Source organism: Sphingomonas sp. Leaf62 (genome assembly GCF_001421915.1).
In the GTDB taxonomy this organism is placed as follows: Bacteria; Pseudomonadota; Alphaproteobacteria; order Sphingomonadales; family Sphingomonadaceae; genus Sphingomonas.
Window position 1 is genome coordinate 1 of the sequence record NZ_LMLN01000024.1, and the last position, 47685, is coordinate 47685.

Annotated in this window: 38 protein-coding genes and 1 pseudogene; 11 read left to right on the forward strand and 28 right to left on the reverse strand. The window is 66.3% G+C overall.

Features of this window, described 5'->3' with window-relative positions:
* Both ASE91_RS10110 and ASE91_RS10115 read right to left on the reverse strand, forming a co-directional pair.
* Window positions 1-186, reverse strand: a 186-nt coding sequence (locus ASE91_RS10110; RefSeq protein WP_082453773.1) for a transposase, incomplete at its 3' end; no start/stop codon positions are given.
* Window positions 187-307: 121 nt separating this feature from the next.
* Window positions 308-2386 carry a TonB-dependent receptor gene (locus ASE91_RS10115; protein WP_056625767.1) on the reverse strand — a complete coding sequence of 693 codons (2079 nt, stop codon included), beginning with the start codon at window positions 2384-2386 and terminating at the stop codon, window positions 308-310.
* Between ASE91_RS10115 and ASE91_RS19950 the strand changes: the two genes are divergently transcribed.
* Together ASE91_RS19950 and ASE91_RS10120 are read left to right on the forward strand one after the other, a co-directional pair.
* The gene (locus tag ASE91_RS19950) at window positions 2376-2690 is read left to right on the forward strand and encodes a hypothetical protein (RefSeq protein WP_162233647.1); all 315 of its coding nucleotides are present in this window, start codon (window positions 2376-2378) and stop codon (window positions 2688-2690) included. The genes ASE91_RS10115 and ASE91_RS19950 overlap by 11 nt on opposite strands.
* Entirely contained in the window at window positions 2611-4362 is a 1752-nt protein-coding gene (locus ASE91_RS10120) for a M14 family metallopeptidase (RefSeq protein WP_235530415.1), read from the forward strand. Before ASE91_RS19950 ends, ASE91_RS10120 begins: the two co-directional genes overlap by 80 nt.
* 490 nt (window positions 4363-4852) lie before the next feature.
* On the opposite strand, the gene ASE91_RS10125 is transcribed toward ASE91_RS10120, so the two are convergent.
* Window positions 4853-6199 (reverse strand): glycoside hydrolase family 28 protein, encoded by a 1347-nt coding sequence (locus ASE91_RS10125; RefSeq protein ID WP_056625770.1) that lies wholly within the window; start codon window positions 6197-6199, stop codon window positions 4853-4855.
* A 62-nt stretch (window positions 6200-6261) separates the two neighbouring features.
* Window positions 6262-7131, reverse strand: a complete 870-nt coding sequence (locus ASE91_RS10130) for a fumarylacetoacetate hydrolase family protein (protein ID WP_055998334.1) — start codon at window positions 7129-7131, stop codon at window positions 6262-6264.
* Between the two features lie 122 nt (window positions 7132-7253).
* Between ASE91_RS10130 and ASE91_RS10135 the strand changes: the two genes are divergently transcribed.
* Window positions 7254-9884, forward strand: a complete 2631-nt coding sequence (locus ASE91_RS10135) for a glycoside hydrolase family 2 TIM barrel-domain containing protein (protein ID WP_162233649.1) — start codon at window positions 7254-7256, stop codon at window positions 9882-9884.
* Between the two features lie 30 nt (window positions 9885-9914).
* Here the strand turns inward: ASE91_RS10135 and ASE91_RS10140 are convergent, their stop codons facing one another.
* Genes ASE91_RS10140 through ASE91_RS10160 form a run of 5 tightly spaced genes read right to left on the reverse strand, consistent with a single transcriptional unit; the run spans window position 9915 to window position 13641 of the window.
* Entirely contained in the window at window positions 9915-10271 is a 357-nt protein-coding gene (locus ASE91_RS10140; protein WP_055998328.1) for an L-rhamnose mutarotase, read from the reverse strand.
* Entirely contained in the window at window positions 10268-10996 is a 729-nt protein-coding gene (locus ASE91_RS10145; RefSeq protein ID WP_056503882.1) for an SDR family oxidoreductase, read from the reverse strand. The genes ASE91_RS10140 and ASE91_RS10145 overlap by 4 nt, the downstream gene beginning before the upstream one ends.
* Before the next feature lie 16 nt (window positions 10997-11012).
* Window positions 11013-12020, reverse strand: a complete 1008-nt coding sequence (locus tag ASE91_RS10150; protein WP_056503880.1) for an aldo/keto reductase — start codon at window positions 12018-12020, stop codon at window positions 11013-11015.
* Between the two features lie 44 nt (window positions 12021-12064).
* Window positions 12065-12940, reverse strand: a complete 876-nt coding sequence (locus tag ASE91_RS10155; protein WP_235530413.1) for an amidohydrolase family protein — start codon at window positions 12938-12940, stop codon at window positions 12065-12067.
* Window positions 12901-13641, reverse strand: coding sequence for a FadR/GntR family transcriptional regulator (locus ASE91_RS10160; RefSeq protein ID WP_056625776.1), 741 nt, complete (start codon window positions 13639-13641; stop codon window positions 12901-12903). The genes ASE91_RS10155 and ASE91_RS10160 overlap by 40 nt, the downstream gene beginning before the upstream one ends.
* A gap of 150 nt (window positions 13642-13791) precedes the next feature.
* Between ASE91_RS10160 and ASE91_RS10165 the strand changes: the two genes are divergently transcribed.
* The 3 genes from ASE91_RS10165 (at window position 13792) to ASE91_RS10175 (ending at window position 19040) form a co-directional block, all read left to right on the forward strand.
* Complete coding sequence (locus tag ASE91_RS10165) at window positions 13792-14946, forward strand: mandelate racemase/muconate lactonizing enzyme family protein (RefSeq protein ID WP_055998315.1); 1155 nt, start codon at window positions 13792-13794, stop codon at window positions 14944-14946.
* On the forward strand, window positions 14943-16208 hold the full coding sequence (locus ASE91_RS10170; protein WP_235519727.1) for an MFS transporter: 1266 nt from the start codon (window positions 14943-14945) through the stop codon (window positions 16206-16208). Before ASE91_RS10165 ends, ASE91_RS10170 begins: the two co-directional genes overlap by 4 nt.
* A gap of 117 nt (window positions 16209-16325) precedes the next feature.
* Window positions 16326-19040, forward strand: coding sequence for a TonB-dependent receptor (locus ASE91_RS10175; RefSeq protein WP_235530414.1), 2715 nt, complete (start codon window positions 16326-16328; stop codon window positions 19038-19040).
* 46 nt (window positions 19041-19086) lie between these two features.
* Here the strand turns inward: ASE91_RS10175 and ASE91_RS10180 are convergent, their stop codons facing one another.
* Window positions 19087-20718, reverse strand: a complete 1632-nt coding sequence (locus tag ASE91_RS10180) for a rhamnogalacturonidase (protein ID WP_056625778.1) — start codon at window positions 20716-20718, stop codon at window positions 19087-19089.
* A 98-nt stretch (window positions 20719-20816) separates the two neighbouring features.
* Between ASE91_RS10180 and ASE91_RS10185 the strand changes: the two genes are divergently transcribed.
* The gene (locus ASE91_RS10185) at window positions 20817-22835 is read left to right on the forward strand and encodes a right-handed parallel beta-helix repeat-containing protein (protein WP_056625781.1); all 2019 of its coding nucleotides are present in this window, start codon (window positions 20817-20819) and stop codon (window positions 22833-22835) included.
* 73 nt (window positions 22836-22908) lie between these two features.
* On the opposite strand, the gene ASE91_RS10190 is transcribed toward ASE91_RS10185, so the two are convergent.
* Genes ASE91_RS10190 through ASE91_RS10235 form a run of 10 tightly spaced genes read right to left on the reverse strand, consistent with a single transcriptional unit; the run spans window position 22909 to window position 34952 of the window.
* Complete coding sequence (locus tag ASE91_RS10190) at window positions 22909-23709, reverse strand: kinase (RefSeq protein WP_056625784.1); 801 nt, start codon at window positions 23707-23709, stop codon at window positions 22909-22911.
* Entirely contained in the window at window positions 23693-24655 is a 963-nt protein-coding gene (locus tag ASE91_RS10195; protein WP_056625786.1) for a 2-hydroxyacid dehydrogenase, read from the reverse strand. Before ASE91_RS10195 ends, ASE91_RS10190 begins: the two co-directional genes overlap by 17 nt.
* Window positions 24656-24658: 3 nt before the next feature.
* Window positions 24659-25429: an enoyl-CoA hydratase/isomerase family protein gene (locus tag ASE91_RS10200; RefSeq protein ID WP_056503858.1), complete on the reverse strand. Its 771-nt coding sequence runs from the start codon at window positions 25427-25429 to the stop codon at window positions 24659-24661.
* Window positions 25426-26520: an extracellular solute-binding protein gene (locus tag ASE91_RS10205; protein WP_055998295.1), complete on the reverse strand. Its 1095-nt coding sequence runs from the start codon at window positions 26518-26520 to the stop codon at window positions 25426-25428. Before ASE91_RS10205 ends, ASE91_RS10200 begins: the two co-directional genes overlap by 4 nt.
* Complete coding sequence (locus tag ASE91_RS10210; protein WP_055998292.1) at window positions 26517-27707, reverse strand: CaiB/BaiF CoA transferase family protein; 1191 nt, start codon at window positions 27705-27707, stop codon at window positions 26517-26519. Before ASE91_RS10210 ends, ASE91_RS10205 begins: the two co-directional genes overlap by 4 nt.
* Before the next feature lie 12 nt (window positions 27708-27719).
* A complete protein-coding gene (locus tag ASE91_RS10215) occupies window positions 27720-28466 on the reverse strand; it encodes an SDR family NAD(P)-dependent oxidoreductase (RefSeq protein WP_056625789.1) in 747 nt (248 codons plus the stop codon).
* Window positions 28463-29641, reverse strand: coding sequence for an aldose 1-epimerase family protein (locus ASE91_RS10220; RefSeq protein WP_055998288.1), 1179 nt, complete (start codon window positions 29639-29641; stop codon window positions 28463-28465). The genes ASE91_RS10215 and ASE91_RS10220 overlap by 4 nt, the downstream gene beginning before the upstream one ends.
* Before the next feature lie 57 nt (window positions 29642-29698).
* The gene (locus ASE91_RS10225) at window positions 29699-32812 is read right to left on the reverse strand and encodes an alpha-L-rhamnosidase (RefSeq protein ID WP_056625793.1); all 3114 of its coding nucleotides are present in this window, start codon (window positions 32810-32812) and stop codon (window positions 29699-29701) included.
* Window positions 32809-33972 (reverse strand): FMN-dependent L-lactate dehydrogenase LldD, encoded by a 1164-nt coding sequence (lldD, locus tag ASE91_RS10230; protein WP_056625797.1) that lies wholly within the window; start codon window positions 33970-33972, stop codon window positions 32809-32811. The genes ASE91_RS10225 and lldD overlap by 4 nt, the downstream gene beginning before the upstream one ends.
* Window positions 33972-34952 (reverse strand): sugar phosphate isomerase/epimerase family protein, encoded by a 981-nt coding sequence (locus ASE91_RS10235; protein WP_056503848.1) that lies wholly within the window; start codon window positions 34950-34952, stop codon window positions 33972-33974. Before ASE91_RS10235 ends, lldD begins: the two co-directional genes overlap by 1 nt.
* Window positions 34953-35026: 74 nt before the next feature.
* Between ASE91_RS10235 and ASE91_RS10240 the strand changes: the two genes are divergently transcribed.
* From ASE91_RS10240 to ASE91_RS10250, 3 genes are read left to right on the forward strand one after another with little or no spacing between them, the layout of a single operon-like run.
* Window positions 35027-35890 carry a transketolase gene (locus ASE91_RS10240; RefSeq protein ID WP_235519726.1) on the forward strand — a complete coding sequence of 288 codons (864 nt, stop codon included), beginning with the start codon at window positions 35027-35029 and terminating at the stop codon, window positions 35888-35890.
* Window positions 35887-36846, forward strand: coding sequence for a transketolase family protein (locus ASE91_RS10245; protein ID WP_082453961.1), 960 nt, complete (start codon window positions 35887-35889; stop codon window positions 36844-36846). Before ASE91_RS10240 ends, ASE91_RS10245 begins: the two co-directional genes overlap by 4 nt.
* Window positions 36846-38312: an FGGY family carbohydrate kinase gene (locus ASE91_RS10250; RefSeq protein ID WP_056625799.1), complete on the forward strand. Its 1467-nt coding sequence runs from the start codon at window positions 36846-36848 to the stop codon at window positions 38310-38312. Before ASE91_RS10245 ends, ASE91_RS10250 begins: the two co-directional genes overlap by 1 nt.
* Window positions 38313-38354: 42 nt before the next feature.
* Here the strand turns inward: ASE91_RS10250 and ASE91_RS10255 are convergent, their stop codons facing one another.
* On the reverse strand, window positions 38355-39644 hold the full coding sequence (locus tag ASE91_RS10255) for an MFS transporter (protein ID WP_055998273.1): 1290 nt from the start codon (window positions 39642-39644) through the stop codon (window positions 38355-38357).
* Window positions 39645-39714: 70 nt separating this feature from the next.
* Between ASE91_RS10255 and ASE91_RS10260 the strand changes: the two genes are divergently transcribed.
* Window positions 39715-41295, forward strand: a complete 1581-nt coding sequence (locus ASE91_RS10260) for a DUF5060 domain-containing protein (RefSeq protein ID WP_056625802.1) — start codon at window positions 39715-39717, stop codon at window positions 41293-41295.
* Window positions 41296-41844: 549 nt separating this feature from the next.
* On the opposite strand, the gene ASE91_RS10265 is transcribed toward ASE91_RS10260, so the two are convergent.
* The 7 genes and pseudogenes from ASE91_RS10265 to ASE91_RS10295 form a co-directional block, all read right to left on the reverse strand.
* Window positions 41845-42057 carry an ester cyclase gene (locus tag ASE91_RS10265; protein ID WP_327196778.1) on the reverse strand — a complete coding sequence of 71 codons (213 nt, stop codon included), beginning with the start codon at window positions 42055-42057 and terminating at the stop codon, window positions 41845-41847.
* Window positions 42058-42066: 9 nt separating this feature from the next.
* Window positions 42067-42261 (reverse strand): hypothetical protein, encoded by a 195-nt coding sequence (locus tag ASE91_RS10270; protein WP_156357780.1) that lies wholly within the window; start codon window positions 42259-42261, stop codon window positions 42067-42069.
* A gap of 47 nt (window positions 42262-42308) precedes the next feature.
* Window positions 42309-43070: an SDR family NAD(P)-dependent oxidoreductase gene (locus ASE91_RS10275; RefSeq protein ID WP_056625810.1), complete on the reverse strand. Its 762-nt coding sequence runs from the start codon at window positions 43068-43070 to the stop codon at window positions 42309-42311.
* Window positions 43070-43639 carry a type 1 glutamine amidotransferase domain-containing protein gene (locus tag ASE91_RS10280; RefSeq protein WP_055998266.1) on the reverse strand — a complete coding sequence of 190 codons (570 nt, stop codon included), beginning with the start codon at window positions 43637-43639 and terminating at the stop codon, window positions 43070-43072. The genes ASE91_RS10275 and ASE91_RS10280 overlap by 1 nt, the downstream gene beginning before the upstream one ends.
* A gap of 38 nt (window positions 43640-43677) precedes the next feature.
* Window positions 43678-44763, reverse strand: coding sequence for a catalase family protein (locus ASE91_RS10285; protein WP_056625825.1), 1086 nt, complete (start codon window positions 44761-44763; stop codon window positions 43678-43680).
* An 11-nt stretch (window positions 44764-44774) separates the two neighbouring features.
* Entirely contained in the window at window positions 44775-46805 is a 2031-nt protein-coding gene (locus ASE91_RS10290) for an L-dopachrome tautomerase-related protein (protein WP_056625812.1), read from the reverse strand.
* Between the two features lie 170 nt (window positions 46806-46975).
* A pseudogene (locus tag ASE91_RS10295) lies at window positions 46976-47685 on the reverse strand (catalase); the annotation flags it as partial.

Below are 47685 nucleotides of genomic sequence, written 5' to 3' on the forward strand. Positions count from 1 at the left end.
CGGCTTCATCACGCCGTGCCCGGGAAACGCTGATCCCGGATCGGCCGCCTGCTCCCGCACCCATTTGCGCAGCACGTTCTCGTGCAGGTCCAGATCGCGTGCGGCCTGCGATACAGATACCCCGCGCTCCCGAACCAGCTTCACCGCCTCGAGCTTGAACTCACGGCTGAACTTCCGTCGTTGCATCTCCATCCTCCGGTTCCAAAAACACCTTATCTCGGTGTCCACGGAACCGGCAGCAGCTGACCATGGCTGATCTGCGGTAGAGCGGCTTGGCGGGACCGGCGGAAGCCGGTCCCTATCCGCGTCAGATTTCAAGATGAAGCGAGGCCCGCACCGTCCGCGGCGCACCGGGATAGATCCACAAGGCGCTGTACGAGCTGGCGGCATAACGCTGGTCGAGCAGATTGTCGGCCTCGAGACGGAAGCGGACTCCTTCGATTAGCGGCGCTTCGATCGCCGCCTTCACCTTTACATATTCGGGCAGCACCACCGGATTGGCGGTGAGAGATCCCGCCCGATCGCCGACATAGGCGACGCCCCCGCTCAACTGCCAGTCACCACGGGTCGTAGGAAGGCGATGGACGACCAGCAATGTGCCTGAGTGCTCCGGCACGTTCAGCACATCCGGTGTCGGGAAGGCAGCGTCATCCGCCTTCGCATCGAGCCAGGCATAATTGGCGACGATCTGCCAGCGATTACCGAGCCGCGCCGAAGCGTCGAGCTCGATGCCGCGGCTGACGATGCTTCCGACGGGTGCGAGGAAGTTCGCATCGACCGGGTCGGTCGTCAGGATGTCCTGCTTGCGGATGTCGAACCACGTTGCCGCCAGATCAACGCCGGGCAGTTTGGCTGCGACACCCACCTCGTAGCCGCGCCCCTTTTCCGGGCCGAAGCCCGCCCCGTTGCGATCGGTGCCGGTGTTCAGTGAGAAGTTCTCACCCCAGTTGGCGTGCACCGCGATCACGTCCGTAACGCGGTAGCGAGCACCGACGCGGAAGTTGATGGGCTCGTTGATGTTGCGGCCAACACCGCCGCTGTTGTTGTTGACGATCTTCTGCCGGTACGGATCGATCCGAGCACCTCCGACCAGCGTCAGTCGATCGGTGACGTCCCACATGTCCTGCACGTAGAAGGTGCCCGCCCAGCGGCTCTCGTCATTGTTCGTGAAGGGACGCAAAGTGGCGGCTATCGAAGATCCATAGACGGGACTGAACAGGTCGATCGCGTAAGGGACGACAGCCGCGGGGTTGATGCGCAACCAGCGCTCGCCGTAGAAGAAACGATATCCCTTCACCCCCGCGCTCACCCGGTGCCGGCCGATCTGTCCGGCGAGCTCCAGGCGCGCCGACAGGTCATCGACACTGAAGTCACGCGATCGGCGCTGTCGCCACAAGGCGTTCCCGACGATGCGCGACTGGTCGGCGGAGAGGCCCTTGAGCGTTCCTGTCCGCCAGACCACACCACCGTTCAGCGTCCAGCTTCCGCCGAGTTCCGCCAAGCCGGTCACCTGGTGCTGGTCCTGTCGTGATCTGGTGATGCCGTTCGATGGTTCGCCATAATAGTTTGAGAGCGGCAACGCATTGGCATCGCCGTTGATCGCCGGAATGCCGCGGTCGAACGGCGTGTCGTACTGGCTGAACTCGCCGGTGTAGGTAATGCGCAGCGCATCGCTCGGCTGCCAGGTCAGCGACGGCGAAACAACGCGTCGGCGCAGGTTGACGGCATCGCGCCACCCATCACTGTCCTCTCCTGCGACCACGATCCGGGCGGCCAGGGTCCGAGACAAGGGGCCCGTAGCGTCGAGTTCGACACGCCGCGTGTTGAACGAGCCATAACTGACCATCGCGTTCGCATGTGGCGTAAACCGTGGCGCCTTGGTCACGATGTTGACCCGGCCGCCGGGATCAACATCTCCGAACAGGGCGCCCGCAGGCCCTTTCAGCACCTCAATCCGTTCGGTCGTCGCCGGATCGCGCGGCGGGGCCATGCCACGGTTGGCGAGGAAGCCGTTCAGATAATATTCCGCGCCCCCGTCAGGGGTGCCGAGAAATCCGCGGACGGCGAAATTGTCGATAACACCGCCACGGTTGTTCTGTTGACTGAAGCCGCTGACGAGTTCGAGGGCGTCGCTTAACCGGTACGTTCCCGCCGCATCCAGAATGTCGCGCTCGATCGAACGGCTCGACTGCGACATGCGCTCGGTGACCCGGTCCGACGACAGCGTACGATCGACGGTGTTGCGGGTGCCCAGCACGACGATCTCATCTTCCTCGTCGTGCTCGGGCAGTTCCTGTGCCTCTACGTTGAAGGGCGCCAAACCGAGCGCGAGCGTGAAGGCAACTGCGGACGGACGCAGTCGCGAACGATGGGGCGTGAAGGACATTGCTGCTCCGGAATACGGCCTCAAAACGCCGCAAGGGTTGTGGTATGTTGCAACGTATCATAAAGCCGTTCTGCTGCAACGCAACAGCAGGTCTGCACCGCCTCCGGCTTTCGGAGGTACGGTGCCGACCGGCATGCACGGGATACGGTGCATCGCCGATCCAGGAACATCGGATTGGAAGTCCTTTGCACTCGAAATTAGCTCGTATCTTCAGCGTCCTTCTATTGGCTGGCGCCAGTCCGCTTTTCGCACAGGAGGCGCCAGCGCACTTGCCGCCGGTAATAGCTTGGTCGGGGAAGAGTGAGGCCTTGATCGTTAAGTCTGGTGATCCCTGGATCACGCCGGCCGAGACGGCCGGGTTCCGAACGACGCCGCGATATGCGGAAGTACGAGCATGGCTGAACCGTCTCGGCGCTGCATCGCCGCTCATCACTGTGAATACCTTCGGTCGTACGACCGAGGGCCGCGAGATGATCTATGTCCGTGCCAGCAAGGGAGGCCGCGGCAAACCTGTCGTCCTCGTGCAGGGCGGAATCCATGCGGGCGAGATCGACGGCAAGGACGCCGGTCTGATGCTCCTTCGCGACATTGCGCTACGTGGGAAGGACAACCTGCTCGACAAGGTCGATCTGGTGTTCGTGCCGATTTACAATATCGACGGACACGAGCAGCCGAGCGCGTTCAATTTCCTGCATATTCGTGGGCCAGTAGAGAAGGGGCGTGACGCCAACGCTCGCAACATCGACCTGAACCGTGATTACGCCAAGCTGGATGCGCCGGAGTCTCGGGCAATGATCGGTCTGATCCGATTGCTCGATCCGATCCTCTATATCGACTGCCATGTCAGCGAAGGCTTCGACATGCAGTATGACGTGACCTTCACCTATGCCGGATGGGGCAAATATGCGCGCCATCGCGCCACCGCCGACTGGTTGGAACACCGCTTCGGTCCGGCGGTCTCGACGGCGCTGACGAACGCAGGTCACATTCCGATTATCTATCCGAGCCCGATCGATACTCGGCATCCGGAGAAGGGCATACGGTACAGCCCGGAAGGTCCACGCTACTCGACTGGATACGGCGACTTCATCGGGATGCCGACCGTGCTGGTCGAGAACCACATGCTCAAACCGTATCGGCAACGCGTGCTCGGCACCTATGTGCTGCTGGAAGCGGCGATGAAGATCGCCGCGGAAGATGCGGTACGCATCGCGGCCGCCAAGGCGACCGATTGTGCGAGCCGTCCGATTGAATTGCTGACACGCTGGAAGCCCGCATCCACCCCGATCGGGTGGATCGAAGACTTCAAGGGCGTGGCGTTCGACACCTATGTGTCGAAGGCTTCCGGTCGAGAGGAACAGCGCTGGTTGGGCAAGCCGATCACCTTCCGAATGCCGATCATCGGCCAGACACCGGTGGAAAGTGTGCGCCTGCCCAAGGCTTGGTGGGTGCCGCGCGAGCAGACGGAGGTTATCGAGCGGCTACGCCTGCACGGCATCCAGTTTGAAACCATTCAAACGCCAAAGGATCTGAAACTCGATCGTGTTAGGCTGATCGAACCTAAGCTGTCTCAGCCGATTGAGGGGCGTTACCCAATTACCGCTGGCCTTGAACATTACGAGACTGATGAGGCAATGCCGACAGGCAGTGTGCGTGTGCTTGCCGATCAGCCGCTCGGGTTGTTGGCCGCCTCGCTGCTGGAACCCGAAAGCCAGGACTCGTTCCTTGCATGGGGCTTTTTCCCCGAAATGCTGGGACCTGCTTCAAGCACGGACGCCTTCGTACTTGCGGCACTCGGCGATCGGCTCCTCGCGACCAACCCGGTGGTCAAGCGCCGTTTTGATGCGAAGTTGCGTGATGAACCGGGCTTTGCCGCCGATCCCGACGCTCGACTTGCATGGCTCTACGCACAGGCAGGTCCGGGACATCCCTACCCCTTGCGCTATCCAATCGCGCGCGAAATGAGCGGTAGGTAGATGATTGCGGATCGGGACGATGTTTCCGCCACATCGTCCCGGCTCGAGGTCACGTAGCCAGCAATTGCCATCACGGCAGAGGTTGAGCGCTTTCCCAAAACGCCATCCTTGCGGGAAAGCGGGCAGGGTCTAGGCTCACCACCTTCCATGCTGACAACATGAATGAATGGCAGAAGGTAGGGAGCTGAAAAACGGCCGCGAATGACCGGATGTGGGTCGTTCAACCCGGCATGAACTTTGTATGGTTAGAAACCCTGGCCCAACGAACGTCCGGGGGGCAAAACGAACGATCCATCTCTCTCTACTGCAAATGTTCTAAGATTTACTTTGAATAAAAATGTGGAGTGATCGGCTGTGCTTCTGTAAATTCAGAGTAGTTTTACTTGTGACTTACGAAGTAGAGATTGCGAATTATCCGCCAGAATGTGTCGCGATCGTCATGTTTTTGTAATTCTAATGGCGGCGTCGCGTGTCCGGAACGCGATCGCCGTTAACCGTCGTCATCCCGCACGATCCTACCCGGTTCGTCGTTCACCCGCACGTTTTCCATGCGGACGTTCCGGGTATCGCGCGCGATCAGCTTCATTCGAACAGGATCGGTCAGCCGGACGTCGATGTCTCGCAACAGGACGTCGCTGATCGCAGTCGTCGGGTTGCCCGAGATCGTGCCGAAACCGCGCGTGGTCCCGCGAACATCCTCGATCATGATGTCGCGGATGATCGCACCCGGCTGCCGGGGTGCGACCTTCGATCCATGGGTAAGGCGGGCGTTGACGATCAGGCCGATCGCGGGATCATTGACGCTGAAATTGGGAATGTCGGTGCCGTAGAAGACCTCGCCGTTGTGCCAGCGGTTGACCGGAGTCGGTGCCTCGGCCAGCCGCACGCCCTTGACGCGCAGCTTCTCATATACCTGTCCCGGCGTGTCGGGACGGACCTTGAACCGGATCGTCGGAATGTCGCCGACATTGGTGATCCGTTCGACGCGAACGTCGCGCACCACCGTCGCGTTGCTGCCATAGGTGATGCAGCCCAGACCATGTTCGAAGACGCAGTCGTGGATATGGATGCGTTCGACCGGCGGCGCTTCGAGGTAGGCGGCGGCCCCGGCGCCCTGGGTTCCTTTGAGCGCGATGCAATCGTCGTCGACCGAGAAGCGGCAACGGCGAACGATCACGTCCTGGCAGCTATCGATGTCGACGCCGTCGCTACTCGGCGCCCGGATGACATGGGGCACCTCGAATCCGCAATCCTCGACCACCGCCCGGCGGCAGCGATAGAGATGGAGGTTCCAGAAGGCCGGGTCCCGGAATGTCACGCCGCTGACCAGAACGTCGTTACAATCCTCGATCGAGCAGAGCTGCGGGAGATGATATTGCACCTTGGCCTTGCCGACATATTCATCGGGCAGGGTGAAGAACCTCCGCCAGAAGGGGTCGCCTTGTCCGTCGAGCGTGCCGGGGCCGACGATGCGCAGGCCGTGGTTGCCCGTGGCATTGACGAGCGCCATGCGCAACGGTTCGGGCCAGACTTCGACGAAGCGGCGCATTACCAGCGGATAATCGGCGAGCGACGCCGACCCCTTCAGCACCGCGCCGCGCCGCAATTCCATGCCGACGCCAGGGCGCAGAACGATCGATCCGCTGACGAAGACCCCTTGGGGTATCGCGATCATGCCGCCGCCGGCGCGGGCGCAGGCATCGATCGCACGCTGGATCGCGGCGGTGTTGAGCGTCCTGCCGTCGCCGACCGCCCCGTGATCGCGGATGTCGATCGTCCGCCGCCGCTGCCCCAGCGCCGTGCCGGGCAAGGCGACCAGCGGCATGGCACCCGCCATCGTTCGCAACAAGTGGCGGCGTGGGAGCATGGCAGCGTCTCCGATCGGGATCGACGGGAGCGTCAGGCAAGCCGGGGGGCGGGGGCCTGCCATGCGACGAAATCCTGTCGCTGCTCACCCAGCCGTTCGATGCCGAGCGTCACGACGTCGCCCGGCTTCAGATACCAGGGCTCGGGCTTCTGGCCCAAGCCAACGCCGGGCGGCGTGCCGGTGGTAATGATGTCGCCGGGTTCCAGCGTCATGAACTGCGACAGATAGGCGATGATCTGCGCCACGGTGAAGATCATCGTCGCGCTCGACCCGTCCTGCATCGACCGGCCATTGACCGACAGCCACATCGACAGGCTCTGCGGATCGCCCGCTTCGTCCGGCGTCACCAGCCACGGGCCGACCGGGCCGAACGTTGGGAAGCCCTTGCCCTTGTCCCACGTCGGCCCGCGTTCGGCCTGCCAGTGCCGTTCGGACACGTCGTTGACGACGCAATATCCCGCGACATGGGCCAGCGCGTCGGCCTCGGACACATGGCTGGCGTGGCTGCCGATCACGACGCCCAGTTCGACTTCCCAGTCGGTCTTGCGCGAATCCTTGGGGATGATGACCGGGTCGTTCGGCCCCTGGATGCAATTCACCCACTTGCTGAACACGACGGGTTCGTCGGGAATGGGAAGGTTCGATTCGGCAGCATGATCGGCATAGTTCAGCCCGATCGCCACGAACTTGCGGGTGCCCGCGACCGGAGGGCCATAGCGCAGATCGCCGGTCGCCAGCGGCAGCGTGGCCGGATCGATCGCGGCAAGCCGCGCCAGCGAGGCGGGGGACAGCACGTCGCCGGCAAGGTCGGCGACGACGCCCGACAGGTCGCGGATCTGGCCGTCGGCATCGACGACACCGGGCTTTTCGGCATTCGGGCTGCCGTAGCGACACAGCTTCATGTGGACGTTCCCCTTTTTTGCGATGTGGCGGCCATGCGCCGTTTACTTGCCATCCCGGTAGCTTTAGACGATTAAGTCATAATACGTCATACGTCAAATGGCGGTGAAGGCTGGAGATGAGGATGCCGGGGCGGTGGTTGGTAGTCGCGATGCTGGTGCTGCTGATGGCGGGGCTGCCCACCGCAGCGTCCGCCCGGACCGAAACGGTGCTGAGTGAGGGGTGGCGGTTCCACCTGGGCGACGTGCCGGGCGATGCGACCGCGCGCGATCATGACGATGCGGGTTGGGAGCGGGTGGCGGTGCCGCATACGTGGAACCGCGTCGGCAACTATGCCGTCACCCGCCGCGCCGATGCGAACACCACGCGCGGAATCGGCTGGTATCGCCTGCGCTTCACGCCCCCGGCCGCAGCGGCGGGCAAGCGCGTCTATCTCCAGTTCGATGCCGCCAGCATCATCGCCGACGTCTGGCTGAACGGCCGCAAGCTGGGGCGGCACGAGGGCGCGTTCAGCCGCTTCCGCCTCGATGCCACCGACGCGCTGCTGCCGGGCGAGAACGTCCTGGCGGTGAAGGTCGACAATGCGAAGCCGGAGCGGGGCAGCACGACCGAGTTCGTCGTCCCTATTTCAGGCGACTTCTTCATGTACGGCGGGCTGTATCGCCCGGTATCGATGATCGTGACCGATCGGGCGCATGTCGACCTGCTCGATCACGGTGGGCCGGGCGTCTATGGCAGCGTCGTGACGCTGGACGATGGCGTGGCGCGGGTGGCGGTGCGGACCCGGTTGCGCAACGATGGCGCGTCGGGCGCGATGACGCTGCGGACCCGTATCGTCGATGCCGCCGGGCGGACGGTGGCGCGCGACGAACGCAGGGTAGGGCTGGCGCGCGGCGCGGACAGCGAGGAGCGCGCGACACTGACCATCGCACGGCCACGCCGCTGGAACGGCATGGCCGACCCCTATCTCTATCGCATGATCGTCGAACTCGTCGGGCGCGGCGTGCTCGACCGGGTGGAACAGCCGCTCGGGCTGCGCACCGTCGCGGTCGATCCGAACCGGGGGTTCCTCCTGAACGGTACGCCGCTGCGGATGCGCGGCGTCAACCGGCATCAGGACCGGCAGGAGAAGGGCTGGGCATTGAGCGCCGCCGACCATGCGCAGGACATGGCGCTGATCGAGGAGCTGGGGGCCAATTCGGTGCGGCTGGCGCATTACAACCATGCCGCGCCGTTCTACGAACTGGCGGATCGCAACGGCATGGTGCTGTGGGCCGAACTGGGGCTGGTGAACCTCGCCTCGATCCCCGGCATGGCCGATACGCCCCCCGCGATGAAGGCCAATGCCGAGGCGCAGATGGTCGAGCTGATCCGCCAGAACTACAACCACCCCTCGGTCGGGGTCTGGTCGATCGGCAACGAGATTACGAACTGGGCGTCGAAGGGCCTGACCCCGTCGAATGCGCGACCGTTGATGCGCGCGCTGGACGCGGTGGCCAAGCGCGAGGACCCGTCGCGGCCGACCACCATCGCCGCCTGTTGCGAGGTGCTGCCGGGCCAGACGGACGACGGGCGCGATCGCACCGCCGGCACCGCCGATACGGTGGCCTACAACCTCTATTACGGCTGGTACGTATCGGGCCGGGTGGCAGATGCGACGCGGCTGGGCGCGGTGATGCGCGGTTATCACCGCGAAAATCCGGCGCTGCCGGTCGGTGTCGGTGAATATGGCGCGGGCGGCGCGATCACACAGCACACCGACAATGTCGATGGCGGCAAGATCGAGAGCATCTACCGCCCGCAGGCCGAGGAAGTGCAGGCGGCCGTCCACGAACTGTCGTGGAAGGAGCTGAAACCGCTCGATTTCCTGTGGGGCACCTGGGTCTGGCAGATGTTCGACGCCACCAGCGACCTGCGCGAGGAAGGCGACAGCACCGACATCAATACCAAGGGGCTGGTGACGTTCGACCGGGCGGTGAAGAAGGACGCCTTTTGGTTCTACAAGGCGGCATGGAGCAAGACGCCGGTGCTGTATCTGGCGGGGCGGCGCTATGTCGACCGCGCCTATCCGGTGGTCGATATCCGCGCCTATTCCAACGCCGCGCGCGCCGACCTGACCGTCAACGGCCGGTCGATCGGCAGCGCGACGTGCAGCGACGGCGTGTGCGGGTGGCCCGACGTGCGGCTGTCGTCGGGCGAGAACATGGTGGTCGTGACCGCAGGCGCACAGCGCGACGCCATGACCCTGCGCTACGGCGGGCCGGAGCGCGCGATCCACGTCCGAACCGGCACGCTGGAGGGCGTGACGCTGGCCGATGGCACCCGCTACGGATCGGACGATTTCTTCGATGGCGGGCTGGGCCATACGCTCAACCCCTATCAGCGCGAACTCTATGCCGCCGACCAGACTCGCAAAGCACCGAAGGTCGTCGCCGGCGCGGCCGACCCCCGGTTGTATGCCAGTTGGCGCGCGGGCAAGGCGTTTCGCTACGCGCTGCCGCTGCCCGATGGGCGCTACCGCGTGACGTTGTACCTGTTCGACCCGACCGAGACGGCACCGGGCAAGCGGGTGTTCACGGTCCGGGCCGGGAATGGCGCGGCGCAACGGATCGACGTGGTGGCCCGCGCCCGCGGCGGGCTGCGCGCGACGACGGTGACGCTGCCCGCCACGTCAATCGACGGGCGATTGTCGCTGTCGTTCGACGGTGTGGTGGGTGAGGCGATTGTCTCGGCGATCGACGTCGTTGCGCAGTAAGGACCGGGGGAGGGGGCGGGCCCCTCCCCATCAAGCCGCCGGGTGGTCACCGAGCGTGAAGATGCGGTCCATCGGATACCAGGAGCCATCGGGGCCGGCGGCCGGGATCGGTTGCTGGAAGCGCAGCATCTTGGCGACCCAGGCGACGACCGCCGGATTGGCGGCATCTGCGGCGGCCTTTGCCGCCGGGTCGTAGTGTTCTTCCGCCTCGATCACCATGAACAACCGGTTGCCCGCGCGCCAGATCTGCATGTCGGCGATTCCGGCATCGCGGATCGACCGGGTCACTGCCGGGTCGGTGTTGCCGACCCGGTGCCAGTGTTCATATTCGGCGATCAGCGCGGCATCGTCGACAAGGTCGAGCGCGAGGCAGATGCGCGTCGTCATGCGTTGGTCCAGCCGCCGTCGATCACCTGCGCGGTGCCGGTGGTGTAGGACGATGCGTCGCTGGCGAGATACAGCGCCAGCTCAGCGATCTCGCGCGCGGCGCCGATGCGGCCCATTGGTTGCCGCGCGACGAATTCGTCGCGGGCCTTGTCGGCGTCGCCGGTGGCGGCCAGCCGCTCGTCGAGCGAGGGCGACTGCACCGTGCCGGGGCAGATCGCGTTGCAGCGGATGCCCTGTCCGACGAAATCCTGCGCGACCGATTTGGTGAGGCCGATGACCGCCGCCTTCGACGCGCCATAGGCGAAGCGGTTGGGCACGGCGATGATCGATCCCGCCACTGACGCCATGTTGACGATCGACCCGTGCCCCTGCGCGATCATCGCCGGCAGGAAGGCCCGAATCATGCGATAGGCTGAGCGGATGTTCAGATCGAACGAGAAGTCGAAATCCGCCTCGTCGGTCGTGAGGATCGTGCCGGCATGGACGAACCCGGCGCAGTTGAACAGGATGTCGATTGCGCCCACCCGCTCGCCGAACGCGGCGATCGCCGCCGCGTCGCGCAGGTCGAGCGCCACCGTCTCGCATCCCGTCAGCGTGGCGAGCGCTTCGGCGTTGATGTCGGCGGCGATCACCCGCGCGCCTTCGGCGACGAACAATTCGGCGGCGGCGCGGCCGATGCCTTGGGCGGCGGCGGTGATGACGGCGGTCTTGCCTGCAAGGCGCATTGGAGGTGGTCTTTCGTTATAGAGGAACGGGGGTGTCGGCCCGGATCAGGCCATGGTCCTTTAGGTCGCGCCACAGCGCCTGGGGGATCGCGGTGTCGATCAGCGCGGTCGCTTGTGTCACCTGGTGCGGGCTGGCCATGCCGGGGATGACCGACACGACCTGGCGGTGCGCCAGCGGCAGTTGCAGCGCGGCGGCGGCCAGCGGCACGCCATGCGCCACGCACAGATCCTCGATCGCGCCGACCCGCGCGACGATCGCGGGCGGGGCCGGCTGGTAGTCATACTGCACCTCGCCGCCATGGCGCACGCCCTTGGCGAGAATGCCGGAATTATACGGACCACCCAGCACGATCCTGACGTCGCGCGCCTCGCACAGCGGCAGGAAGGTTTCGAGCGCATCCTGTTCGAGCAGCGTGTAGCGCCCGGCGAGCAGTACGACGTCAATCTCGCCGACCGCCAGCACCTCCTCGCACACCCGTGTCTCGTTGACGCCCAGACCGATCGCGTCCACTGCGCCGCCGTCGCGCAGTTCGCGCAGCGCGCGATATCCGCCTTCCATGAATTCTGCGAAGCGGCGGGGATGATCACTGCCATGCGCCATCGCGCCCAGATCATGGACATAGAGGATATCGATCCGGTCGCGCCGCAGCCGTATCCGACTGGCGTCATAGGATCGCATCACCGCGTCATAGCTGTAATCGAACACGCTCTCGAACGGTTCGGGCGTCACGAACGCCTGCCGCACTACCGACAAATCGGTCCCCGGCGCGACGCGATCTAGCCGTCGCCCGACCTTGGTCGAAACGATCGCCTCCCCACCCGGATCGAGTTCGGCCAGCGCGTGGCCGACGCGCTTCTCGCTCAGGCCGAATCCGTAATGCGGCGCCGTGTCGATGTAGCACAGCCCGGCATCCCATGCGGTGCGCAGCGTCGCGGCGGCGTCGCGATCGGGGACCGAACGATACAGGTTGCCGATCGATGCCGCGCCGAACCCCAAAGGCCCCATCGTACCGAAATCGACCATGACGCGCTCCAACAGACGTTCCGTCCGCTAAATAACATCATACGTCATACGTCAATGGCATAAAACTCGCGGGCGGCACCTTCGAACAGCCGCGCGACCCCATCGGACGTGGTTGCGCCGATCAGATCGATCGTCGCCGCGATCCAGTCGGCATAGCTGTCGCCAGCATGGCGCAGTACCGGCCAGTCGCTGCCCCACATCAACCGGTCGCCGAAACACGCCACGAGATGCGCGACATAGGGGCGTAGCGAGGCAGAGGTCTGCCCTACCGCCTGTTCGGTGCGCAGCCCCGACAGCTTGCACCACAGGTTTGGCAGCAGCGCCAGCGCGGCGATGTCGGCGCGCCACGGATCGAGTTCGCCCCGCGCCGCGTGCGGTTTCGCGCCATGGTCGATGACAATCGACACCGCAGGCCAGCGCGTCGCGAAGCGGTGGAGGAGGGGCAGGTGCCGTGGTTCGACCAGCGCGTCGAAGCGCAGGTCGTGGGCGATCATCGCCTCGATCGCCGGGGAAAGGTCCGCGCGCAGCATCCATTCGGAATCGGCGATCCCCTGTAACATCGGGCGCAATCCGCGCAGCCGGGGGTCGCGGGCGAGGGTGGCGATACGCTCCGGCGCATCCGCCGCCGACAGCTCGACCCAACCCACGATGCCCCGGATCGATGGGTCGTCGAGGGTCAGCATCCAGTCGGTATCGCGGTCGTCGGGCTGCGACTGGACCAGCACGCAACCGGTCAGGTTCAGCCCGCTTGTTTCTGCTTGCAGGTCGGGGGGCAGGAAATCGCGGTACAGCGCAGGCCATTCGGCATCGGGCCAGGACTGTCCCGGACCACCAATTTGCCAGAAATGGACATGCGAATCGAAGATGCGCATCGTGACGGTCAGCGGCGCGGCTTGCGGGCAGCGCGGCGGCGTGCCCACGACGTTTCGATATGGTCGCGCATCGCCCGCGAGGCCCCCTCGGGATCGCCGCGCACGATCGCTTCGTAGATCGCTTCGTGCGCGGCATGGGTTTCGCGGACATGCTCGACGTTCAGCTTGCCGCTATAGCCATGATTGCGCAGCGCCTCGGCCTGCACGCCGTCGATCACCGCCTTGCTCAGCTTGTCGCCCGAAATCCGCATCACGATGTCATGGAACGCCACATCCTCATGCACATAGGCGGCCGGGTGCGGGATCAGCCGTTCCAGCTTCGCCATCTGTCCGGTCAGTTCCTCGACCGCCTCGGGCGTGCGGCGTGCGGCGGCCTTCGCGGCCATCGCCCCTTCGAGCAGCGAGCGTATCTCCGACAGGTTGTCGAGATAGGCCAGCCCGTCCTCCCGCTGGAACAGCGCGCCGAGGATCATCGGGTCGAGCATGCCCCATGCGCCGGAATCGCGCACGATCGTGCCACGGCCCTGCTGCGATACCACCAGCCCCTTTTCGGTCAGCGCCATCGTCGCCTCGCGGATCACCGTGCGGCTGACCCCGTACATCTCGCCCAGCATCCCCTCGGGCGGCAGCGCGGTGCCAGCCGGATAGGTTTCGGTCACGATCGCCTTCACCAGATCCTCGACCACCGCTTCGGCAAGGCGGGGGCGACGGCGGATACGAAGCGATTCCGCAGGCAGGATATCGGTCATGGGTGTCGCGTCTCGTTGCACAATGGGATGGACATGGTCGCACAGGTGGCCCGGTCGGCACGGCTTCGTCAACGCCTTGCCAAGCTGAAAGATAATACGTAATATGTTTGTCTGCCACAGGTCGGTCTGTCGGCTTGGGGGAGGGCTTGGATGAAAGTAACCGGCTATCGCAGCCTTGTCACTTCGCATGATTGGGGACGCCCGGTCGGCGACGTGAACGGCGTGATCGCATCCGGCGTCACTGACGTGCCGATCCTGATTCTCGAAACCGATGCCGGGCTGGAGGGCGTGGGGCTGGGCCAGCATGCCGATATCGCCCGCGTGTTCGGCGCGGTGGAGGGGCAGGACCCGCGCGCCGCGCCCGCACTGTACGACAGCATGCTCTCGCACGTGTTCAAGAGCGGCCATGCCGGGCTGACCTATGGCGCGGTCGCCGCGATCGACATGGCGTTGTGGGACCTGAAGGCGAAGATGGCGGACGAACCGCTGTGGCGCACGCTGGGTGCCGCCGACCGGTTCGTGCGCGGCTATGCCTCGGGACTGTGCTACGGGCTGGACGACGACGGCTTCGCCGCGCTGTACGCGCGCTTCGCCGAGCGCGGGTTCAGCGCCGCCAAAATCAAGGGCGGTCGCGACCTCGCGCGCGATATCCGCCGGCTGAAGCAGGTCCGCACGATCATGGCCGGCAACAGCGTCGCGCCCGCGCTGATGCTCGACGTCAACGAGAGCTGGAACTGCAAGCAGGCGGTCCGCCATCTGGCCGAGATCGAGGCGGCCGGCATCGACCTGACGTGGATAGAGGAACCGGTCCGCCGCTGGGACACGCACGGGCTGGCGGCGGTGTCGCGCGCTGCGCGCTGCGCGGTGGCGACCGGCGAGAATCTGACTGGGCTGGAACAGTTCGCGCCGCTGCTCGATGCCCGCGCGGTCGATGTGGTGCAGGCGGGCAGCGTGTGGGGCATCACCCATTTCCAGCGCGTCGCCATCGCCGCGCATGTCCGCGACCTGCCGGTGTCGCCGGTCGGCTATGACGGCAATCCCATCGCGCATGCGGCGGCGGCGGTGCCGAACATGATCGGGATCGAGGTTCAGGACCTGCAATGGCCCGCCGGCCTCGATATCGATCAGGACATTGCCGACGGCGGCATCGTGTTGGGCGACCGGCCGGGGCTGGGCATCGTCGTGGACGAGGCGCGGATCGCGCGCGACCGGGCCGACGGGAGCTGGAACACCAACGGCGGCCCGCACCGCCGCCCGCGCGAGGCCGGGTTGCGGCTGGTTCCCGATACGGAGGTGGTCCGTTGACCCTGCCGAATCCTACATCGGCCCCGTCGCCCTATGTCGCCGGCAGCGCGCGGCGGCGGTTGCAGCTTTCACTGATGGTCAATTTCTTCCTGTTGATGGCGTTGTACAGTGGCGTCCTCGGCGTCCTGCTGCCCAACCAGATCGCGGAACTGGACGTGGGGAACAAGGCGAACAACCTCGCGCTGCTATTCGCCATCACCTCGATCTTCTCGACACTGGCGACGCCGATCGCGGGCGCGCTGTCCGACCGGACGCGCAGTCGCTGGGGGCGGCGCGCGCCATGGATCGCGATCGGATCGCTGTTCGGATCGCTCGCGCTGTTCGGCGTGTCGCTGATGACCAGCTTCTGGTCGCTGATCGTGCTGTGGGTGATGGCCGCCGTCGCCTATAATTCGATGCAGCCGGCGATGACGACGCTGATCGCCGACCGCTTCGCCTCCGAAGTGCGCGGCAACGTGTCGGGCATCGTCGGCGCGGGCATGACCGCAGGACTGACCGCCGGCACCGTCGTCGCGGGCTATCTCGCAGGGCAGGCGGTGCTGGCGTACGGCCTGTTCGCCGCCGCCGTCGCGGTATCCGGGCTAGCGTTCGTTCTGCTCAACCGCGAACCGTCGAGCGCGCGCGCGCCGCATCGTCCGATCCGGTGGGGCGAATTCGTGCGCGGCTTCTGGATCAGCCCCGTCAAACACCCCGACTTCGCGTGGGCGTTCCTTAGCCGCTTCACGATCTACATGGGGTATCAGGCGGTCGCGGCCTATCTGCTGTATATCCTGCGCGACTATATCCGGCTGGGCGACGGCGAATCGAACGTCGCGATCGCCAACATGGCGATCGTCACCCTGGTCTGTCTGGTCGCGTCGTCGCTGCTGTCGGGATGGCTGTCGGACCGGATGCAGCGGCGCAAGCCGTTCGTGATCCTCGGCAGCCTCATCATGGGATGCGCGATGGTCGCCCCGCTGGCGCTGCCGTCGATGACGGGCATGTGGATCTACGCCGCCGTCATCGGGGTCGGCTACGGCATGTTCATGTCGATCGACATCGCGCTGATGACGCAGGTGCTGCCGCAAAGCGCGCTGGGCGACGAGGGGCGCGATCTCGGCGTGCTGACCACCGCCGTCAACATTCCGCAGATCATCAGCCCGGTGATGGCCGCGACACTGCTCGGGCTGACCGGCGGCGACTATCGCACCATCTTCGTCGCCGCGATCTTGTTCGTGTTCGGATCGGCGTTGTGCATCCTTCCCATCAGGTCGGTTCGCTAAAGGTAATACGTATTATCATCATTTGACACTGACGATATTTCGTGGTCAAAGCGGGCAAAGATAAAAAGGGAGAGGGTTATCATGGCGTTATCGGCCCGTCGTTTGCGTACCTGCCTGTTGGCGGCTCCAGCGCTCAGCGCGCTCGTTCTGGGCAGCGCCGCTGCCGCGCAGACCGTCGATCCGGTGCCGGTCGCCAGCCCCGCCGGCGAGGGCGAGACCAGCCAGCCCGAGGACATTGTCGTCACCGGCATTCGCGCCGCCGAACGTGCCGCCATCGACATCAAGCGCAATTCGGTGGGCGTGGTCGATTCGATCGTTGCCGAGGATCTGGGCAAGCTGCCCGACAACAACGTCGCCGAATCGCTCCAGCGCGTCAGCGGCGTCACGATCGAGCGCAATCGCGGCGAGGGGCGGTTCGTCACCGTCCGCGGCTTTGGGCCGAAGTTCAACGCCGTCACCGTCAACGGCCGCACGCTCGCCACCGACAACAACGGCCGCGAATTCTCGTTCGACGTGCTGCCGTCCGAAATCATCTCCGGCGCCGACGTCTACAAATCGCCGCAGGCCAACATCAACGGCGCGTCGATCGGCGCGACGGTCGACGTGCGCACGCTGCGCCCGCTGGACGGCAAGCGCGGCGTCAAGTTCGCCGGATCGGCCGGCGGCATGTATTCCGAACTGGCTGACACCTATAATCCCGAAGTATCGGCGGTCGGCAGTTGGAAGAACGATGCCGGCACCTTCGGCGTGGCGCTGGCCGGCGTCTATTCCAAACAGGAAAACCGGATCGACGAATTCACGATCGGCGCGGGCCATGTCCGCCGCTCCAGCACCGACTCCTATTATAACCTGAACGGGGTGCGCAGCGGCCGGATCGGCGCGGGCGTGGCACCATTCACCGGCATCTCGATGCCCTCGAACCTGTCGCCGTTCTTCTTCGAACGCGAACTGACCCGCTGGGGCGTCAACGCCTCGGTTCAGATGCGGCCGAGCGACAAGTTCACCGTCACGATCGACGGCCTGTATTCCAAGGCGCGCTTCGTCGAACAGCAGACCGGCCTCGCCTACGACTTCGCCGGCGGCATCCTCGCCGAACAGGTGGTCGAAGGCGGCGAGGCGGTGTTCCAGCGCTATACCGGCGGTTTCGTCGACCAGATCATCCAGTATGACGACCGCGACGTGACCACCGACCAGTTCGGCATCAACGTCGACTGGAAGCCGACCGACGCCCTGCGCGTCCGGCTCGACGGGTCGCTGTCCGACGCGCGCCGCCGGGGCAAGGAGAACAACCTGTTCACCACCATCCGGCGCAAGAACGTCAACCTGTCGTTCGATCGGCGCGGCGGCAGCCCGATCTATCAATATGCGTTCAGCAGCCCGACCTACGCCAATGCCGCGACCAATCCGCAGGGGATCACCGCGCATTACTATATCTGGGGCGGCGGGTCCGACATCGACGACGAGATCGAGGAATATCGCGCCGACGTCGACTGGAAGCCGGGCAACGGGCCGTTCACCCTGTCGGTCGGCGCACTGGCGCAGAGCCGGATCAAGACAATCACCGCCGACGAAACCTCGTTCGCCGAGCAATGCGCCTATTGCGACTCCAACCGCGTACTGCCGCAATCGCTGTTCCAGCCGACGAACCGCAATTTCTTCAAGGGCGAGGGCGGCGACATCATCCGCGACTGGCTGATCTACAACCCGCGCGAGCTGGTGCAGACGATCGACCAGTTCGCCGCGCAGGACGGCAAGACGTTCAACCCGGCAGTCTTCTCCCCCGCCGCGTCGTCGGTGGTCGATGAGAAGGTGAAGATCGGCTATGTCATGGGGGCGCTCGACACCCGGATCGGCGACATGCCGCTCGCGATCAACGTCGGGCTGCGCTACGAGAATACCGACTATACCTCGTCCGGCGCGTCGCGCACCGTGCTGAGCGCGCGACCCAACGGAGCGGGGCAGAACATCATCACCGTGTCGCCGGTCGTCCCGGTCGGCTTCCGTGGCAAGTACGACGACTGGTTGCCATCGATCAACGCCCGCCTGTCGCTGACCGAACGACTGCTGCTGCGCTTCGCGGCGTCCAAGGTCATCACCCGCCCGACTCTGTCCGACCTGTCGCCGCGCCAGACGATCCAGACGAACCCGGGCAACGAGACGATCCGTCGCGGTAACCCCGACCTGCAACCGTTCCGTGCCAAGCAGGCCGAATTGGGCGCGGAATGGTATTTCGCCCCCAATTCGCTGCTGAACGCCGCCGTGTTCTACAAGGATATCGAATCCTTCGTGACGCTGGTGACGACGGCGCAGGTGGTCGACCAGGTATCGTTCCAGGTGACGGTGCCGGGCAACGGCAACGGTGCCAAGGTCAAGGGGTTCGAGGTCGGCTATCGCCAGTCGTTCGACAACTGGCTGCCGGCACCGTTCGACGGGTTCGGCGTCCAGACCAGCTTCAACTATACCGAGTCCGACGCGAACTATACCAACACCGTCGCCAACGTGTCGTTCGGGCTGGAGGGGCTGTCGAAATATTCGTACAGCCTCGTCGGCTTCTACGAGAAATACGGCCTCTCGGCGCGCGCAGCCTATACCTATCGCGACAATTTCCTGCAGGTCGCCTCGGGCCGCAACGGCGAGCCGGAATATTTCGACGCCTATGGCCAGCTCGACGTCAGCCTGTCCTATGACGTCGGATCGCACTTCACGGTGTTCGCCGATGCGATCAACCTGAACAGCGCGAAGGAGTTCATCTATTCGGTGAGCGAGAACCGCACCAAGGAATATCGCCAGACTGGCCGCCGCGTCTCGGCCGGCGTGCGGGTCCGCTTCTGATCCGCATGCCCTGTCCCGGCCGGTGCCGGGGCAGGGGGCGGGTCGCTCAGGATCGATCGTCGAGCGTCACCGTGTCGCCCAGCGCGACGTTCCGGCTGTCGAGCGCACCTACCACGGCATCGCGTCGCATCGGCGAGGCGATGCCGTCGACGTTGGCGCCGACCACGTCCCGCAACGCGATCACCGGCCGCTCGTCGGGCCGTTCGGTGCGCAGCGTGATGTCGCGGATCGTCAGGCGCCGGGCATGGCGGGCATAGAGGCCGGCGGCGGGCAGCGTGCCGAGGTAGCTCACCTCCAGGCTGGTTTCGCGACGATAGGGCGGGGTTCGCCGGGCGTCCTCCACGGTGCCGCCGCCGTGCGTCGTGATGTCCAGTCCGCGAAACGTCACGTCCTCGATCGGGGCATCGGCGATCCCCTCCACGCCGCAGGCGAAGCGCGGGTTCGCGCCCGATATCGTGATATCCTCGAACCGGATGCGGCGGACGCGGCCGACCGGGGTGCCGCGCGGCGCGCGCATCCGTGCCGCATGATGGACGAACAGCGGATGGTTGACCGGATCGCGCAGGACGATGCCCGATACCGTCACATCCTCCAGCGTGCCGCCGTCGACAATGCCAATCAGGATGCCGCGACTGTTGGTACAAAGGCAGTCGTTGATCCGCACGCCGCGAAAACCGCCGTTGCTCTCGGTGCCCAGCTTGATCCGCCCCAGCACGCCGAGGCCGTCGGGCGACCGATAGTCCGAGCGACGATAGCTGCCGTCGAGCAGCGACCCCATCGCATAGCCGCTGGTCTTGCAGCCCGAAACGAGAATATCCTCGCACGGCACCGCGCGGCCCAGCGCATAGCTGCTCTTCAGGACGATCGCGTCGTCCTTGGGCGCGTTGACCGTGCAGTTCAGGACACGGACGTCGCGGCAGGCATCGATGTCGATGCCGTCGCGGTCGGTATCGATCACCAGCCCGGTGATCTGCATGCCGGTGCAGCCATGGGCGATGACCGCGAAATGCCCGCCCTGAAGGATGGAGAACCCGTCGAGGCGGACGCCGTGGCAACGCATCAAGCCGATCGCCTTGTTCGCGCGGCCCACCGCCAGGCGTTCCGCCGGGTCGCGCAGCGCGAGGTCGCGCGGCGACACGCCGAGCGCAGCGGCCGAGCGGAACCCGGCGCGGCCGTGCCAGCGGTCGCCGGGGCCTTCCCGGTCCAGCCCCGGTCCGTGGATTTGGCCGGGGCCGAGAATCGCGATGTTCGTTAGCCCGTCGCCCCGGATCAGGCTGTTGTGGACATGGGTGATGCCGAAATCCTGAAACTGTTCCTCCAGATAGTTTTCCGGCGGGTCGTAGTGGGCGCCATGGACGGCGGGATCGGCGGCGACGATCGTCGCGCCCGCCGACAGCACCAGCGCGATATTGTCGCGCAGCCGCAGCGTGAAGCACAGATAGCGCCCGGGGGGCACCACGACGGTCCCGCCGCCGCGCCGTGCCGCCGCCGCGATCGCGCGGTTGATGGCCGGGCTGTCGATCGTGGTGCCGTTGCCGCGCGCGCCGTGGCGGCGGACGTCCTCGAACATGCCGGCGGCCACCGCCTGCGCCCGATCGGCAAGGCCGGCGGTGACCAGCGTCGCACAGGCGGCGGACAGGACGAACCGGCGGTCGACGGCGACGGGCGTTGGAATCACGAAACTTCTCCGCGTAAAACACAGTCTTGCAACCCGTTTAAACATAAGACATCATATGTATAGAGGCGGGGAGGACACCGCGCCGAGGAGCAGGAACGATGAACGCTGGTGCCCCCCGACCGCGCCGCCGTGCGACGGCGTGCGTCACGCTGGCCCTGGCGGGATTGCTGGCAAGCGATAGTGCGCTGGCGCAGGCGGTGATCCATGTCGCCCCCGACGGCAACGACCGCGCGACCGGCAGCGCGACCCGCCCGGTGCGGTCGCTCGAACGTGCGCAGGCGCTGGTCCGGGCGGCCAGCACCGGTGGCGACGTGACAGTCGTGCTGGCCGACGGGACCTATGCGCTCGACCGGCCGTTGCGCTTCACCGCCGCCGATGGCGGGCGGGCGGCGCACCGGGTCGAATGGCGTGCGGCGGATGGCGCGCGGCCCGTGCTGTCGGGCGGCATGGCGGTGCGCGGTTTTCGCCTGCACGATGCCGATCGCCACATCTGGGTCGCCGACGTTCCCAAGGGGGTGGACGCGCGCCAGCTATGGGTCGACGACCAACTCGCCGAACGGCCGTGGGTCGAGATCAAGGCCCGCGACGTGGCGTTCTCGGCGACCGGCTTCGATATCGTCAGCCCCGATCTGGCCTATGTCGCCATGGTGAAGCGCCCCGACCGGATGGAGGTGGAAGCGACCGGCTTCTTCACCGACCGCTATTCGCCGGTGCAGTCGATCGCCGGCCGCCGCGTGACGATGCACCAGCCGGCGTGGGACAATAATAGCTGGGGCTACGACACGATCACCCAGCCGATCTTTCCGGCGGATTCACGCCTGTTCCTCGTCAACGCGCTCGAGTTCATCGGCAAGGCCAACGACTGGCATGCCAAACCCTATCAATGGTTCCTAGATCCGCAGGAGGGCAAGCTTTACCTGCGGATCGCGCAGGACGACGATATTACGCGGCTGAACGTGGTGCTGCCCCGGCTCGAAGCGCTGGTGTCGATCGCCGGCACGCCCGCCGCGCCGGTCGAGCGGCTGGCGTTCAAAGGTCTGCGCTTTTCGTACACGAGCTGGATGGGGCCGTCGCGTCCCAACGGCTATGCCAATCAGCAGAGCGGGGCGTTCCTGTCCGACGTATCGCCGATCCGGCCGAAGGATGCGTGGCAGCGCTGCGGCTGGGGCTGCGTCGAGTTCGAATCGATGCGCCAGAAATGGCACCAGATGCCCGCCGCCGTTCAGGTCGCCGCAGCGCGCGACGTGAGTTTCGAGGGCAATCGCTTCACCCAGATCGGACAGGTCGCGCTGGGCATCGGCAATGACGCAACCGCGAACCTGAGCGGCATCGGCCTCGCCACCGCGCGTATCCGGGTGGCGCGCAACCATTTCGCCGTCGTATCGGGCAGCGCGATCATGGCCGGCGGCGTGCGCGTTGACGCGCATCATCCCGGCGACCCCGCGCTCATCAACCGCGATCTGGTGATCGAGGACAATGTCGTCGCCTCGGTCAGCCAGGATTACAAGGACAATGCCGCGATCCTGACGACCTATGTCAGCGGCGCGCGCATCGCCCACAACGACGTCAGCGACGCGCCGTATGACGGTATCGCGGTCGGGTGGGGTTGGGGCTATAACGACGTCGGCGGCAACCCGAACTACGACGAGAACCAGAAGGGCTACGTCCACAACGTCCGCTATGCGGCGCCGACGACGCTGCGCGACACGCTGGTCGAGTACAACCGCATCCATGGCGTAAAGACATGGTTCATGGACGGCGGCGCGATCTACAATCTGTCGGCCAACCCGAACGCGATCGTGCGCGGCAACCACATCTTCGACATCGACGGCAAGATCGCGATCTACCTCGACGAAGGCAGCAAGCATTTCAACGTGACCGGCAACGTCGTCGAGACGCGCGGCAAATGGCTGAACATCAATACCGCCGGCAAGATGTTCCGGCGGCGCATCTCGACCGACAATCTCGCGACCGGCAACTGGCATAATTCCAGCACGACCGGCGGCCGCTGGCTGCGCGAGATCGGCAACGTCGCGCGCGACAACATTCTCGTGCCCGACAGCGACTGGCCGGTCGAGGCGCAGGCGGTGATCGCGCGTGCCGGCGTGCGGCGATGATCGTTACGACGTAACCGGTTCGCCCCGGTTTCCCTTCGGCCGCCGCGTGCCCGACCGGCCCGGCGGCCGTTTTTTACTCCAATAGACCACGCCGCCGATCGAGCGGCAGGATGAGGTCGGCCCGCGCCGGCATCTCGTGCAGGATCCATCGCGTGAGCCGTTCGTAATGCGCGACGAACCGCCCGATCGCCGCGCGATCCATAAGCCCGTCGGTCGGGCGGCTCTGAGCGATCAGCCGGCGGCGCAGCGTGTCCTCCTGTTCGGCGCGCCAGTCCGTCACGACCTCGAACCCCGGCGCGGCGAGCAGCACCAGCCGTTCGATCCGTGCGAACAACGCGGCATAGTCCCCCGCCAGCGCCGTATCGACCGCGCGGCGCCAGCGACCCTGCGGGTCCTCGTCGCGCTCGAGCGCGTTGACCGGTTCGGCGAGGGCGGCGGGTCCCTGCGGCCGTGCGCCGACGCACCACCCCTCGAAGATCAGCAGGTCGAGGTTCGCCGGCGCGATCGGCCAGCATGCCGCCGGTTCCGGTTCGTCGCGCGCCTTGTCGAACCGGGGCAGCGCCACGCTGTCGCCCGCGCGGATCGCATCGATCACCGCTATGCCGTGCGCGACGTCGTGCGTCAGCGGCACGCCGCGTGTGCGCAGCAGTGGATGGATGGTGCGGGCCAGGGCATCGCGCGCCGCCCCGCCCAGATACAGGTCGTCGAGCGACAGGATGGCGACGCGCCAACCCTCAGCCGACAGCCGATCGGCCAGTCCGGCGGCCAGCGTCGACTTGCCCGACCCCTGCGCACCGCACAGGCCGAGGATCAGCGGACCCCGCCCGCGCCAGTCGCGCACCCGTGCCGCCAAACGTTCAGGTGATCCGGTCATCGGGGGCGCGTCCGTCGAAGAAGGCGTCAAGATTGTCGGCGACGCGCATGCCCATCGCGACCCGCGTTTCGTGCGTGGCGCTGCCGAGATGCGGCAGCAGCACGACGTTGGGCGCGTCGAGCAACGCCTGCGACACCACCGGTTCGGCGGCATAGACGTCCAGTCCCGCCGCCGCGATCGTGCCGTCGCGCAACGCCCGCGCCAGCGCGGCCTCGTCGACCAGCGTGCCCCGCGCGGTGTTCACCAGCACGCCGTGCGGCCGCATCGTCGCGAGGAACGCGGCATCGACCATGTGCCGCGTCACGTCGCCGCCCGGCGCATGCAGCGACACGACATCGGCATCCGTCGCCAGCGCCGCCGGGGTCGCGCGATAGGTATCGTCGGGCATGTCCCCGGCCCGGTGGCGGCTGTGGTACACCACCGTCATCCCGAACGCCCGCGCGCGCGCCGCCGTCGCGCGGGCGATCCGGCCATAGCCGATCAGGCCGAGCGTCTTGCCCGACAGGCCATGGCCCAGCAGGTGCGTCGGACGCCAGCCGGTCCATCGACCGGCGCGCAGCTCGCGTTCGCCCTCCGACGCGCGGCGGCTGGCCATCAGGATCAGCAGCATCGCGATATCGGCGGTGGCATCGGTCAGCACGTCGGGCGTGTTGGTGACGACCACCCCGGCACGCCTCGCCGCGTCCAGATCGATATGGTCGAACCCCGCGCCATAGTTGGCGACGATGCCCGCCCGCCGGCCGTCCGTTGTGAGGATGGCGGCGGGCAGCCGGTCGGTGACCGTGGGACACACCGCATCGTGATCCCGCATCGCCGCGGCTAGCGCCGGCGCGTCGAGCGGAACGTCTGACGCGTTGCGGGTGACGTCGTAGCGTTCGGCCAGCCGGTCCTCGACCGGTGCCGGCCAGCGGCGCGTCAGCAAGATGCGGGGGCGGGTGGCGGGCATGGCTCAGCGCCTCCGGAAATCAGGTGCGCGCCGTTCGGCGAACGCCGCCCGGCCCTCGCGCGCGTCGTCGGTCGCGAAGCAGATCGCCTGCAGGTCACGCTCGTACTCGATCGCCTTGTCCCACGGCATGGTGAAGCCCGCCCGCAGGTTCAGCTTGGCGGTTTCGGCGGCGATCGGCGCGCGCGACGCGATGACGGCGGCCATCTCGTGCGCTCGCGCCGTTAGACGCTCGGGAGCGACGACCTCGCTCACCAACCCCCATGCCAGGGCGCGATCGGCATCGATCATGTCGCCGGTCAGCAGCAGCATCGCCGCGTTCGACGGCCCGGCGGCATAGGCCAGCCCGGCCGCCATGCCGCCGCCGCCGATCCAGCCGAGCTTGATCTCGGGCGCGGCGAAGCGGGCGTTGGTCGATGCGATGCGGATGTCGCACGCCATCGCGGTTTCCAGCCCGCCGCCCAGCGCATAGCCGTTCACCGCCGCGATCACCGGCTTGCGGCACGCGCGTAGCGCATCGCAGTAATCGGCGCGATTGCGGAAATCCCATGGCGTCGCATAGCCGTCCAGCGTGGTGATGTCCGATCCCGCGCTGAACGCCTTTTCTCCTGCCCCCGTCACCACCACCGCGCGCACCGCGTCCGACCGGTTGCACTCGCCGACCGCCGCGACCAGCGCATCGGCCATCGCCGGGGTCATTGCGTTCAACTTGTGCGGCCGGTCGATCACGATCGTCGCGATGCGATCGGCGATGGTGAAGCGCAGCTCGTCGATCATGTTTCCGCTCCGGGCAGGTGATGCTGGGAATAGGCCGCGTCGACGGCGTCGAGCACCACGTCCGCCGGCAGTCCGCGCAGCAACCCGTCGCGGATCGCCGCCGATGCCGCCGTCTGGAACGCGATGGCATGGTCGTGGCGCGGACGGATCAGCGCCGCCTCGATCGTCGCGCGGGTCGCGCCATAGAATCCGCCGGCGGCGGCATCGACCGCCGGATTGGTCCATGCCGACCGGAACGACGGCTGCCCGTCATGCGCCGGAATGAAGCCACGTTGCGCTTCGTCGGACAACAGCCAGCGCAGATGGTCGAGCAGCTCGGGCGTCACCTTCGCACGGCGCGACACCGCAATGCCGGTGCCGCCCAGCGCCGATCCGATGCGGTTGCCGCTGGGTGCATCGGCATAGCGGACCTGTCCGTTGGCGGCATAGTTTACATAGCCATATATCAGCGGACACAGCACCGGACCGGTGCCGGCCGCCATCGCTTCCAGCAGCGCGATCGGGTTCATAGCTGCCGCGGCGCGCGTCGCATCGCCGGTCAGCCGCGCCATAAGAGCCCATGCCTCGCGGGCGAGCGGGCGGTCGACGAACCGGTCGCCCGGCCGCGTCGGCACGGCGGCCAGCGCGCCGCAGATCGACTGGAAGGTCAGCGCGGCATGCGGCCCGGCCAGCGACAGGGCGATCGGAACCCGCTCGGCCAGCGCCACTACGTCCGCCCAGGTCGTCGGCGCCGCGTCGTTCCAGTCGCGACGGATCGCCATCACCTGCGTCGCGGCATCGAGCGGTAGCGCCCAGTGCTGGTCCGCATAAAGATAGCTCGCCAGCGACGGCCCGATCGCCGCCATCGCCCATGTGGCCAGTTCATCGGCGGCGAACAGCTTTTCCAGCGGGATCAGGCAATCCGTCGCCACCGCCTCGCCGACGTGCGGATGGTCGAGCACCACCAGATCGTACAGCGCGCATTGCTCGGCGATCGGCCGCGACTCGAACCCCTCCAGCGGATGCCGGTCCCACACGACGAGCGTGCCGCCCGCCGCCGCCAGTGCATTGTAACCGCGCGGATGGTCCCAGGTCAGGCCACGAAAGCTCATGCGTGCTGCCGCACGACGCCGGATTCGATCAGCCGGTCGATCGCCTCCCGATCCAGCCCCAACTCGCCCAGCACCTCGCGGCTGTGCTCGCCCACCAGCGGTGCGCCGCGCGCGATGGCGGAGGGTGTTTTCGAAAAGCGGATCGGGAAGCCCGGTGTCTTGACCCGGCCTTCGGTCGGATGGTCATATTCGACGAAGGTGCCGTTGTGGCGGATCTGCGGATCGTCGACCAGATCGGCATAGCCATAGACCGGCCCCGCCCAGATATCGACCGCACGAAACCGTTCGAGCCATTGCGCACTGGTCGCCGACGGCAGCGCCGCCTTCACCCGCGCGAAGATCGCGTCGCGGTGCGTCCAGCTATCGCGTTCGTCGTCCAGTTCGGCGAAGAACGGATCGCCGAGCAATTCGCCCAGTTTTTTCAGCGGTGCCATCGCCAGCGTCACATAGCCGTCGCTGGTCGCGAACACGCCGTACGGTGCGCGGATATAGCTGTGGGCATGCGCTTCGGCCGAGCGGGTCTGCGGCTTGTTGCCGATGGTGAAAACCGATAGTTCCTGCATCTGGATGGTAGTGATCGCGTCGAGCATATTGATCTGCACCAACTGGCCATCGCCGGTGCGTTCGCGGTGGAACAGCGCGGCCAGCGCGCCCTCGAACGCCGAATAGGCGGTGACGGCATCGACCAGATATTGTCCGGCGGGCGTGGGCGGCTCGCCGTCCGCCCCGGCCGACAGCATCGCGCCCGACATGCCCTGCAACAACAGGTCCTGCCCTGGATAGCTGCGATACGGCCCGTCCTCGCCATAGCCCGACATCGAGACATAGATCAGCCGCGGGTTGATCGCCGACAGCGTCGCATAGTCCACGCCCAGCCGTTCGGCGACGCCGGGGCGATAGTTCTGGAGGAACACGTCGGCAGTCTTCACCATCTCCAGCAGCAGCGCCTTACCCTCCGCCGCCTTCAGGTCGACCGCGAACGATCGCTTGTTGCGGTTGAGCGACAGGAACGACACGTTGATGAGGTTGCCGGTTGCCCCGCCGGCCGAGGCATGGCGCTGCCATTCGCCCGAGGTCGGTTCGACCTTCACCACATCGGCGCCCAGATCGCCCAGCCGCTGCGCCGCGAACGGCCCGGCCATCGCGATCGAACAGTCGAGGACGCGGATGCCCTTCAGGATAGTCATATGGTCGGTCCTTCAGGCCATGACCCAGCCGCCGTTGACGTGCAGCGTCTGGCCGGTGATGAAACTCGCCTCGTCGGCGGCGAAAAAGGCGATGGCCGCGGCGATGTCGGCGGCGGTCCCGCGCCGCTTGATCGCCTGCGCGTCCAGCACCATGCGGTTGTACCCTTCCGGATCGGGGTGGATCGCCTCGGCATCGGTCGGGAAGGCTCCCGGCGCGATCGCGTTGACGGTCACGCCATACGGGCCGAACTCGCGCGCCCATGCCCGCGTCAGCCCGATCAGCGCGCCCTTTGACGCGACATAGGGCGAAAGATGCGCCCACCCGCCGGAAATGGTGATGCTGGCGATGTTGACGATCCGACCGAAGCCACGCGCGCGCATCCCCGGCAATGCGGCCTGCACCGCGACGATCCCGGCATCGACGTTCACCCGCTGGACGAACTGATGCTCCTCAATCGAATAGTCCTCGAACGGTTTCGACGGATAGATGGCGGCGTTGTTGACCACCACGTCGATACCGCCCAACTCGGCGATCAACCGGTCGAGCTCGGCGCGCAAGCCGGTGAGATCGGACAGGTCGACGGTAGATACCACCAGCCGCCCGGTATCGAGGGCGCTTGCCGCATCCCGCAGCTTCGCGACCTTCGCCGGGTCATTGTCGAGAGCGATCACGGTCGCCCCGCGCCGCATCAGCAGCAGCGTGGTGTCAAGCCCCAGTCCGCCCGCCGCGCCGGTATAGAGGATCCTGCGACCGATCATGACCGGCCCCGGATCGGCGGGAAGATGCCGCTGGGTTGCGGATAGTCCGCCTGCGGCTGGTGGGCGACCGCTTCGATGCGGGCGACGGCATCCGCCACCGCCGCCGCATCGGGCAGCAGGCGAAGCACGGTGTCGTACCGGCGTTCTTGCCCATGCTCCAGTTCGATCAGCTCGCCGCGATTACGCGCGAAGTCCTTGCCCATTACGTGGTTGGTCGATGGTTCGATGCCCAGCGCGTAATGGCCGGCGTGGAAGTTCTGCCACTGGTACATCGCCGGAAACTGGGTCTTCAGCGTCTCCACCTCGAAGCCGAAGCCGATCGCTTCGTTGACCAACGCGACGTTGACCCGGCCGTGGGGATCGGCGGCCATGTCGTGCTGCCACACCTGTTCGTGGAAATTGGCGATCGGCGCGGGGGCGGTGCGATAGCCGACGCCCTGCGCCTGATAGCTGTCGACATGCGCCGCCCAGACGACGTCGCGGATGGGCGCGACATAGCGTGCGCCCGGTGCCAGCACTGGATGGCCGACGTTGATATGGTAGCAATACATATGCGGCGTGCGGTAGAAACCGTGGTTGACCACGCGGTCGTGCAGCCGGATCTCGTCCCCGCCGACATCGGCTTCGATCCGGCGGATCAGGTGGAGGTCCTCGCCGAACACCGTCGATTGCTGCACCACACCTTCGGCCCACAATACGCAGTAGTCGCCGTCCCAATGCTCGCCATAGCCGGTCAGGCGCGCGGGGATCGTGCCGATGCGGCCGTGGAGCGACGACGCCACCTTGGCGCGCGGGCCGTAATGATAGTGCCCGGCCGGATCGTCGTGCATGAACAGCGTGTGGTCGAGGCCGCAGGTGATGTTCAGCCCCGACATCGACCGGAACCAGCCCAGCCCGCCTTCGCCCTCATAATCGTGCAGTCCGGGGTGCCGGAAGCCAGAGGGCGAATGCCATCCGACCGCGCGCCCGGCATGCTCGCATTCGGCAATATCCATCGCCCGGTCGATCAACACCGTGAAGCGCAGCCCGGTGCCGGTGCGGAATTCGAGCTGGCGGATACCACGCTCCACCCCGTCGCCCAGCGTCGACAGCCGCACGCCGGCGAACTGCGACAATGCCCCGGTCCGGGTCGCCAGCGTCCGCCGCGACATCGTCTCGCCGAACAGCGTGACCACCCTGCCTCTCCCCTCTATCGTAAGACGTATGATGTTTAGCTTTGGTGTCGGGTAACGTCAATCGTCCATCGCGAAAGTCCAGTCGCCCGATCCGATGCTGAACCGGACCATGCCGTCCGCGTCGCGCAGGTCGTGGATGGCAGGGTGGACGCGCAGCGCCCGGCCGCCCTCGCGCCACGCACGGCACATCGGCAGTTCGACGTCGGCGGTGGTATTGGCCGGAACCGACAGCGCCAGTCCGGTCAGCCCGTCGCCGTCACCATGCGTTCGCGTCGCGATCCGCCCGACACAGGAATCATAGGACGCCTCGACCCGCCCGACCCCGGGCAGCCACAGCGGCCGCACCGCGATTCGCCCGAACCCCGGCGCACCCGGCGCGATCCCGGCGAGCCGGCGATAGAAGAACCCGACCACCGCGCCGAAGGCATAATGATTGTAGCTGTTCATCGCGATATCGCCGGTATCGCCGTTCCACCGCTCCCACACGCTGGTCGCACCTTGCCCCGCCATATAGCCCCAACCCGGATAGTGGGTCTGAAGCAGCAGCGCCTCGACCTCGGCCAGCAACCCCGCGTCGGCCAGCACGTCGAGCAGATAGGGCGTGCCGAGAAACCCGGTCGACAGCGTCATGCCTCGTGCGCGGATATCGTCGGCCAGCACACGTGCGGCGGTGGCGCGCCACTCCGCCGGTACCAGTCCCATGTGCAGCGCCAGCACCTGCCCGGTCTGGCTGCCGTTGCCGACCCTGCCGCCTTGGCCGCCATATTCGGCGGCGAAGGCAGCGCCGATCCGCAGGCGCAGCGCGCGATAGTCCGCCGCCTCGTCGCGCCGTCCGGTCGCATCGGCCATCGCCGCCATCAGCTCGGCCGTCCATGCCCAATAGGCGGTGGCGCACAGTCCGCGCGGCGTTGTTTCGTCATCGGGCTTCACCGCATCGACCGACAACCAGTCGCCCAGATCGAGTCCGCGATCGTGACGCCACACGCCATCGGGATTGGCGGCGGCGACATGCGCCATCCACCGCGTCATCGCTGTCCAGTTCTCGTCGATGACCGCCGTGTCGCCGTAGCGCTGCCACAGTTGATACGGCAGGATCAACCCCGCCTCGCTCCACCCGGCGGTGACGACGGGCGGATAGGATTGCGGTTGCGGCACGACGATCGGATAGCCGCCGTCGGCGCGCTGAGCGGCGCGGACGTCGATCAGGAACCGGCGCAGGAAGGGGGCGACCTCCATGTTGAACGCCGCCGCATCGAGGAACACCTGGATGTCGCCCATCCACCCCATGCGTTCGTCGCGCTGCGGGCAATCGGTCGGGACGGCGAAGAAGTTCGACCGCTGGCTCCACAGTGCGTTGCGCCAGATCGTCTGCAACAACGGGGCATCGACGAAGCGCATCGCGCCGGTGATGCGGCAATCGCTATGGACGACGATGCCGACGACATCCTCGACCTCCGGCACCCCCGGATAGCCCTCGATCTCGACATAGCGGAAGCCGTGATAGGTGAACGACGGCTCGAACGTCTCGCGCGCGCCGGTTCCCGCCAGAATGAACCGGTCGGTCGCGCGGGCGAGGCGCAGGTTGGCCATGTCGACCGTGCCGTCGTCGCCGAGCAGTTCGGCGAAGCGCGCGGTGATCGTCGTGCCCGCGTCGCCCCGCGCGGCGATCCGTGCCCAACCCGCGAAATTCTGCCCGAAATCGAACACGAACCGGCCCGGCACCGGCTCGGCGACTGTCACCGCGAGGCGTTCGTCCACGGCACGCAGCGGCGGCGAGACGAGCGGCAGCAGCGCAACGTCGGGCGCGGTGCCGATGGCGGCGGTCGACCAGCCCGAATCGTCGAACCCGGCATGGTCCCACGCCGCGATCGTCCACCGCGCGTCGACCGTCTCGCCATCGTAGATTTCGGACCGCATGATCGGGGAGGGGGCGATGCGCCAGCCGGGACCGGTCGCGATCCGCTGCCGGCTGCCATCGGCATGGTCGATGTGCAGTTCGGCGCGCACCCGGCGCGGTGCGGGGCCGAACGCATAACGTTCGATCCGCCAGCCGAACGCGCTGGCATACCATCCGTCGCCGACCGTCAGTCCGATGGCGTTGGCGCCCGGCACAATCAGCCCGGTAACGTCGACGCTTTCGTAAAAGACATGGGCATCGGCGACGCTGATCTCGGGCGAGAGGATCGCGTCCGACACCCGTTGCCCGTTGATCGTCGCGATATGACTGCCGAGCGCCGTCGCATAGAGGCGGGCGGCGACGATCCCGCCGCGCGCGACGAAGTCGTGGCGCAGCAGCATCGCCGGTTCGGCCGGGCGCGGGTCGTTGCCGGCGTTCGATCCGCTCGGAACCGCGCAGGGCCAGTCGCCGGCGTCGAAGCCCGCATCCTGCCATCCTGCCGGCGGATCGGGCAGCACCCGCCACGCCGGTCCGCTGACGATCCGGTCGATCCGCCCGTCGGCGTGGTGCAGCCGGATCAGGCTGGCGAACGCGCCGCCATCGACCGGAAAGAAGCCGGTGACATCGGCGTCGACCGCGACGCAGACGCTGGCGCGGCCGGGCCGCAGCGTCGCCACGACCGGGGCGAGCGATCCCCAGAACGGCAGCGGACTATCATAGCCCCATGGCTGGTCGAGCGGCGCGGGCAGCCCGTCGATCCACACGCCGCGCAGATGATCCTTGCCCGCCACCGCGATCTCGGCATGCACCACGTCGGGCGGGACGAGCAGGTCGAGGCGGAAGCCGTGCAGGCGCGGGTCGAGCGCGGTGTCGCTCCATACCCATGCCATGCCCGCCATCCGGTCGGCAGCGGCAAGGTCGTCCTCCGCCTCAATCCAGTCGGCGCCCCATGTGTCTAACAGTCCCGCCTCGAACCATGCCGGACGGGAACCGGCCTGCCGTCCGTCGGCGGTGGCGATCTCGACCGACCATGACACCCGTTGCCGGGGGCGTGGCGGCGGCCCGCCATAGGGGACGGCGAAACTGGCATCGGAGGCCACCTCGCCGCTGTCCCAGACGACGGCCCCGTCCGCTTCGGCGCGGATGCGGTAGCGCGACTGGACGACGCCGTGGCCGTCGCTCTCGATCCGCCACGACAGGCGCGGGGCGGGGACGTGGATGCCGATCGGATCGACGATGGCCTCGGCACGAAGGTCGACGACGCGCAGGGTCATGCGGTGGCTCCGGCGGTAAGGCGAAGTGCAGGGTCGGCAAGGATCGACCGGTCGATCGCGGCGATCCGGTTCACGCCGGTCAGCGTCATCGCCACGGTCATCTCGCGCGCGATCAGGTCGACGAGCCGGGCGACGCCCGCCTCGCCCTGCGCCGCCAGCGCATAGATCCACGCGCGACCGAGCAGGACGCCCTTCGCGCCCAATGCCAGCATGCGCACGACGTCCAGCCCGGAGCGTATCCCGCCGTCCGCCAGCACGCTCAGCGCATCCCCCACCGCGTCGGCGATCGCGGGCAGCGCGCGCGCGGTCGAAAGCACGCCGTCCAGTTGCCGGCCGCCGTGGTTCGACACGACGATGCCGTCTGCGCCGATGCGCACCGCCTCCCGCGCGTCCTCGGGATCGAGGATGCCCTTGATGACCAGCGGGCCGTCCCATGCCGCGCGGATCCAGTCGAGGTCACTCCACCGGATCGACGGATCGAAATTCTTCGCCAGCCAGCCCATATAATCGTTCAGCCCGCTGTCGCTGCCCAGCACCGGCAGCAGATTGCCCAGCATGTGCGGCCGGCCGCGCAGCCCCACATTCCATGCCCAGTGCGGCCGCCCCAGCGTCTGCATCACCCGTCGCAGCGGCGCGCGCGGGCCGGACATGCCGGCATGGGCGTCGCGGTAGCGTGCGCCGGGCACCGGCATGTCGACGGTGAACACCAGCACGCCGGCGCCCGCCGCCTTCGCCTGCGCGATCAGGTCGCGCATGAACTCCCGGTCGCGCAACACGTACAGTTGGAACCAGAACGGGTCGGCGACCGCCGCGACCTCATCGATCGAACAGATCGACACCGTCGACAGGCAGGCGGGAACCCCGGCCGCCGCCGCCGCGCGGGCGGCCTGCACCTCGCCGCGCCGGGCGTACATGCCGCCGATGCCGACCGGACCCAGTGCGAGCGGCAGGGCGATCTGGCGGCCGAACAAATTGGTCGTCAGGTCGATGGCGGCCACGTCGCGCAACACCCGCTGGCGCAGGCCGATGCCGGCTAGGTCGGACACGTTGCAGCGCAGCGTCTCCTCGCCATTGGCGCCGCCATCGGCATAATCGAACAGGAATCGCGGCACGCGCCGTCGTGCGGCCTCGCGGAAATCGCTGGCGGAGGAAATAATCATCAGTAGGAGCTGAACAGCGCCTGCCGCGCCAGATTGAGCGCGGCCACCGCATCCTGCCGGTCCTGTGCTGCCTGCATCGCGGCGAAGTCCAGCTTGTCCAGCGCGCGCTCCACCGCCTTCAGGAAGCCGATCGCCGAATTGGCGGCGGCGACGCTGTCCTCGCGGAACGGGAACTGATCGAGCTGCCACACGCCCTCCCACCCGTTCTTGCGTAGGGTATAGAAGAACTCGAACAGCTCGATCGGATGGACCGAGCCGGCGATCAGATCGTCGTCCCACCCGCGAAAATTGTCGTTCACGTCCATCCCGAACAGCCGGCCGTGATCGATCGCCAGTTGCGCGGCGTCGGCCGGGCTTTCGCCGCCGTACAGCGAATGGCCGAAATCGAGCAGGATACCGACATTGGGCAGCCCCATCCGCTCGATGCCCAGCAGGGTGCGCGCGACACTGTCGTAGCTCATGTGGACGCGCGGTTCACGCGGCTTGTATTCGATGACGAATTTCAAGTCGGGGTTCTGTCCCGCCAATTCGGCCACGCCTTCGACGCTCATCCGCCACAGGTCGCGGTGGTCGACCTGGAACGGATAGTCCCACCCGTCCTGCCCCGGCCACAGCTTCACATAGTCCGCGCCGAAATGGCGGACGACGCGGGCGGCGTCGTTGCACATCTCATTGGCGAGGCGGCGGATGCCCGGATCGGGATTGGTGAAGGCGCCGCGCGCGAACTGCCGCGTATAGATTTCGGGCGTAATCCCGATCACCGACAGCGCGTTGCGCGCCAGCGCCGCGTCGACCTGAGACAGCGACAGGCTGGGATCGACGAAGGGATAGTTGATGTCCACTACCGACAGGTCGTCGACCCGCCCCGCCAGATCGATCATGTCGATCAGCGAACGGGTCTCGCCATAGCCATCGGTGGCGTAGCGATCGACATAGGTTGCGAAATGCCAAATCCCGGCACCATAGCGTTGCTTGCCCATCTATCGATCCTCCCGCGAAATTTTAGCCAAGCAACGCAATTGCGTTCCGGCAATAATCACATATAAGACGTCATATGAATAATATGTTCGCCACAGGCAATGACGATTTCGCCGCGCGCGCCGATCGGGTGCGTGCCAGGGCCAACTGGATGCGTCGGCGGCTCCTGGCGATGATCGTCGGGGCGGGGCAGGGGCATCCCGGCGGCGACCTGTCGGCGACCGATATCCTCGCCACGCTGTATTTCGACGTTCTGCGGATCGATCCCGCCCGGCCCGACGATCCGAACCGCGACCGGTTCGTGATGAGCAAGGGACATTGCACCGGCGCGCTCTATTCGGCGCTGGCGGCGCGAGGCTTCTTTCCCGAAGCCGAACTCGACACCTATCTCCAGCCGGAATCGCGGCTGAACGGCCATCCCAACCGGATGTATCTGCCGGGCGTCGAAACCAACACCGGACCCCTCGGCCACGGGTTTCCGGTCGCGGTGGGCATCGCCATCGCCGGACAGATCGACCGGGCCGACTACCGCGTCTTCGCGCTCACCGGCGACGGCGAATTGCAGGAAGGCAGCATGTGGGAGGCAGCGATGCTCGCCGGGCATCGGCGGCTGGGCAAGCTGACCGTCGTGGTCGATCGCAACCGCCTGCAACAGGGTGCGAGGACGGAGGATACGAACGCGCTCGAACCGCTGGCCGACAAATGGCGCGCGTTCGGCTGGGAAGTCGTCGGCGTCGACGGGCATGACGCGGGCGCGCTGCTGGCGGCGTTCGACGCGGCGGCGGCCCCACGCGACCGGCCGCTGTGCATCATCGCCGATACCGCCAAGGGTCAGGGCGTCAGCTTCATGCGCGATCAGGCGGGCTGGCATCATGGCGTGCCGAATGCGGCGCAATATGTCCAGGCGATCCGCGAGCTGGAAGCGGAGATGGCGTCGTGAGCGTCGCCGCGTCCAACCCGCACGGTCTGTTCGACTGCCGTGACGCCTATGTCGCCGCGCTGGAGGACATGGCGACCACCGACGACCGCATCGTCGCGGTAGTCAACGACTCGGTCGGATCGTCGAAGCTCGGCAGGTTCCGCGACCGTTTTCCCGACCGGCTCGTCAACGTCGGCATCGCCGAACAGAATATGGTCAGCGTCGCCGCGGGGCTGGCCAACGGTGGCAAGGTGCCGTTCGTCAGCGGCGCGGGATGTTTCCTGACCGCGCGGGCGATGGAGCAGATCAAGGTCGACTGCGGCTACAGCCAGGCCAACGTCAAGCTGTGCGGCATCTCCAGCGGCGTCGCCTATGGCGAACTGGGCGCGACGCATCACAGTATCGAGGATGTCGCGTGGTTGCGCGCGATCGACAAGCTGACGGTGATCGTCCCCGCCGATCCATGGCAGACCGATGCCGCGATCCGCGCCGCCGCCGCGCACGACGGCCCGGTCTATGTCCGCATCAGCCGGATGCCGGTGCCCGCGCTCGACCGGGACGACACCCCCTTCGCGATCGGCCGGGCCGAGACGCTGCGCGAGGGCGGCGACGTGGCGATCGTCGCCAGCGGGACGCTGGTTTACCGCGCGATCGCCGCCGCCGACATCCTTGTGGGTGAGGGGGTGGCGGCGCGCGTCGTCAACATGGCCACTGTGTCGCCGATCGATGCCGCCGCGCTGGCCGCGGCGGCGGCGACCGGCGCGATCGTGACCGCCGAGGAAGGGCTGGCGCACGGCGGGTTGGGCGGCGCGGTCGCCGAATGGTGCGCGCGCCATGCGCCGGTGCCGATGCGGATGCTGGGCTTTCCCGGCTTCCTGCCGACCGGATCGGCCGACTGGCTGATGGAGCGCTTCGACCTGACCGCCACCGGTATCGCGGCGGCGGTGCGCGACGTGCTCGGACAGCGGGCGGCGTGATGAGCCGCCCGGTCATCCTCGCGATCGATCAGGGGACGACCAATACCAAGGCGTTGCTGGTCGCCACCGACGGCACGGTCGTCCGGTCGCGGTCGCGCGCGATGCGCGTCGCCTATCCGCGGCCCGGCTGGGCCGAACAATCGGCGTCCGACATCTGGGAAGCGGTCGCCGCGCTGATCGGCGAACTGGTCGCCTCCGCCCCCGATGTGCGGGTCATGGGGGTGGCCATCGCCAACCAGCGCGAAACCGTGGTGATCTGGGACGCGGCTACGGGTCGGGCACTGACTCCGGCAGTGCTGTGGCAATGCCAGCGATCGGCCGGGCGGCTGGCCGCGCTGCGCGGGCAGGGGCACGAACCGCTGGTGCTCGCGCGCACCGGGCTTAGCCTCGACCCGCTATTTCCCGCCGCCAAGATCGCCGGCCTGCTCGACGCCATGCCCGGCGCGCGCGACCGCGCGGCGCGCGGTGAACTGCGCTGCGGCACGATCGACAGTTGGCTGTTGTGGAACCTGACCGATGGCGCGGTACATGCGACCGATCATAGCAATGCGTCGCGCACTCAGTTGTTCGATCTCGATCGGCTGCGCTGGGACGAGGATCTTGCCGCGATCTTCGACGTGCCGCTCGCCATGCTGCCGCAGATACTGTCGTCGGATGCCGCGTTCGGCACCGTCGCGCCCGGCATCACCGCGTTGCCGCCGGGCACCCCGATCCATGCCATGGTCGGGGACAGCCATGCCGCGCTGTTCGCGCACGGGATCGAGACCCCGGGCAGCGGGGTGAAGGCGACGATCGGCACCGGCAGCTCGCTGATGACGCCGACCGACGGGCGGGTGCGCTCGGCGCACGGCCTGTCCGGCACAATCGCGTGGAGCCGTGGCGGCGTCGTCCGCCATGCGCTCGAAGGGAATATCTCGGTGTCGGGGCAGGCGGCGGCATTCGTCACGACGCTGCTCGGGCTGACCGACGAAGCGGGGCTGACGGCGCTGGCGGCCACCGTCGCCGATGCCGGCGGAGTGACGTTCGTCCCCGCGCTGGCCGGGCTGGGCGCGCCGCACTGGCGACCGCAGGCGCGCGGGCAGATCGGCGGCATGACCCTGTCGACCCGCCCGGCGCACGTCGCGCGCGCGACGCTGGACGCGATCGCCCTCCAGATCGCCGACGTGCTGGTCGCGATGGAGGCCGATCTCTGCCGCAGCTGCGCCACCGTGTCGATCGACGGCGGCGCGGCGAAGAACCCGTTGCTGGGGCAGCTTCTCGCCGACCTGACCGGCCGGTCGATCCTTCGCCCGCATGCTGCCGAAGCCAGCGCGCTGGGCGCGGCACGGTTGGCGGCCGAGGCGATGGGACTGGACGGTGCCGACCTGCGACTGACGCCCGAGGCGGTGTTCGTGCCCGCGATCGACGCGCCGGCCCGGGCGGCGATGCGCGCCCATTGGGCAAGCGCGATCAAACACGCGGGGTGACGCGGTGCCGGGCCGGGCATCCCCCCGGCCCGGCCTGCCGTCCTACGCCGCCTGCCCCTCCATCTCCGCCTCGAGTTCGTCGAGCGACTTGCCCTCGTTGCGCGGTGCGCCGAGGTAGCCGATCAACCCGCTCAGAACCAGGAACCCGGTCAGGATCCAGGCCAGCGTCTGGAATCCGGTCGCCGTCAGCAGCGGCACGAAGAAGCTGAAGATACCCAGCGTGATCCGCACGATCCCGAACATCAGCCCCTGCGCCGTCGATCGCAGCAACGTGGGGAACATCTCGGCGCTCCAGAGCTGGAAGAAGGATTGTGCGCCGAACCCCTGGCCGATGCTCATCAGCACCACATGGAACAGCGCCATCGGCAGCGTCAGCGGAAAGATCGCCAGCAGCGACATGCCGATCACCTGGACGATCGCCGACACCAGGAACAGCGTGCGCTGGTTAACCCGGTCGGACAGTCGCATGAAGATCAGCCAGATCGACAGCACGCCGAGCAGGAAGCTGAACGACTGCACCGCCACCGCCATCGCCTGGCTCTGGTTGCCGACCGTGCGCAGGATATAGGGAAAGAAGAAGCCGTTGGTGCCCGCCCACAGGTTCCACATGCCGTACATGCCGATCAAAAACGCCATCGGCGCGATCCACTGCCTTGTCATCAGGTCGCGCAGCCGCGCGGGCTGCGCCGTCGGGCCGGCCGCCGGTGCCTTGTCCGCCTGCGCATCCAGCCAGCGTTGCGATTCCTTCATCCGCGATCGCAGGAAGGTCAGCGCCACCGCCAGAATGGCAAGGTGCGCGAACACGATCCGCGCGCCGAGCAGGCCCAGCGGTTCGAGCACCAGAAACATCAGCAGCACGACGACCGGGCCCAGATACCACAGCACCTGCGCCACGCCACTATGCTTGCCGCGCGCGCCCTTTGGTGCGGTTTCGGCGATCAGCGACCATGATGCCGGAATATCCGCGCCGACCGCCAGCCCGACGAGGAAGAAGCCGATCAGCACCATCCACGCATTCATCGCGAAGATCAGCCACAACATGCCGAACGCATAGAACAGCATGTCATATTGGTAGATCTTCTTGCGCCCGAACAGGTCGCACAGCCGCCCGCCGACGAACGCGCCGATGCCGGCGGAAATGGCGTTCGGCCCGAACGCGCCAATCAGCCCGACGAAACCGGGGCTTAGGTCATAGGCCTGCATCCACAGTGCGAGCGCGGCCGAACCCGCGACGATGGATCCGGCATCGATATAGTTGGCAAGCCCGGCCAGAATCGTGTTCTTCCAGTCGTTTCGGTCGGAACCGATTCCTTCCGCGATTGCGCCTTCCATTCCCTCTCCCTTCGGTTCTATATCATATGACGACATATGATAGTATGAGTTGCGGCGCAATCGGAGAGCGATGGTGACGGTTTCGCGAAGGACCATTTTGGGCGGTGCGGCGGCCGTGGCGACGGCGGCACTGACTCCGGCTGCCGCGGCCGGGAACCCACAGCGGGTCGAGCGCTGGGGACTCCACGAGATCGCGCTCGCCGGCCCGGCGGGCGGCAACCCGTTCGACGACGTGACGCTGAGCGCGACCTTCGCGCTGGGAACGGCACGGATCGCGGTGCCCGGCTTCTACGATGGCGATGGCATCTATCGCATCCGCTTCAGCCCGCCGTCGCTCGGGCGATGGACGTGGACGACGGCGAGCAACGTCGCCGCGCTCGACAGGCGAAGCGGGACGGTGGAGAGCGTGCCCCCGTCGGCCGGCAACCACGGCCCGGTGCGGATGACGCGCGACGGCTATCATTTCGTCCACGCCAACGGCACGCCCTATCGTCCGGTGGGCACGACCGCCTATTCGTGGGCGCTGCAATCCGATGCGCAGTGCGCCCGGACGCTGGCGACGCTGAAGGCCGGACCGTTCAACAAGATCCGGATGTGCGTCTTCCCGAACGTCGCATCGGTCGCGACCGATCCGTTCGTGCGCACCGGCGGGGGGCCGCGCGACTGGGACCCGACCCGCTTCGATCCCGCCTATTTTCGCCGGTTCGAGGACCGCGTCCGCCGGCTGGGCGAACTGGGGATCGAGGCCGACGTCATCCTGTTCCACCCCTACGACAAACTGCGCGGCTATTCGGCGATGCGGCGGTCGGACGACGAACGCTATGTCCGCTACGTCGCAGCGCGATTCGGTGCGTATCGCCATGTCTGGTGGGCGATGGCCAACGAATATGACATCGTCGAGGACAAGACGATCGCCGACTGGGACCATCTGTTCGCGGTACTGGTTGCCGCCGATCCGCACGACCGGCTGCGGTCGATCCACCAGCTCAACGTCTATTACGATCACCGCAAGCCATGGATCACCCATGCTAGCATTCAGCACGGCGCGGCGGTGCTCGACGACGGGCGGGTCCATCCGCACCGCAATTTCGCGCAGAAGGCGGTGATCTTCGACGAGGTGATCTACGAGGGGAATTCGGACAAGCGCTGGGCGCGGCTTACCGGCGAGCAACTAGTCGAACGTTTTTGGTGGGGCACGCTCGGCGGTGCCTATGTCGGGCATGGCGAGGTTTTCACCGATACCGGCAATCCCGACCAGTCGTGGCTGGGGCAGGGCGGCAGCCTGCGCGGGACCAGTCCGCCCCGGTTGGCGTTCCTGAACCGCATCCTCGCAAGCGTACCGTCGCCAGGGATCGATCCGATTCAGCAATTCTGGGACTATCATCTCGGCGGGCGCGATTTCACTTGGTATCTTAAATATTTCGGCAACAGCCGCCCGACGCGCTGGGACGTCGTCCTGCCCACACGCGCTGCCAATCCGCACCCCGATTACCGGATCGACATCCTCGACACATGGAACATGACAATCACACCGGTGGAAGGCGTGTTCCATATGGTCCAGCGCGACGAATACGACAGTCACGACCCTGCGCGGCCGAGTATTGTTCTGCCAGGGAGCCCCTATATTGCGCTACGTATAATGAAAGTGTAAAAATTCGCTAGACATTCCACGAATTTTTGAAACCGGTTTATTGCTAGGTGTACTGTGTATAGCCCGATAATATACGAATCACTGGAGTCATAAAATTAACGATCGTCAGTATTGGGTTTGGGAATTACGGATGTAAGGGCGGCAATTGGAACGGCTCGGAGCGACCGGATGATCCTAGAAAGCGTCGTTGCCAGCCAACGGTTAGTTTCTCCGGGTATGGTCAACAGCTATTACATTTATGCGCGGAACAACGGAACGCATGTGCCAATGGGATTGGCATGAGAATGGCTAGGGCGGCTCAGTAGTACGGTTCGTACCTTGGTACGCCGACCGGCGTGCCGCGGGCGAAGGATAATGCACACAAATAGACAGTACGACTCGGCCGTCCAAAAGAAAATTACTGGTACGTCAATGTTGAACTCATGCGCGTTAATGAACGAGCGGCCGATGTTGGGGATTCAATAAGGTGGTGTGAATGGCGGCTTGTGGGTCCTACCGCCTATCGGTGCACAGGTGACGAGCGCCACTTTAGAACCGCCCACGAGTAGATCACTCCTTGACGGCACCAATCTGCTTAAGCAGGTTCAAGTTGTCCATCAGAGCCCAATGCTCGACCAGTTTGTCACCTTCGATACGGAACAGGTCCATCACTTCGATATCGGTGCGCGTCCCCGTCGCCGGCGTGCCTCCATACTCGCCAGAGTGGGTCGCGACCTGACGTAAGTGAACGAGCACGCGGTCGCCTTCCGCCACCACTTGCACGATTTGATATTAGATGTTGGAGAAGCCGCCGTGTAGGACAGAGGCCAGCTTCCTGGTCCCCGCCGGCCCTACGACCGGGAAATCAAGTCCGGCGTCGTGGCGGACGAATTCGGGCGCAATATGCACTTCCCACCATTCCTCATCGCGGTCACGGAAAGCGGGAAAGTAGGCAAGCGCCAGCGCCCTGTTGGATTCGACTGACATAATCCGTTCCTGGAAAAGGGGCAGGCGGAGGGCCCGCCTCGCATAGATCAAGATAGCGGCGGTTGACCGTTCGATGCGGTGAGGCCACCGTCCACGGGCAGATTAACACCTGTCACAAAATGCGCGTCCTCACTCGCCAAGAACGCGATCACACCTGCAATGTCGGAGGGTTCGGCGCCGCGTCCGAGCGGGATGCGCTCTTCGAATTTGGCAATAAGCTCGGGCTGTTCCTTCATGCCCGCAGTCAGTGCGGTATAGGTCAGCGACGGGTTGACCGCGTTGACGCGGACGCCGTTCTTCGCCTCGTCCATCGCCAGAGCTCGCGTGAAGTTGCTGACCGCCCCCTTTGCCGCACAGTAGAAGCTGTGGTTCCAGTCACCGCCCAACCCCGACACCGACGAGACGTTGACGATGCAGCCCTTCGACTGGCGCAAGTGCGCGATCGCCGCACGGCTCATATGGACGACGCCATAGAGGTCGGTTTCGATCACCTTCGTGAACTCGGCAAAGTCGCCTTCGTCGACCTTGCCAAGGTGATCGACGCCGGCGTCGTTGATCAGCACGTCTATCCGACCGAACCGATCGACCGCAGCCTTAACCAATGCCTCGCATGCCGCGCGATCGGACACGTCGGTTTCGCGGGTCTCGACCGTGCCGCCGAACTCGCCCGCCAGCTTGTCGAGCGCACCCTTGTCGATGTCGCCCAGTACAAGCGTGGCACCTTCGTCGGCGAAGCGGCGAGCGGCGCCCTCACCGATCCCCGAGGCGGCACCGGTGATGACGACGACCTTGTCGGAAAAGCGCGCCATTACGCGTTCTCCGCCTGTGCATCGTGCTTGCCTTCGCAAAATTCCTCAACCAGCTTGGCGCAGAAGGCAGGCAGATCGTCCGGGCTACGACTGGTGACGAGGCCTTGGTCAACGACGACCTCCTGATCGACCCAAGTGCCGCCCGCATTCTCGATGTCGGTCTGAAGGGTCGGGAACGAGGTCAATGTACGGCCGCGGACCTGACCGGCCTCGATCAGCGTCCATGGTGCGTGGCAAATTGCAGCAACGGGCTTCTTGGCAGCGAAGAAGTCGCGAACGAACGAGACGACCTTATCCGATCCGCGCAGCTTGTCCGCACCGACGCAGCCGCCCGGGATGATGAGCGCATCGAACTGATCGGCCGAAACCCCGTCGATCGCCTTGTCGACCTTGAACTTCGCGCCGGGATCGAGATCGTTGTTGAACGTCTCCGCCTCGCCCGTCTCCAGGCTGACGACGGTGACCTGCCCGCCTGCTTCCTCAACTGCAGCTTTCGGTTTGGCGAACTCAGGTTCTTCAGTCCCGCGCGGCGCGATCAGGATCGCGATGTTTTTGCCTTCGAGTTTCATGATGGTCCTCTCACTATCAGCAGCACTGGCGTTTGAGCTCAGGCCGGGATGTCGTGGATGTCGGCGGTGTTGGCAGCGGCGATACCGTTCTCGCGGTGACGGAAGTCGCTGAGCGCCTGATAGACCTGCATGCGCGCACGCATCACGCCGCCCAGCGGGCGATGGACCTCAAGGCTATGGGCCGGGCGGAACGTCATCACCTCGTCGAAGTAGCGGACGCGGTCGGGACCATAGGCCGACTGCCGCGGCAGTCGGATCGTGGCGACGGTACAATATGGGCTTTCGCTTGTCGGCCAATCGACGGAGGTGTCCTCGATCGGCTGCGTCCCGGCATCGGTCCACAGCTGCGCCCGAAGCTCGAACACTGCGTCGTTGCCCTCGAAGTAATCGACCGCGGCATGGCGGAAGCCATCCTCATCCTGATGCGGGTCGAGCTGCCAATCGGCGAGCGCATGTTCCTCGGCTGAAACGGGAAAGGCCCCGATCTTCGCGACATGGTCGCCGTAGCGCACCGGGCACTGGCTGAAATATTCCTCGACCAGCGGGTGGCTGAAGGGGTGGCCATAAAAGTCCAGCGTCGGGCTTGGCCCCGCACCGACGGCGTTCAGCACCTTGTTGATGTTGCGGGCGACAGAGGCGGCCGCACTCTTCACCCCCTCGGGCATGGGCACCGTCAGCCCAATCTTCTTGGCTTGCGAGAGGAAGCCCGCCACGGTCCCCGCCGGGAAGGTCGTGCCGCTGGCGAGGACGAAGTCCTGCGTTGGCGCGTCATGGCCGGGCAGCTTCGTGCCCTCGACGCCGAACACCTTGATCGACATGCCGCGATGGGTCGAGACGCGATCGCCGAGCTTCTCACCGGGTCCTTGCGCAAAACGGACGGCGACATCGAACGTGCCTGGCTCCGCGAAGAGGCCCTGTGCTAGCTCGGGCGGCAATTCAGGCGCGACGATGAGCTTGCCGATCACGCAGGCCGTGCTCTTGGCATGGCTCGCCCGTACCGCGTGCCCGTCGCGCTTCTCGACGGTCTGGCTCTCTTGGGTCATGCCCTGGATGATGCCGTCGATGCTCTCCTGTTCGTCGGACTCCGGTGTTTCGATGTCGGGCGAATAGTGCAGATAGGTCATGGGATGTCCGATCACTTGGCGGGAGCGAAGGAGAACAGCTGCGTCTTGATCGACGGCGGTGCGCCGGGCGTGAACCAGTTGGTGTCCTGGATATGGCTGGCGGTGACGTACATCGTCCCGTCACGCCCTTCGGAGAAGGTGTCGGGCCAACGCAGGCGGCGGTCGGTCAGCACCGTCTCGACGGTCGCGCCGTTCAGCCGCTTGATCGCATAATCGGTCGGCGAGGTCAGGTAGAGGACGCCTGCCTTGCTCATCCACAGGCCGTCAGCGACGTGGGTCTGCGCGACCGTCTTCACCGCTGCCGCCCTGTCGGCCTCGCTGACGTCCGACCGCAGCCTGGCGGTGTCGATTGAATACAACGTCTTTCCGGTCAGCGCCTGGTAGTACAGCGTCTTGCCGTCTTTGGAGATCGCGATGCCATCGGCGGCGAAGGCTGGCTGGCGGCCATCGGGACGGACCAGCGGCTTGCCGTCGAGCGTGACCTTCACCGTCTTGTCGATCTGCGTCGAGGCGTGCCCATCGAGCGCGCGGTGGCTCTTGCCGCTTTCGAGGTCGACGACGATGATCGCGCCGCGCGTGCCACTGTCGGTGATGTAGCCGGTCTTGCCGTCGGGTGAGAAGCGGATGTCGTTCAGGTAGGTGCCCTGCAGCGCCACATCGCCGGGAACCGGGATCGTCTTCGTCACCGCGTTCGATGCCAGATCGATGCGGACGAGCTTGGGGGCGCCTTCGAGGATTTTCTCGTTTCCGGGCGCGCCGGGATCAAGCACCCAGAGGTTGCCGTGGCCGTCGGGCACGATCGACTGCACGCAAACGAAATAATCGCCGACCGGCAGTTCGTTGGCGCGGGCGTTGCGCCAGCTGTTCCACTTGGCGTCGGGATAGGGGCGTAAGGATCCGTCCTTCATCACCTCGGCAACAGAGATGGGCGCGTCGTCCGTCCAGCGAGGAAAGTTGACGAAGCGACGGCCATCCTCGGTCACCGCGACGCCGGTCGCCTGATGATCGAATTGTGCCACCTGCGTCAGCTGCGCGCTGCGTCCCTGGGCATGGGCGACTCCGGCTGCGGCAGCGGCGACCAGGCCGATGGCGGCGATCCCGGCGGCATAGGGGGCGGCTTTCTTCATGGTCAGGCTCCTGTCGATCGTATCGGTGAGCACGGCGGGGGCGCCGGCGAAGAGGGTAAGGAGGTGGCGCACCACCGCTTGCGGGTTCTCCCGCTGCGGAAAATGGCCGACCCCGGTCATGGTGATGCGAGCGAACCGGCCCGCGAATTTTGCTGGCACGCCCAGCGCGGTCGAGGGCGGATTCACGCCGTCGGCATCGCCGTGAATGTAGAGCGTCGGCAGAGACAAGGTCGTGGTCGCCTTGACCTTGTCCTCCAGCCAGGCGCTTCGTGGATCAGGCTCTGCTTCGCCCCAGCGCGCGCGATAGCTGTGGAGCGTCACGTCGACCCAGTCGGGATTGTCGAACGACTGCGAGACACGGTCGAACGTGGGCTCGTCGAACCATCCCGGTGGCGACCAGTTGACCCAATGCAGATGGGTGAACCCGCGCCGGTCCGAACGCACCGCCTCCGCCCCGCGCGCAGTTGCCATGAACCAGTGATACCATTGCCGCTGGGTCTGCTCGAACGGCGGCGTCGGCATGCCGCCCAGCCGCGGCGGGGTCGACAGCATCGCCATCCGCTCCACCCGATCGGGCCAGCCGACGGCCAGGGCCTCGGCGGTGTTCGATCCCCAGTCGTGTCCGGCGACCATAAAGTGATCAATTTCGAGCGCGTCGAGCAGTGCGATCATGTCGATCGCGAGCATCGCGCTGTCGCCGGTTCGGGGGGCGTCGTCATCGAGAAAGCGTGTGGCGCCGAACCCACGCAACGTCGGGACGATGACGCGGAACCCTTCCGCGGCCAGTGCGGGGGCCACCTGATCCCATGTCGACGCGTCATCCGGCCAGCCGTGGATGAGGAGCAACGGCTGCCCCTCCTCCGCGCCGTAAAGCGACACCTCCATGTTCAGGTAGCCAGTGCTAATCATCGGCATTCGTCAGCCTCCTGGCGGTGCAACCTTTTGCGTGCGGTGGTGGAATCGGCCGCTCCATCAAAGCTTTGGATTCACCAACAGGACCACGGTCAGAACGGCCAGCGCCCCGTTAATCTCCGCGCCGGCCGGCCAACGTTCAGCGTCTTGGGATCGCACGCCACCTTCGCCGGTCAGGCACGACCGCCAGCAGGCTCGTGGTAGGGGCAGCCGTTCACGCGGGCACGGAAGTCGGCGGAGTGTCGGTAGGTCTCGTTGCGAGCCCGGTTGATGTTCCCGAGCGGCCGGTGTGCGGCAAGCCCGGTCCAGATCGAGAAGCGCAGCTCCTCGTTGATCTGCTGGAACTTGTCCTCGCTCAGGCTGTCCTGTTTGGCCGCTCGGATGGTCGCCACGGTCTGGAAGGGCGCATCTTCTTGCTCCCACTCGACGGTCGGATCTTCGACAGGTTGCTCCTTCAGGTCGCGACAGAGTTGGACCCGCACCTCCCATTCCATCTCAAGCACCTGGGCCTCTGTCCGGATGACGTCGCGCAACGCATCGGGGCGGGTGCTGGCATCGATCGTCGTGCCGGTCTGATCGGTGAGGTCCTCGGACACGGGGAAGACAGCGAATTTGGCGATATAATCGCCATAGCGGAACGGCGTGACGCTGAAGTAGGTCTCGCCGAGCGGATCGTAGTTGGGTCCGCCGCCAAGCGTCTGCACCTTCGGGCTCTCGATACCGACCGCGCTCAGCACGGTGTTCACGCCGCGAAGCACCTTCGACATCGCCTCCTTGGTGCCCTCGAGCTTGTCGGTGGTGCCGGCCAAGAGCTTGAGGTTGCCTAGGTGTTTAGTCCCGGCATCTGGTGGATCGGGTTGACGATGAACCGGTCTGGCTCTGA

Coding starts and splice junctions, on each gene's coding strand:
- ASE91_RS10145 (WP_056503882.1), bottom strand. CDS start 10,996: ATGCGCCTTGCAGGCAAGACCGCCGTCATCACCGCCGCCGCCCAAGGC.
- ASE91_RS10130 (WP_055998334.1), bottom strand. CDS start 7,131: ATGAAGCTGTGTCGCTACGGCAGCCCGAATGCCGAAAAGCCCGGTGTC.
- ASE91_RS10285 (WP_056625825.1), bottom strand. CDS start 44,763: ATGACCTATCTGCACTATTCGCCCGACATCGAAACACCGGAGTCCGAC.
- ASE91_RS10150 (WP_056503880.1), bottom strand. CDS start 12,020: ATGGTCGATTTCGGTACGATGGGGCCTTTGGGGTTCGGCGCGGCATCG.
- ASE91_RS10205 (WP_055998295.1), bottom strand. CDS start 26,520: ATGAGCTTTCGTGGCCTGACCTGGGACCATCCGCGCGGTTACAATGCA.
- ASE91_RS10260 (WP_056625802.1), top strand. CDS start 39,715: ATGGTGACGGTTTCGCGAAGGACCATTTTGGGCGGTGCGGCGGCCGTG.
- ASE91_RS10195 (WP_056625786.1), bottom strand. CDS start 24,655: ATGCCCGCCACCCGCCCCCGCATCTTGCTGACGCGCCGCTGGCCGGCA.
- ASE91_RS10210 (WP_055998292.1), bottom strand. CDS start 27,707: ATGACTATCCTGAAGGGCATCCGCGTCCTCGACTGTTCGATCGCGATG.
- ASE91_RS10140 (WP_055998328.1), bottom strand. CDS start 10,271: ATGACGACGCGCATCTGCCTCGCGCTCGACCTTGTCGACGATGCCGCG.
- ASE91_RS10290 (WP_056625812.1), bottom strand. CDS start 46,805: ATGCCGATGATTAGCACTGGCTACCTGAACATGGAGGTGTCGCTTTAC.
- ASE91_RS10115 (WP_056625767.1), bottom strand. CDS start 2,386: ATGTCCTTCACGCCCCATCGTTCGCGACTGCGTCCGTCCGCAGTTGCC.
- ASE91_RS10160 (WP_056625776.1), bottom strand. CDS start 13,641: ATGACCGATATCCTGCCTGCGGAATCGCTTCGTATCCGCCGTCGCCCC.
- ASE91_RS10215 (WP_056625789.1), bottom strand. CDS start 28,466: ATGATCGGTCGCAGGATCCTCTATACCGGCGCGGCGGGCGGACTGGGG.
- ASE91_RS10165 (WP_055998315.1), top strand. CDS start 13,792: ATGAAAGTAACCGGCTATCGCAGCCTTGTCACTTCGCATGATTGGGGA.
- ASE91_RS10255 (WP_055998273.1), bottom strand. CDS start 39,644: ATGGAAGGCGCAATCGCGGAAGGAATCGGTTCCGACCGAAACGACTGG.
- lldD (WP_056625797.1), bottom strand. CDS start 33,972: ATGATTATTTCCTCCGCCAGCGATTTCCGCGAGGCCGCACGACGGCGC.
- ASE91_RS10275 (WP_056625810.1), bottom strand. CDS start 43,070: ATGGCGCGCTTTTCCGACAAGGTCGTCGTCATCACCGGTGCCGCCTCG.
- ASE91_RS10225 (WP_056625793.1), bottom strand. CDS start 32,812: ATGACCCTGCGCGTCGTCGACCTTCGTGCCGAGGCCATCGTCGATCCG.
- ASE91_RS10280 (WP_055998266.1), bottom strand. CDS start 43,639: ATGAAACTCGAAGGCAAAAACATCGCGATCCTGATCGCGCCGCGCGGG.
- ASE91_RS10135 (WP_162233649.1), top strand. CDS start 7,254: ATGCCGGGGCGGTGGTTGGTAGTCGCGATGCTGGTGCTGCTGATGGCG.
- ASE91_RS10190 (WP_056625784.1), bottom strand. CDS start 23,709: ATGACCGGATCACCTGAACGTTTGGCGGCACGGGTGCGCGACTGGCGC.
- ASE91_RS10235 (WP_056503848.1), bottom strand. CDS start 34,952: ATGGGCAAGCAACGCTATGGTGCCGGGATTTGGCATTTCGCAACCTAT.
- ASE91_RS10200 (WP_056503858.1), bottom strand. CDS start 25,429: ATGATCGACGAGCTGCGCTTCACCATCGCCGATCGCATCGCGACGATC.
- ASE91_RS10185 (WP_056625781.1), top strand. CDS start 20,817: ATGAACGCTGGTGCCCCCCGACCGCGCCGCCGTGCGACGGCGTGCGTC.
- ASE91_RS10125 (WP_056625770.1), bottom strand. CDS start 6,199: ATGGCGGGTGCCATGCCGCTGGTCGCCTTGCCCGGCACGGCGCTGGGG.
- ASE91_RS10270 (WP_156357780.1), bottom strand. CDS start 42,261: ATGTCAGTCGAATCCAACAGGGCGCTGGCGCTTGCCTACTTTCCCGCT.
- ASE91_RS10250 (WP_056625799.1), top strand. CDS start 36,846: ATGAGCCGCCCGGTCATCCTCGCGATCGATCAGGGGACGACCAATACC.
- ASE91_RS10240 (WP_235519726.1), top strand. CDS start 35,027: ATGAATAATATGTTCGCCACAGGCAATGACGATTTCGCCGCGCGCGCC.